This is a genomic window from Rhizobium sp. CECT 9324, from assembly GCF_918741265.1.
GTDB lineage: Bacteria > Pseudomonadota > Alphaproteobacteria > Rhizobiales > Rhizobiaceae > Allorhizobium.
In genome coordinates this window covers 487,501-545,171 of sequence record NZ_CAKKMZ010000001.1, presented here as the reverse complement: position 1 = coordinate 545,171, position 57,671 = coordinate 487,501, and the positions used below count along the sequence as shown (strand labels likewise).

General features: G+C 56.1%; 47 protein-coding genes, 1 tRNA gene, 2 rRNA genes and 1 pseudogene (1 of these 51 running past the window's edge). 18 read left to right on the top strand and 33 right to left on the bottom strand.

Annotation, left to right across the window (positions count from 1 at the left end; all coding sequences use genetic code 11):
- From LQ231_RS02510 to LQ231_RS02480, 7 genes are all read right to left on the bottom strand, one after another.
- On the bottom strand, window positions 1-1,491 hold the 5' portion of the coding sequence (locus tag LQ231_RS02510; RefSeq protein ID WP_230170159.1) for a UvrD-helicase domain-containing protein. 1,947 nt of this gene lie to the left of the window's left edge; only the first 1,491 of its 3,438 coding nucleotides appear in the window; the start codon lies at window positions 1,489-1,491; its stop codon lies off the left edge, out of view.
- Window positions 1,492-1,494: 3 nt separating this feature from the next.
- The gene (locus tag LQ231_RS02505) at window positions 1,495-2,085 is read right to left on the bottom strand and encodes a hypothetical protein (protein ID WP_230170158.1); all 591 of its coding nucleotides are present in this window, start codon (window positions 2,083-2,085) and stop codon (window positions 1,495-1,497) included.
- A complete protein-coding gene (locus LQ231_RS02500; RefSeq protein WP_230170157.1) occupies window positions 2,082-2,855 on the bottom strand; it encodes a hypothetical protein in 774 nt (257 codons plus the stop codon). Before LQ231_RS02500 ends, LQ231_RS02505 begins: the two co-directional genes overlap by 4 nt.
- 898 nt (window positions 2,856-3,753) lie before the next feature.
- On the bottom strand, window positions 3,754-5,952 hold the full coding sequence (locus tag LQ231_RS02495; RefSeq protein ID WP_230170156.1) for a mechanosensitive ion channel family protein: 2,199 nt from the start codon (window positions 5,950-5,952) through the stop codon (window positions 3,754-3,756).
- Window positions 5,953-6,130: 178 nt separating this feature from the next.
- Window positions 6,131-7,633 carry a catalase gene (locus LQ231_RS02490; protein ID WP_230170155.1) on the bottom strand — a complete coding sequence of 501 codons (1,503 nt, stop codon included), beginning with the start codon at window positions 7,631-7,633 and terminating at the stop codon, window positions 6,131-6,133.
- Between the two features lie 105 nt (window positions 7,634-7,738).
- On the bottom strand, window positions 7,739-8,575 hold the full coding sequence (locus LQ231_RS02485; RefSeq protein WP_230170154.1) for an alpha/beta hydrolase: 837 nt from the start codon (window positions 8,573-8,575) through the stop codon (window positions 7,739-7,741).
- 241 nt (window positions 8,576-8,816) lie between these two features.
- Window positions 8,817-10,061 (bottom strand): NADH:flavin oxidoreductase/NADH oxidase family protein, encoded by a 1,245-nt coding sequence (locus tag LQ231_RS02480; protein WP_230170153.1) that lies wholly within the window; start codon window positions 10,059-10,061, stop codon window positions 8,817-8,819.
- Window positions 10,062-10,146: 85 nt separating this feature from the next.
- Between LQ231_RS02480 and LQ231_RS02475 the strand changes: the two genes are divergently transcribed.
- On the top strand, window positions 10,147-10,632 hold the full coding sequence (locus tag LQ231_RS02475; RefSeq protein WP_230170152.1) for a MerR family transcriptional regulator: 486 nt from the start codon (window positions 10,147-10,149) through the stop codon (window positions 10,630-10,632).
- Window positions 10,633-11,178: 546 nt separating this feature from the next.
- On the opposite strand, the gene LQ231_RS02470 is transcribed toward LQ231_RS02475, so the two are convergent.
- The gene (locus LQ231_RS02470) at window positions 11,179-11,868 is read right to left on the bottom strand and encodes a type 1 glutamine amidotransferase domain-containing protein (RefSeq protein WP_230170151.1); all 690 of its coding nucleotides are present in this window, start codon (window positions 11,866-11,868) and stop codon (window positions 11,179-11,181) included.
- A 356-nt stretch (window positions 11,869-12,224) separates the two neighbouring features.
- Between LQ231_RS02470 and LQ231_RS02465 the strand changes: the two genes are divergently transcribed.
- The 3 genes from LQ231_RS02465 (at window position 12,225) to LQ231_RS02455 (ending at window position 15,776) form a co-directional block, all read left to right on the top strand.
- On the top strand, window positions 12,225-14,060 hold the full coding sequence (locus LQ231_RS02465) for a methyl-accepting chemotaxis protein (RefSeq protein ID WP_230170150.1): 1,836 nt from the start codon (window positions 12,225-12,227) through the stop codon (window positions 14,058-14,060).
- 37 nt (window positions 14,061-14,097) lie between these two features.
- Complete coding sequence (locus tag LQ231_RS02460) at window positions 14,098-14,856, top strand: SDR family NAD(P)-dependent oxidoreductase (protein ID WP_230170149.1); 759 nt, start codon at window positions 14,098-14,100, stop codon at window positions 14,854-14,856.
- Between the two features lie 149 nt (window positions 14,857-15,005).
- On the top strand, window positions 15,006-15,776 hold the full coding sequence (locus LQ231_RS02455) for an FCD domain-containing protein (RefSeq protein ID WP_111813286.1): 771 nt from the start codon (window positions 15,006-15,008) through the stop codon (window positions 15,774-15,776).
- A gap of 10 nt (window positions 15,777-15,786) precedes the next feature.
- Here LQ231_RS02455 and LQ231_RS02450 read toward each other — a convergent pair whose 3' ends face one another.
- From LQ231_RS02450 to LQ231_RS02395, 12 genes are all read right to left on the bottom strand, one after another.
- Window positions 15,787-16,494 (bottom strand): carbonic anhydrase, encoded by a 708-nt coding sequence (locus LQ231_RS02450; protein WP_111813288.1) that lies wholly within the window; start codon window positions 16,492-16,494, stop codon window positions 15,787-15,789.
- A gap of 98 nt (window positions 16,495-16,592) precedes the next feature.
- Window positions 16,593-17,903, bottom strand: a complete 1,311-nt coding sequence (locus LQ231_RS02445) for an MFS transporter (RefSeq protein WP_230170148.1) — start codon at window positions 17,901-17,903, stop codon at window positions 16,593-16,595.
- A gap of 56 nt (window positions 17,904-17,959) precedes the next feature.
- Complete coding sequence (gene pcaF, locus LQ231_RS02440; RefSeq protein ID WP_230170147.1) at window positions 17,960-19,165, bottom strand: 3-oxoadipyl-CoA thiolase; 1,206 nt, start codon at window positions 19,163-19,165, stop codon at window positions 17,960-17,962.
- A gap of 10 nt (window positions 19,166-19,175) precedes the next feature.
- On the bottom strand, window positions 19,176-19,871 hold the full coding sequence (locus LQ231_RS02435; RefSeq protein ID WP_082184838.1) for a CoA transferase subunit B: 696 nt from the start codon (window positions 19,869-19,871) through the stop codon (window positions 19,176-19,178).
- A complete protein-coding gene (locus LQ231_RS02430; RefSeq protein ID WP_230170146.1) occupies window positions 19,868-20,575 on the bottom strand; it encodes a 3-oxoacid CoA-transferase subunit A in 708 nt (235 codons plus the stop codon). The genes LQ231_RS02435 and LQ231_RS02430 overlap by 4 nt, the downstream gene beginning before the upstream one ends.
- A gap of 232 nt (window positions 20,576-20,807) precedes the next feature.
- Window positions 20,808-21,569: an IclR family transcriptional regulator C-terminal domain-containing protein gene (locus LQ231_RS02425; RefSeq protein ID WP_230170145.1), complete on the bottom strand. Its 762-nt coding sequence runs from the start codon at window positions 21,567-21,569 to the stop codon at window positions 20,808-20,810.
- Window positions 21,566-22,594, bottom strand: coding sequence for an NAD(P)H-quinone oxidoreductase (locus LQ231_RS02420; RefSeq protein WP_230170144.1), 1,029 nt, complete (start codon window positions 22,592-22,594; stop codon window positions 21,566-21,568). The genes LQ231_RS02425 and LQ231_RS02420 overlap by 4 nt, the downstream gene beginning before the upstream one ends.
- 42 nt (window positions 22,595-22,636) lie before the next feature.
- Window positions 22,637-23,290: an ATP-binding cassette domain-containing protein gene (locus LQ231_RS02415; protein ID WP_230170143.1), complete on the bottom strand. Its 654-nt coding sequence runs from the start codon at window positions 23,288-23,290 to the stop codon at window positions 22,637-22,639.
- 4 nt (window positions 23,291-23,294) lie between these two features.
- Window positions 23,295-24,098, bottom strand: a complete 804-nt coding sequence (locus tag LQ231_RS02410; RefSeq protein WP_230170142.1) for an ABC transporter ATP-binding protein — start codon at window positions 24,096-24,098, stop codon at window positions 23,295-23,297.
- Entirely contained in the window at window positions 24,041-25,006 is a 966-nt protein-coding gene (locus LQ231_RS02405; protein ID WP_230170141.1) for a branched-chain amino acid ABC transporter permease, read from the bottom strand. Before LQ231_RS02405 ends, LQ231_RS02410 begins: the two co-directional genes overlap by 58 nt.
- On the bottom strand, window positions 25,003-25,899 hold the full coding sequence (locus LQ231_RS02400) for a branched-chain amino acid ABC transporter permease (protein ID WP_230170140.1): 897 nt from the start codon (window positions 25,897-25,899) through the stop codon (window positions 25,003-25,005). Before LQ231_RS02400 ends, LQ231_RS02405 begins: the two co-directional genes overlap by 4 nt.
- 59 nt (window positions 25,900-25,958) lie before the next feature.
- The gene (locus LQ231_RS02395) at window positions 25,959-27,245 is read right to left on the bottom strand and encodes an ABC transporter substrate-binding protein (protein WP_230170139.1); all 1,287 of its coding nucleotides are present in this window, start codon (window positions 27,243-27,245) and stop codon (window positions 25,959-25,961) included.
- Window positions 27,246-27,676: 431 nt separating this feature from the next.
- Here LQ231_RS02395 and LQ231_RS02390 point away from each other — a divergent pair, with 431 nt between their 5' ends.
- The 7 genes from LQ231_RS02390 (at window position 27,677) to LQ231_RS02360 (ending at window position 34,771) form a co-directional block, all read left to right on the top strand.
- Window positions 27,677-29,218, top strand: coding sequence for a pyruvate carboxylase subunit B (locus LQ231_RS02390; RefSeq protein ID WP_356634738.1), 1,542 nt, complete (start codon window positions 27,677-27,679; stop codon window positions 29,216-29,218).
- The gene (gene accB, locus LQ231_RS02385; RefSeq protein WP_230170138.1) at window positions 29,211-29,726 is read left to right on the top strand and encodes an acetyl-CoA carboxylase biotin carboxyl carrier protein; all 516 of its coding nucleotides are present in this window, start codon (window positions 29,211-29,213) and stop codon (window positions 29,724-29,726) included. Before LQ231_RS02390 ends, accB begins: the two co-directional genes overlap by 8 nt.
- Before the next feature lie 26 nt (window positions 29,727-29,752).
- Window positions 29,753-31,105, top strand: a complete 1,353-nt coding sequence (gene accC, locus LQ231_RS02380) for an acetyl-CoA carboxylase biotin carboxylase subunit (RefSeq protein WP_230170137.1) — start codon at window positions 29,753-29,755, stop codon at window positions 31,103-31,105.
- A 38-nt stretch (window positions 31,106-31,143) separates the two neighbouring features.
- Window positions 31,144-31,713, top strand: a complete 570-nt coding sequence (locus tag LQ231_RS02375) for a biotin transporter BioY (RefSeq protein WP_230170136.1) — start codon at window positions 31,144-31,146, stop codon at window positions 31,711-31,713.
- A 14-nt stretch (window positions 31,714-31,727) separates the two neighbouring features.
- Complete coding sequence (locus LQ231_RS02370; RefSeq protein WP_230170135.1) at window positions 31,728-32,393, top strand: energy-coupling factor ABC transporter ATP-binding protein; 666 nt, start codon at window positions 31,728-31,730, stop codon at window positions 32,391-32,393.
- Window positions 32,390-33,007 (top strand): energy-coupling factor transporter transmembrane protein EcfT, encoded by a 618-nt coding sequence (locus LQ231_RS02365; RefSeq protein WP_230170134.1) that lies wholly within the window; start codon window positions 32,390-32,392, stop codon window positions 33,005-33,007. The genes LQ231_RS02370 and LQ231_RS02365 overlap by 4 nt, the downstream gene beginning before the upstream one ends.
- A gap of 783 nt (window positions 33,008-33,790) precedes the next feature.
- Window positions 33,791-34,771: an NAD(P)H-quinone oxidoreductase gene (locus tag LQ231_RS02360; protein WP_230173227.1), complete on the top strand. Its 981-nt coding sequence runs from the start codon at window positions 33,791-33,793 to the stop codon at window positions 34,769-34,771.
- 396 nt (window positions 34,772-35,167) lie between these two features.
- On the opposite strand, the gene LQ231_RS02355 is transcribed toward LQ231_RS02360, so the two are convergent.
- The gene (locus LQ231_RS02355; protein WP_230170133.1) at window positions 35,168-36,619 is read right to left on the bottom strand and encodes a coniferyl aldehyde dehydrogenase; all 1,452 of its coding nucleotides are present in this window, start codon (window positions 36,617-36,619) and stop codon (window positions 35,168-35,170) included.
- Between the two features lie 377 nt (window positions 36,620-36,996).
- Between LQ231_RS02355 and LQ231_RS02350 the strand changes: the two genes are divergently transcribed.
- The gene (locus LQ231_RS02350; RefSeq protein WP_230170132.1) at window positions 36,997-37,431 is read left to right on the top strand and encodes a MerR family transcriptional regulator; all 435 of its coding nucleotides are present in this window, start codon (window positions 36,997-36,999) and stop codon (window positions 37,429-37,431) included.
- A gap of 130 nt (window positions 37,432-37,561) precedes the next feature.
- Here LQ231_RS02350 and LQ231_RS02345 read toward each other — a convergent pair whose 3' ends face one another.
- Entirely contained in the window at window positions 37,562-38,629 is a 1,068-nt protein-coding gene (locus LQ231_RS02345; RefSeq protein WP_230170131.1) for an acetoacetate decarboxylase (ADC), read from the bottom strand.
- 298 nt (window positions 38,630-38,927) lie between these two features.
- Here LQ231_RS02345 and LQ231_RS02340 point away from each other — a divergent pair, with 298 nt between their 5' ends.
- Window positions 38,928-39,836 (top strand): hypothetical protein, encoded by a 909-nt coding sequence (locus tag LQ231_RS02340; protein WP_230170130.1) that lies wholly within the window; start codon window positions 38,928-38,930, stop codon window positions 39,834-39,836.
- A 41-nt stretch (window positions 39,837-39,877) separates the two neighbouring features.
- On the opposite strand, the gene LQ231_RS02335 is transcribed toward LQ231_RS02340, so the two are convergent.
- Entirely contained in the window at window positions 39,878-40,882 is a 1,005-nt protein-coding gene (locus LQ231_RS02335) for a helix-turn-helix domain-containing protein (RefSeq protein WP_230170129.1), read from the bottom strand.
- A 189-nt stretch (window positions 40,883-41,071) separates the two neighbouring features.
- Between LQ231_RS02335 and LQ231_RS02330 the strand changes: the two genes are divergently transcribed.
- Window positions 41,072-41,908, top strand: coding sequence for an alpha/beta hydrolase (locus LQ231_RS02330; protein WP_230170128.1), 837 nt, complete (start codon window positions 41,072-41,074; stop codon window positions 41,906-41,908).
- Between the two features lie 332 nt (window positions 41,909-42,240).
- Here the strand turns inward: LQ231_RS02330 and LQ231_RS02325 are convergent, their stop codons facing one another.
- The 5 genes from LQ231_RS02325 to LQ231_RS02305 form a co-directional block, all read right to left on the bottom strand.
- On the bottom strand, window positions 42,241-43,017 hold the full coding sequence (locus tag LQ231_RS02325) for an ATP-dependent Zn protease (RefSeq protein WP_230170127.1): 777 nt from the start codon (window positions 43,015-43,017) through the stop codon (window positions 42,241-42,243).
- Window positions 43,014-44,987, bottom strand: a complete 1,974-nt coding sequence (locus LQ231_RS02320) for an ATP-binding protein (RefSeq protein WP_230170126.1) — start codon at window positions 44,985-44,987, stop codon at window positions 43,014-43,016. Before LQ231_RS02320 ends, LQ231_RS02325 begins: the two co-directional genes overlap by 4 nt.
- Entirely contained in the window at window positions 44,980-45,522 is a 543-nt protein-coding gene (locus LQ231_RS02315; RefSeq protein WP_230170125.1) for a hypothetical protein, read from the bottom strand. Before LQ231_RS02315 ends, LQ231_RS02320 begins: the two co-directional genes overlap by 8 nt.
- 112 nt (window positions 45,523-45,634) lie before the next feature.
- Window positions 45,635-46,699: a hypothetical protein gene (locus LQ231_RS02310; protein ID WP_230170124.1), complete on the bottom strand. Its 1,065-nt coding sequence runs from the start codon at window positions 46,697-46,699 to the stop codon at window positions 45,635-45,637.
- Between the two features lie 334 nt (window positions 46,700-47,033).
- Complete coding sequence (locus LQ231_RS02305) at window positions 47,034-48,212, bottom strand: hypothetical protein (protein ID WP_230170123.1); 1,179 nt, start codon at window positions 48,210-48,212, stop codon at window positions 47,034-47,036.
- 850 nt (window positions 48,213-49,062) lie between these two features.
- On the opposite strand from LQ231_RS02305, the gene LQ231_RS02300 reads away from it, so the two are divergent.
- The 4 genes and pseudogenes from LQ231_RS02300 to LQ231_RS02285 all read left to right on the top strand — a co-directional run.
- On the top strand, window positions 49,063-49,398 hold the full coding sequence (locus LQ231_RS02300) for a hypothetical protein (RefSeq protein WP_174055197.1): 336 nt from the start codon (window positions 49,063-49,065) through the stop codon (window positions 49,396-49,398).
- Between the two features lie 650 nt (window positions 49,399-50,048).
- A complete protein-coding gene (locus LQ231_RS02295) occupies window positions 50,049-50,846 on the top strand; it encodes a hypothetical protein (protein ID WP_230170122.1) in 798 nt (265 codons plus the stop codon).
- A 157-nt stretch (window positions 50,847-51,003) separates the two neighbouring features.
- Window positions 51,004-51,867, top strand: coding sequence for a recombinase family protein (locus LQ231_RS02290; protein ID WP_230170121.1), 864 nt, complete (start codon window positions 51,004-51,006; stop codon window positions 51,865-51,867).
- 26 nt (window positions 51,868-51,893) lie between these two features.
- A pseudogene (locus LQ231_RS02285) lies at window positions 51,894-52,754 on the top strand (recombinase family protein); the annotation flags it as partial.
- A 375-nt stretch (window positions 52,755-53,129) separates the two neighbouring features.
- On the opposite strand, the gene LQ231_RS02280 reads toward LQ231_RS02285, so the two are convergent.
- From LQ231_RS02280 to LQ231_RS02260, 5 genes are all read right to left on the bottom strand, one after another.
- The gene (locus LQ231_RS02280) at window positions 53,130-53,414 is read right to left on the bottom strand and encodes a hypothetical protein (protein ID WP_230170120.1); all 285 of its coding nucleotides are present in this window, start codon (window positions 53,412-53,414) and stop codon (window positions 53,130-53,132) included.
- 66 nt (window positions 53,415-53,480) lie between these two features.
- On the bottom strand, window positions 53,481-53,675 hold the full coding sequence (locus LQ231_RS02275) for a hypothetical protein (RefSeq protein WP_230170119.1): 195 nt from the start codon (window positions 53,673-53,675) through the stop codon (window positions 53,481-53,483).
- 73 nt (window positions 53,676-53,748) lie between these two features.
- Window positions 53,749-53,825, bottom strand: a tRNA-Met gene (locus LQ231_RS02270).
- 226 nt (window positions 53,826-54,051) lie between these two features.
- Window positions 54,052-54,166 (bottom strand): 5S ribosomal RNA (rrf, locus tag LQ231_RS02265).
- A gap of 115 nt (window positions 54,167-54,281) precedes the next feature.
- Window positions 54,282-57,079, bottom strand: a 23S ribosomal RNA gene (locus LQ231_RS02260).
- Window positions 57,080-57,671: the final 592 nt, after the last annotated feature.

Here is a 57,671-nt window from a genome sequence, read left to right as displayed (position 1 = left end):
ACGATAGTTCACGGTCAGCCGTCCCACTTTTGCGGTAGGGAAGTCCGCCTTGTCGAACAGATCCACGTTAACCGACGAGGCGCCACGGAAACGGTAGATCGACTGTTTGATGTCACCGACGACCCAGAGATTTTGACCCGTTCCGACGATGGCCTTTAGCAGGCGGACGCTGCTGCGGTTCACGTCCTGGTATTCATCGACGAGCACATGCTTGTACTTGGATGCCAGAGCGTCCCTGATCGCGGGATAGCGCTCGAGCACGGTGACTGGAAGCGATACCAAGTCGCCGAAGTCGAGTAGTTTCCTCGGCGCCTTGAGCTCCTCGTAACGCTGGTAGACCCTGGCGACCTCGAGTACCTTTTCTGCAGTCACGATCGCCGTGCGATCATGGGAGCCCGTTGCTTTGGCCGCCGCCTTCATGGCCTCACCCAGCCGACGGTAGTCGTCCGGCGAGGCTACCTCGTCTTTCGCGCGCGAAATCGCCTGGAGGATGTCGTTGATGTCCCGGGTCGGATCCCACAAATTTCGATAGTGCACCAGCCTAAGGCCGGGCAATTCTCTTTCGATCATCGCGATGCCGTCCGCCCGGTCGATCATTGTCGGCACCGGTGGCATGCCTATCTCGTCGGCAAACCGCTTGATGATGTCAAGACCAAAGGCATGGAAAGTGCCGCACCACATCGCGGTTGCGGCATCCGGATTTGTTGCGCTGATGCGCTCCACCAATTCTCCGGCAGCCTTGTTGGAGAAGGTGAGGACCAATATCTCGCGCGGATCGGCTCCCTGCTCCAGCAACCAATTGATCCGACCGACCAAGGTCTGCGTCTTGCCGGTTCCCGGACCCGCCTCGAGAAGATACGGGCTTCCGGAGTGGTGGGCTGCGGCGCGCTGTTCTTCATTGAGGGCGCGGATGGCGCCCTCCGCTCTTGGCCGCTCTTCGAATTCGGGTAACAGCAGAGCGTCGAATATCTGCTGGGCGACAACACCAAAAGCAGCCCCCAGCTTGTCAGCGATCTGTGTCGCTGTCAGGTTCTCGTCGATATGGAGGGATCTCGCGCGAGACCTGGGCAGTAGCAGCTCGCGGGCAAACAGATCCATCTGAATTTCGCGGCGCTGATTTCGACCATAATCCTGAACGCGGTCTACGCCCACCGGAGCCACATCGGTGGAGCGCTCCTCGTCAACGGTCAGCGCGCTGTCGGCCACCTTGTCGTCACCAAGGAGCACGTGGCCCAGTTCGTGCCCGATCAGAAATGCGTCGGAAAACGGCGAACCAGTGTCTTCGTGCAGGATGAATCGGAAATCCGGATCATAGGTCGCTCGAGCGCCGGCCAACGATGGATGCCCCTTCGCCACCTTCTCAACCGTGACACCCTCGGCTTTCGCAGCGAAGATGGCCACTAGGTAAGGCTGCCACGGGTCAACACCGGCGCTCTCCGCTTTCTGGAATAGCGCCGCTGCCCGGCGCCGTCCGATCTCGACGCCATCCATCCGTCAGTCCTCTCGCAATATCTCGGCCTTCTCGGCCTCAGTGAGCGTGGAATTCTCGATCAGCGACTGGAAAGTCACCTTTCCGCCTACCTGCGGCTTGACCTCGCTCTTGAAACTCCTCGCCGACGAAAGGGCTGGAGGCCTAGTGAGATAGGAACGCAGAATTTCCGCAGCGTAGCCACCGGTAACCGCGATCTTGGTTATCCACCGCCCGGGGAAGCCTTCGAGTTCCACAAGGCCTGACTTGATAGCACTCAGCACCGATAAGGGTAGCCCAATCTCCCGCATCTCTGCCGAGACAAGAGAAGCCTCGACCTGCTTGATCTGCTCTGTAGAGGGCTCCAGTCGTTCGGCGGAAATCATCCTGTTGAACTGGTCCCAAGCCTGCTGGATCTCCAACGAATCAAGATCTTGCAACGTCACGGGCTCTTCCTCTGACGACATTAGCAAATCCAAGGCCAAGTCGAGCAATTCGCTTGCGAGATGTGGATAGTTCTCGATGTAGCGCCGAATCGTAACGGGGCCATGGTCGGGTTCGACCGAAAAGGCCAGCATGACCTCCTCATCATTCGGTGTTGCGTTGGAATTATTCATTGGTCATCTCCCTCCAGCGCGATCCTCACAGCCTTATGTGCTCTGTCGCGCCTCTGCCGGGCGGTCTGCTCCCCGCAACCTACAATGCTGCCTATCGTGCTGACGGCTGGATCGCTCGACGTAAAAGGCACACCCGCCCAATCAAGGATCAGCACCTGACGCTGGTCGTCCGGCAGAGCATTAATCGCAGTCCGCATGCGAATTCGGTACATTGGGTCCAAATATTTTTCGGAGTTGAGCGGATTGAAGCCAGGCTCAGACGTCTGGATCTTGTCGATAGCGTCGGGATCGTCGGGGAGAGCCGTTTCGCGCCCGCTCTCCTTGGATTCTTTGGACAACGCCGTTCGGCGGAGAGCCGCCAACGCGGCCGCGAACTTCACCTCGAAGAAGTCGAGGCGTTCGTCGTAGCCGTTGTAGTCTTGCGCCAGTATCTCTACGAACCTGCCAAGCGCTGCGGACGCCGCCCGTTCTTCCATCGCCACGAGGGGTCCAGTCTCGCGTCGCCAACCGCCGGGCAATGCCTGCTTGACACGCAGGATCAGAATCTTCCAAATTCTCTCGTAGTTCCGAGGCGAATTGCCCCTAAGCTTGCGAAGAAAATGCAACAGGCACTCCGAGCGAACATAGTCCGGATCTTTATTATCCAGGATCGAGATACGCCGGATACGCTCTTCTTCGGTGACGGCCGACAGCTCGTCGATCTGGTTTTCGACTTCGGGGGGACGCGTATAACCGGCATCTCCCGTCTTCTTCCGCAATGATTCCGCCATCTATCCCTGCCATGGGTCCAACTTCCGAGCTTAGAACAGTTTGCTTCGATTCTTCGAACAATATCAACTACAGTCCACCATACCCCAGCCCCAGTCAGCGATGGCAGCTTTCGTGCAGTTCTTATTGATACATCTGCTGCCAGCCTCGACAGCCTGGAAGACCTTGCTGCTGAAAGGCAGGTATCACTATTCGTTGAGGCAGCACTTGAAGTCGAGTGGGGTTACGATTTGCTCTACCGCATCGGCAATCAGGACCACCCGAAGGTCCGCACGTTTCGGAACTGGATGATGAAAGAGGTGCGAGAATTAATGCGTAGCAGGCGGACCTGAGTGACCGAAAACCTCAACACGTGGTCTGGCAACATCGCTTAGGGTTTGCTCCTGTCGTCGCTGGTAATCATTTGATCGTCAGATTCGCATGCCGCTCACCACCACCGGACGCTTACAATTTAACTCGAGGATGTTTACGAAACTCGGGGCTATTCACAGAGCTGCAATTTGACATGCGTCGAGTGCCCAATATAAACCTCGAGGCTTCATGATTCCTTGTTTGCTTGAGGCCACAGAGTCTAACAATTTTTCCGTGTTTCGTGGTACATTCCTTGAAATTTACTCCGCAAAAGGCTAGTTTCGCCGAGACTACATATATTTCTAAACAAAATACGCAATATAAATAAAATATCTCCGTAACTTATTCAATAAATAACGCAGATTAGTTGAATTTATACAACATGCTTCAACCGAAACCTCTTATTTCGCAAGATCTCTATATCATAATAAGGCCAAACCGATGTGTGAATACACAAAAACTTTCTTCACGTAGCTAGCTACATTTCTAACTTTCTTCGTGCGTTTTACGCTTGGATATTTTGCTTTCGTGCCTTGACCATGTATTCATTTATTCCGTAGTGATTTTTCCGCGGCGGCGTCGGATTTCGCCAGCCGCAGCAGTTGCATTTGTATAACCATTCGCGCCTCCGACCTGCACGGTCGGTGATGCAAATTGGATATCATTTGCCTTAAAGTCACTTACAATGCGATTCATGATTTCGCGTCGGATCAAAAACTGCTCCCCGGGCTTGGTTGTAAAGCCGACGCGTACCACCACGGCATATTCACCGAACTCCGCTACGCCCTTCATCTTCAACGGATCGATTAGTATCTCTTTGTATTCGGGCTTCTCAGCAATGTCCGTCCCGATGCGTTTGATAACTTTGCGAAGCTTTTCCAGATCGGTATCGTAAGGTACGGAGATATTGAACTTCGTGACCGACCAATCGCGGCTCATGTTCTGCACGGCGCCCAGGTCGCCAAACGGCACGGTAGTAAGAGGGCCGCGATGATGTCGCAGTTTCACGGATCGTAGAGAGAAACTCTCAACCTCTCCTTTATATTTTCCGGTCTCGATATATTCACCAATACGGAATGCGTCATCCCAGAGATAAAATATCCCTGAAATGAGGTCCTTCACTATGGTTTGAGCACCGAAGCCTATGGCTACACCTGCTACCCCCGCACCCGCGATCAACGGACCTATGTCGACACCAATACTGGTCAATACCATCATGACGGCAACCGCGCCAAGGATGATTGCGAGTATATTGTGCAGAATTGGCAGCAGCGTGCGAATGCGGGCATTGCGACCAATCTGCGCGTCGCTAAGGTGGCGACCATGCGGCTCTTCCGCCATGCGTACAGAGATTTCGGCTTTGAGAAATTGCCAGAAAATGTCTGCGACGAGAAGGACTGCGATTGCTTGGGTGACGGCGCGCGCGACACGGCTAATCAGTGTATCCCCTGTCCCCATCATCATTCCAGCAGCATCCACCCCGGCCACACTTGCGATCCACCAGGCGGCAAGGATGATAAGAAGCGCCCGCACGCCCCGTTCGCTGATGACAAACCCAATACCGGAAGGCCGCATTACCTCAGTGCCTCCATGAAGCCGCGCGACGACGGCGGTCGTCAATCGCAAGACAGGAGGGAGCAAAAGAGAGAGCAGGCCGGTCCAAAACAAAATATGAAGCCCGATGATCCAAAGGATTAGAAGCAGGCCGACCGCCAACGTCATCAGCCAGGACCAAACTTTACGAGCGGTTTCTCCATGGTCTCTGCGGCGCGGGCGGCGCCAGACTGCTTCGACGGCAAGAATGAAGAGGGCAAGGTTGGAGGCAAGGATTCCGAGCAACACTGCCCCCTCGGCGAAGCCGAAAAGCTTCATCAGTTCCACAACCGTCCAGCCAGTGACAAAAATGCGTAAACCGCACTGAAAGCGCGAGAACCAGTAACGGACACCACTTGGGGTAACAAGTGACGAGGGGTCGACCTGCCAAGCTTGCGAATCGGAAGCGGGCGCATTGGCCGGCGCGGCTTCGTCGCCTGGCGCGACAGCAGCCTCCTCTATCTGAGAAGATTTTCGCGCACCTGGCCGTGCAATCAACCAGACGATGTAGCCACCGAAGAGAGTTGTGGAACGGAGAACGATGGCCGCAATCGCAAATATGACCGCCGTTCGCTGCATAAGCGGCGGCCAGTTGACAATGGCCAGCGGCAGCAGAGCACCAACCGCAAAGCTGATTGCCTGTCCGCACGCATGAAGGCCAACTGGCACAGCGGGCACCGATTCCGCCAGATGGCGGCGCCAATGCCGCTCTGACAGGAAATCAAATGTCCGCTCGAAACCAACCGCCAAAAGAGGAATGAGAAGCATCAACAGGAAGAGATGCAGAACCGCACCCCGCGTCACCTCTGCTGCGATCTTCTCAACCGCAGTCTTCACACCGGGAGCAACTTCCATGCTCCCCCTCATAACGGTGGCAAGACGCGCGTTGATCGCGTCAAGCCTCTCGGCAACATAACCGGACTGCATTCCCGCCACCGGAGCCGGCGACTGAGGCACGCGGTTCACCGTCTGGGCATAATCAAGCCACGCAGCGACCTGAGGATCAGCAAGGAGCCGGGAGATTTCGCGAAGCTTTTCTATAGGTGGCGTGACCGCGTCTTGGGCTTTTGCGGGATTGAAGATGCAAACGAGCAATGCGATCGTGAAGAGGTACCTCCAGCCGGGCAGGTAGCCGCGGAACGCGATTGTCGTCATGCTTTTCAAAGCCTCCACCATTCCCGATTGCCAAAAAAATTCCGCAGCGCGCGCTCAGCGGAAATAGTCGTGTGCCAGCCAGAGGAGCGTGCGGGGGCGCTACTGATAATTACGCCCTGGCCTGCGCTCCTTGGTGTATTGAAGCATACCACCAGCCCGACAGTTCGTCGAAACTACTTCACAACGCTGCTAACGGCTGGCCAGAGGAAGAGGTCAAATATTCCAATGCAGTGGCAACGCCTGCACCGTAGGCAGGATCACAGCGACTACAATTTTCAATGTGACGTTGTTTGATGAAAGCCGGTGCGTCCCCCAACGCCGCGGCGGTATTGGCAAAAAGTAGCTGCTGCTGTCGAGGCGTCATGGAGTTGAACAACTTGCGAGGTTGAGTGAAGTAGTCGTCATCATCCTCCCGAAAATTCCAGAAGTCGCCATCACCCCTTATCTTCAGCGGTGGCTCACGGAAATCGGGTTGCTCGACCCATTGATTAAAGGAATTCGGCTCATAATGCGGCAACGAGCCGTAGTTGCCGTCTACTCGGCCATAGCCATCACGATGATTGCTAAAAACAGGGCAGCGCGCCGCATTGACAGGGATTTGATGATAATTCACGCCTAGGCGATAGCGTTGGGCATCGGCATAGTTGAACAGGCGAGCCTGCAGCATCTTATCTGGCGAAACGCCAATTCCGGGCACCAAGTTCGAAGGAGCGAAGGCGCTCTGCTCGACGTCCATGAAGAAATTATCGGGATTACGATTTAACTCGAATTCACCGACCTCAATCAGCGGATAGTCTTCTTTGTACCACACCTTGGTGAGATCAAATGGGTGGAAACGATAGGTTTCGGCCTCCGCTTCCGGCATGATTTGGACATACATCTTCCATTTAGGAAAAATGCCTCTTTCGATCGCTTCATAGAGGTCGCGCTGATGGCTCTCGCGATCGCTTCCAGCGATTGCTGCTGCTTCCGCATTGCTCAGATTCTCGATCCCCTGCTGGGTTCGAAAGTGAAATTTCACCCAGAAACGTTCTCCGGCTTCATTGTAAAAACTGTATGTATGACTGCCAAATCCATGCATATGCCGATAGCTTCTTGGGATTCCTCGATCAGACATGACGATCGTCACCTGATGGAACGCCTCCGGCAACAGCGTCCAGAAATCCCAGTTATTGGTCGCGCTGCGCATGTTGGTTCTGGGGTCCCGTTTGACGGCCTTGTTAAGATCTGGAAATTTCCTAGGATCACGCAGAAAAAAAACCGGCGTGTTGTTGCCGACCAGATCCCAATTCCCCTGCTCGGTATAAAATTTCAAAGCAAAGCCGCGAATGTCACGTTCCGCGTCCGCGGCTCCCCTCTCTCCAGCGACAGTCGTGAAACGTGCGAACATCTCGGTTTTTTTGCCCACCTCCGAGAATATTTTTGCCCTTGTATAACGCGTGATGTCATTTGTGACCGTAAACACACCAAATGCGCCGGAACCCTTCGCATGCATCCGGCGCTCGGGAATCACTTCCCGGACAAAATTAGCCAATTTTTCATTCAGCCAGATGTCCTGCGCCAAAAGCGGCCCCCGAGGTCCGGCGGTAAGAGAATTCTGGTTTTCCGAGACCGGTGCTCCAAAATCCGTCGTGAGATGAGTTACGGGACATTGTCCCTTCTTACCCTGGTCATCTGGCATCCCGCTACCCGTCCTTCCTTATACCACGTTTGGCGCTGTTTTCACGGTTTGGGAACGCATCGCAGGAGCACCCTGCGATGCGTAGATTGAAAGGTATAAAGCTTGTCAGGCGCGAACAAAACTCAACAAATCAGCATTGACTACATCAGCATTGACCGTGAGCATGCCGTGCGAGAAGCCGGGATAGATGATCAATTTGCTGTTCTTTAGCAGCTTGTCCTGCATGATCGCAGCCGCCTTATAGGGAACCACCTGGTCATCATCACCCTGCATCACGAGGGTCGGGACGGTGATCGCCTTTAGGTCTTCCGTCTGGTCAGTTTCCGAGAAGGCCTTGATGCCTTCATAGTGCGCCTTCGCGCTCCCCATCATGCCCTGACGCCACCAGTTTTCGATAACCCCTTGCGAAGGCTCGGCACCGGGTCGATTATACCCGTAGAAGGGACCGGACGGCACATCGATAAAGAACTGTGCCCGGTTCGCGGCCAACGCAGCGCGGAAACCGTTGAACACGTCGATCGGCGTTCCCTCCGGATTGCTTTCGGTCTTGACCATCAGCGGCGGTACAGAACTGACCAGAACCGCTTTGGCGACACGCCCTTGGGGTTGACCATACTGCGCAACATAGCGCGCAACCTGCCCGCCGCCGGTCGAATGACCGATATGGATCGCATTGCGAAGATCGAGATGTTCGGCCACCGCCGACGCATCGGCAGCATAATGGTCCATATCATGGCCATCACTGACCTGGCTCGAACGACCATGTCCGCGGCGGTCATGAGCGACGACCCGGTACCCTTCCTTCAGGAAGAACAGCATCTGATTGTCCCAGTCGTCGGCACTGAGTGGCCAGCCATGGTGGAAATGTATTGGCTGAGCATCCTTCGGACCCCAGTCCTTGTAGAAAATCTCAGTTCCGTCCTTAGTCTTAACAAATGCCATGACGATTACTCCTCTCTCGATTGATGCAAACAAATGGCAGGCAGGTTCTGCAGCGATGTCGGCACTTAGACGGTCGTCTGCGCATCTTTACCCACGTTAAGCCGCACGATGGTACCCAGGCATATCACCCGGTAGCTTTCTGACCGACCGCCGGCGCGAGGATCAGAGCCTTATGATAACGTTAAAGTCGGTTTAGGGTCAAGCACAGCGTGCCGCTCACTGACGTGTGCGGTTCGCTAGCCTACGATAAGGCCGCCGCCTTCCGCGCAGCTATCCAGCGCCGATACTGACGTGCACTACGCTTTGCGGATATTTGCGAAGTAAGCAACGCCCAGACCGGTGAAACATTCGGAGCCGTGCGACGGCGACGGCTGAGGCGAACCAATTGGTAGCGGACAGCGGCCATATGCGCCGAAGATGCGATCGGCTTGTTCTTCCAGGTGATCGGCTTCAGCGTTGGGGAGTCATTTTTCCCGAGCTTCCAGTTGCGCGGCAAATTCGGCTCGATGGCAAGCGCGGTGCCGATCCCTGCCATGGCCACGCCGCTTTCGATCACCGTTTCCGCCACCTCGCGACGCCTGATGCCGCCTGTGACCATTAGCGGCATCGTCGCTACTTCTGCGATCTTGCGCGCAAATTCGAGGAAGTAGGCTTCGCGCGCCAAGGTGCGGTCATCGCGCGCCGCACCCATCATCGCCGGCGCTTCATAGCTGCCACCGGACAACTCAACGAGGTCTACACCGAGGTTGCCGAGCATGGCGACCACGGCTTGCGCATCGTCAGGCGAGAAACCGCCACGCTGGAAATCGGCCGAGTTAAGTTTGACCGCCACGGCAAAGCCCGGCGAGACGGCCGCGCGTACACTGCGAACGATATCCAGCAAAAGACGCGCACGGTTTTCGAGGTTTCCGCCCCAACGATCCTTGCGGTGGTTGGCGAGCGGCGAGAGGAACTGGCTCAAGAGATAGCCGTGGGCCGCGTGTATCTCGACGCCGGTAAAGCCCGCGCGTTCCGCCAGGACCGCAGTGTTGACAAAACGGCGCTCGACTTCGGCGATGTCGGCGGGAGTCATTTCCCGCGGCACCGGGAAAACCTTGGACTGTGCGCCAAGATCAAGGGCGATCGCGGATGGAGCCACTGTCGGCTGGCCGAGCCCAGCGGGCATCTGGCGCCCGGGATGATTGATCTGCATCCACACTTGGCCATCATCCGAGCGCGCGGCATCCGCCCATGTCTCGAAGCGATCGAGATAACGGTCGTCTTCCAGGACAACGCCGGCCGGTCCAGTCATGGCACGGGCGTCTATCATCACATTGCCGGTGATGATGAGCCCGGATCCGCCCGCGGCCCACGCACGATAGAGGCTGATGAGCTCGGCGGACGGCGCGTGGTCGCTATCCGCCATATTCTCTTCCATCGCAGCCTTGGCGATGCGGTTCGGGATAGTGGCGCCATTTGGTAGCATCAGCGGGGAAAATAAGGGCATGGGAAGGTCTCCAAATTAAATTTGGACAGACCTTAACGTTTAAGCTAACTTTATGGTCAAGTGACTTTATGAGGGAATTTCGCACATGAACATCGGTGAATTGGCAAAGCGAACGGGGCTAACGAACTCGCGTATCCGCTTCTATGAAAGCGCGGGCCTCCTGAAGACGGTCGAACGACGCCCAAACGGCTATCGCACCTATCCGCCGGAAGCGGTAATGGTACTCGAACTGATCACCACTGCGCAGGCTGCCGGCTTCAGCCTCGATGAAATCCGCACGCTCCTGCCGCCCGACCTGGATCGGTGGGACCATGGCGGCCTGGTCGAGGCGCTCCGCCGCAAGGTAGCGGATATAGAGGCGTTGAAAATGCGGCTAACCCAGAGCAAGGCGCAGCTCGTCGCGCTTCTTGAGGATATCGAGGCAAAGCCTGGCGACATGGACTGCGCCACCAATGCGCGACGGGTTCTGCTCCGCATGCTCGGCAAGGACGTGGAAGGACCTACCCTCGAGGCTGACGACACTAGGCTTCTTGGCAAGGCGGGCCGACGCCGCTCTGTCAGAGCCGGTTAGACACACGTCTTTTCAGAGAAGCGCGACCATTTTTTCCGCTGTGACCGTCGTCGAGAAGGCATTCTCCGTCAACAACCGGCCATCTACAACGGGCAAGAAGACTTTTTCGTACAAAGCGCCAAGCTTATTCTTCTACGCCTCCCCGTTGCAGGCACCCTTACATGGCAGTCACCAAGGATGGGAATTGTTCGCGCCGTAGGCCTTGTCGATCTGGTTCAAGAAGGGCGCGACCAGCCAACCGTGAAGGAACGCGCACGCTCGAAGAAGTTGATCCTTCCGAGCACAGGAAACCCCTCAACCACCACCGGCAACTAGGGGCGACGATCCTTGGCATATGGGCCGGTCTTACTGCCAATCAGAACAGAGCCGGAGCACACGCATATCAGCAAGGTTGTCGCCGACATCTGGAGCCGCACTGGTCGTGGATCGACGCGACGTGATCTATGGCAAAACCGTTTGATTGATCGAAGGCGTCGAAGCTGCATATGAGCGAGTGTCGATGATCATAATCGTGGACATAGAATTCTGGATGAGTTGGGACAAATCTTAGGGTCGAAGAAGGTTCACCACTCGTTCAGCAGTCGCCTTAGCAGAGAATGGATTTTGGCCTGTGACCAACCTCCCGTCGGTGACTACATATGATGCGAAAGGCAGGAGAGCTTTTTCGTACAATGCCCCCCGCCGCTTCATCTCTTTCTCAGCGTTATAGGGCATCACCTTGGCGACCCCCGCCAATATCTCCTCGGTCCAGGAAAATCCTGTGACACGACGTCCCGAGACCAGAAGCTTGCCGTCGGACAGCCGAGTGTTCAACAGTCCGCAATAACCGTGACAGACCGAAGAGACGATCTTCCCACTCTCCCACATTGTGCGTGCAATTTGCTGAAGTGCAACGCTGTTGGGGAAATCCCACATGACCGCATGACCGCCAGTGAAGTAGATCGCATCATATTGTTCGGGATCAATATTTTCAGGGTTATCTGTCGTCTCTAAGAGGTTCATCTTGGCCGGGTCATTGAGCCAAGCATTGGCAGAAGCATCCAACAGCGGCCACTTCAGCGCGCGCGGCTCAAGAGGTGACATACCCCCAAGGGGGCTGATCAAGCGCTGCTCAAACCCATTCTCAGCGAAGACATCATAGGCATGAGTGAGCTCGGATAACCAAAGCCCTGTTGGATGGGAGGGATCATCGAAATGCGACACATTGCTGACCACATGAAGGATTCGTCTGCTCATTATTTGTTCTCTTTGGGCTCGTCCGGACGAAGTCTGAGCATCGACAATGACATTAAAGTCAAGTTGAAGGTCAAGATTGCAACTCACACATGACCAACGTCATAGAAAGCGGACGCCATGCCATTAGTTTACTTCGGCGGCTGACCTTGATACGGACGCCTTCATTTGTGCGCATATCGAATTTCGACAATGCTTTCGCTTCAAGAATAGCAAAGCAGCAGCAAATTAAAATTTTATTCAACCCTTCCCGAACACTGTTATCGGGCAGCACGTCAACAATACTGCGTTGCTCCAACACATACTAGCGACCCACCCGGCTCTTTCAGAGTTTCCGGCAGCCCAATCGTGAGCCAGTCATGAAGAATATGAAAATATCCCACCAATTGTTCAGCATGGTTGCGGTCCTGATGGCAGCATTTGCTGGCGTGACCTACTACCAGGTTCGGACCTCGATAACTGCGATATACAATGAACGTTACGGCATGCTACGGACGCAAGTAGAGTCCGGCATATCGATCCTTCAATTCTACTATGCGAAGGAAAAGGCTGGCGAGCTTGATCATGTGGAAGCCCAGCATCAGGCTTATTCGACGATTTCGGCGGTCAAGTTTGAGCCAGCAGGTTATCTCTGGGCATTCGATCCTGAAATCACAGTCCAGTTCCACTATAGCTCGAAATTGGTCGGCACGAATTTCAAGGGGCAGCCGGATAAAAAAGGCAATCTTTTCCGGGAGGATATGCTCGCCAAGGCGAAAGCAGGCGGGGGAATCTCGCTATACTACTGGGACAAGCCAGGCGAGCCGGCCGATGAACTTTTCGAAAAAGCCACCTATTCACAATTCTTTGAACCCTGGCAGATTGTCGTGGCAACCGGCGTCTACACCGACGACCTGCAGGCAGAGGTGAACCAAACCATCTTCCAGGTGGCCTCCGCATGGTTTGCCGCCTTTCTGGTTGCCCTGGGTGCAACCGTATCGGTTATCCGCAACATCACGAAACCACTCAGCGCCGTTCACACCGCACTTCGCGCTGTTGCGGACGAGGATGTCGAAAGTGCTGTCCCGCATATCGCCATGTCAAATGAGATCGGAACGATGGCGAAAGCGACACGGGAATTGCAGGAGAAGATCCGAGAGCGCCACATGCTGGCTGAACGCGAAGAACAACAGAGACAGGATCTTGATCGCGAGCGTCAGGAGAACTTCGACGCCCAGCAAAAAGAAGCCGCAAGTCAGGCGCATGTCGTTGCCACGATCGGCGAGGCACTAGAAAAGCTCGCCACCAGTGATCTTACCACACGTTGTGGCGATCTTGGCCCCGCATACGAAAAGCTCCGAACCAATTTTAACAAGGCACTCGCCCATCTTGAAGCCGCGATGTCGGAGGTCAATGCAAAGGGCATCGATATTGGCGGTGCCAAGGAAGAAATTCGTCGTGCGTCGAACGACCTCTCCCAGCGAACCGAACGCCAGGCTGCCAACCTTGAAGAGACGTCCGCTGCTCTTGACGAATTGACCGTTACCGTCCGGCAAACGGCGGAGGGTGCGAAAGACGCTTCGCAGCGTGTCACCTCCGTCAGCTTAGAAGCAGATCGCTCAGACATCATTGTCTCCGAAGCCATAACAGCCATGAGTAGTATCGAACGTTCATCCGATGAAATTTCCAAGATTATCGGGGTCATCGACGAAATCGCCTTCCAGACAAACCTGCTCGCCTTGAATGCGGGCGTGGAGGCCGCGCGCGGGGGAGAATCAGGCAAGGGCTTCGCGGTCGTTGCCCAGGAGGTTCGGGAACTCGCTCAACGTTCGGCAACTGCTGCAAAGGAGATTAAAGACCAAATTTCTCGCTCATCGGGTGAGGTGCAAAACGGTGTCAGGCTTGTCTGTGAAACCGGCGAAGCATTGAAGCGAATTTCCGGCCAGATCGGCGTTGCCAGCCAGATCGTAGAAAAGATTGCCAACTCGGCCGCTGAACAGGATCTTACGCTTCGATCGATAGCAAGTTCCCTCAATCAACTTGACGTGGCAACGCAGCACAACGCCGCTATGGCGGAGGAAACGACCGCGTCAGCGGAAGCTCTGGCAAAAGACACAGAAGAACTCCTCAGACTGATATCAACGTTTCGCGTCGCTGCCCCCGTGCAGGCCTCTGATCTTCACAAGGTGAGCAAGGCAATGCGGACGGCAGGATAGGCTTGACTTGCCGCCCCTATAGTCGGATGGTCCGACAATGCAACAGAACAGCCACGGCAGGACGAAACGAAACTTTGTCGTCACGGGGGCGTCGCGCGGAATGGGTGAACATTTCGCGCGGCGCATCGCCGCTGACGGTGATAATGTTATTCTCGTCGCGCGCAGCGCAGAAAAGCTCGAGGCGATAACCAACGAAATCCTTAACGAAGGTGGCCAAGCGAGTTTCGTGATCGCTGATGTGTCAGATGCGGCTTCAATCAGCAATGCGATCGCTTCTATCCCGTACGATATCGATGTTCTCGTGAACAATGCCGGTATCAGTCAGCCGAGCCCCGCTCTCCAAACCTCAGCGGACGATTTTAAACGCGTGGTTGAGACAAACCTGAACGGCGTTTTCTTTACCGCTCAGGCAGTCGGCCAACGTATGCAACACACCGGCGGAGGGGCGATCGTCAACGTCGCCTCTATCCTGGGCCTCCGTGTCTCCAGTGGTCTGTCCAGTTACATCGCCTCGAAATCGGCAGTCGTCCAGATTACGAAGGCTCTGGCATTAGAGTGGGCGCGCTATAACATTCGCGTAAACGCGCTGTGTCCCGGTTACATTGAAACGCCGATGAATCGTGACTTTCTTGCGAGCGAGGCCGGCGCGCAGCTAATCCGTCGCATTCCTCAACGCAGACTGGGTCAGATGTCTGATTTGGACGAACCACTCCGGCTCCTGTGCTCGCCAGGTGCTTCCTATGTAACCGGTGCGGTGCTCGCGGTTGATGGTGGCCATCTGGTTTCCGGTCTGTAAGGACTTTTGAGAATGAGTCCCTTGCACAACACACGAGCCCTCGGGCTGCGACCGAAAGCGAGCTTTCAGTGACACATACGGCTCCCGAATGACCAAAAGGTGTGCTAGTTGACCGGCCGAATAAGAACTCAAGCTGGAGTATCGCCATAATGGCAAACTCGCTTTCTGATCGTAAACTGATCCAGATCGACACGGATCCAACATACAAACGCGTTGCCAAAGCGATCGAAGAGGCCATCATGAGCGGGCGCCTGAAGACAGGCGACAAACTGCCGACGGAGGCCGAACTCGCTACACAACTTGGCGTCAATCGGTCGACGGTAAGAGAAGGGATTCGAGCGCTTGAAAATTCAGACTTGGTCACCCGCGTCGGTGGCAAACGTCTCATCGTTCAGGTGCCTCAAGCCAGTGAGATCGCGCGGGTCAACACACGAGCACTGGGTCTCATGAACGTGAGCTTTCTTGATCTGTGGGAACTTCAGCTTCAAATCGAACCATTCGCCGCCTCATCGGCCGCCCAAAAGATAGATAAGGATCTCATCGAGTCATTGAGCGAAAATATCGCCCACCTGCAAGAAAATCTTGATGATGATGATATGGTTATCGAGAGCGATATTGAATTTCACCGGTTGATCGCACAAGCGGCGGACAATGCGGCGCTCGTCCTAATCAGTGAACCAATCCGCCAGCTATTGTTTTCTGCGACCACACGGCTATATGACGCTGTTCCTCAAGCGCGCCACCGATTATTGGAAGCCCACAAGGCGATTTTCGAAGAGATCAAACGTCGGGACTCCCGGGCGGCCAAACACTGGATGGCAAAGCACATTGAGGATTTTCGCCGAGGTTACGAGGTTGCGGGTTTCGATCTGACGGCTCCAATTCCCGTCAATCTTCGAATGCAGGAGCGTTTTGGCTGATTTTGGCAAATCAGGCGGTCTCAACGACTTTGGCCGGCTTTTCAGCCGCTTGCGGACGACCAGAAGCCGAGAATCTTTCGACGCCTGGGCGCCCGAAATCGCCGGATGTCTGATCCATCAGCCAAAGTTCTCCCGTCGATATGTCAAACCATGCACCACGCAGATGCAGTTTGCCCTCGCCTTCAAGGGCGCGGACATACGGAAATGTGCGCAGGTTATCGATAGAGTTGCGAATGGACACCCGCTCAAGGGCAGTTTGGCGCTCGCCAAGTGTCATGAGTTCACTGCTTTGGATCTGCTCAGCCGCCGGCTTTATGAGCGACATCCACTTGCCAATGAAGTCGCCGGCTGAAACGGGCTCCATGCCCGGCACGAGTGCCGCCTTGATACCTCCGCAGCGGCCGTGCCCAAGAACAACAATGTTTTGAATACGCAAAGCCTGCACTGCAAATTCAATGGCAGCTGACGTAGCATGAAAATAGCCGTCCGGTTCAAACGGAGGAACCATATTCGCGACGTTTCGAATGACAAAGAGCTCGCCAGGTCCGCAGTCGAAAATCACTTCAGGAGCGCATCGAGAATCGCAGCATGCAATCAGAAGCGTATGGGGCCGTTGCCCATTCTCGGCCATCATTTGATAGCTGTCTCGTTCTTCATTGAAACGACCGGCGATGAACCTCTGATACCCATCGATAAGAGTATCGGGAAAGTCATTCATTGGGATTACCTTCTCTTAGGTCGGCCTGCCGGACGCTGGAGACCTATGCTCCTTTCGCCGGCAGGCTGCACTCTCAGGCGGTCACGATGTTCCTCGGATCAGTGCAGTTTGGTATGGGCCGTCTCCTTCATCCGCAGAATGACAAGCGCCGAGATGATCGAAATCGGGATGATGTAGAAGCTCGGCGCCTGGCTGGAACCCGTCAGTTTGATCAGCAGCGTGACGATGAACGGGGCAAAACCACCGAAAATCGCGTTGGAGATACTGTATCCGAGAGACATCCAGAGCGTTCTCGATCCGGTGCTGAACATCTCGGCCATCGCGGCCGGGGCGGGACCATTATAGAAAGCCGCGAGAAGAGAAAAAATGATCTGGCAGGTCACCACGACTTGAAACGTCGGGTAAGCGATCATCAGCGAAAAGAGCGGGTATGTCAGCAGGGCGAAGAATACGCATGCCAGAAGAAGAACCCGTTTTCTGCCAAAGATGTCCGATGCGAGCCCGAGGGCCGGAATTGCAATGACAATTGTGAGCAACCCCACCGTGTTGGACCAGAGCGCCTCAGCCTTGGTAAGATGCAGAATGGTTTGACTGAACGTCGGCATGTAGCTCAGAAGGACATAGAATGAACCTGTCCAGGCGATCGACAATCCGAATGCTCTCAGTGCGGCCGCCGCAGGGTGGCCCGAACTGGCTGCCTCATGGTGTGACTCTTTCTTACTCGCTTCGAAAGCCGGCGGCTCACCTACCTGCTTGCGCATATAAACGCCGATCACGAGGATCAGTACGCCCAGCAGGAAGGGGATTCGCCATGCCCATGCCGAAAGAATCTCCTCGGACGCAAACGTCGTGACCAAAGCGGCGGCTCCGGAGCCGAGCAACATGCCGGCACAGAGCGAGGCCATCACAAATGACCCAAACAGACCACGGCGATTTTCCGGTGCCCATTCCACAATGAATGCTGTGGCACCTCCGAATTCGCCGCCAGCAGCCAGTCCCTGCACCAATCTGAAGAACACCAGCAATATGGGAGCGAGGATTCCGATCGTTTCATACGAGGGGAGCAATCCGATGCCGACTGTCGACAAAGCCATGAGATAGATTGTTATGATGAGTGCGATCTTGCGACCCTTGGTGTCGGCAATCCTGCCGATGATCACACTTCCAAGCGGACGGGCCAGGAACCCACTGCCGAATGCAGCAAAGGCTGCAAGAATTGAGACGGTGGGATCCGTGGCGGGGAAAAACTTCTCAGCAATGATTGTTGCAAAGAATGCGTAAACAGCAAAATCGAACCACTCCATGACGTTGCCGAGTGCGGCCGACGTTACAGCCTTGAATCTCTCGGACTGGGAAACGCTGATCTGCGTTTTCCCAAATTGCATATCATAGTCTTCCTGCGACAGCATGAGACTGCTCCTCCACAGCTAAATTGGATTTGAACGGAATTTGTAGGGGGGGTGAGCTAGAACCGCTCGAGTGCGATGGCGATCCCCTGACCGACACCGATGCACATAGTGGCCAGCGCCTTTACCTTGCCGGTCAGCGACAGTTCGAGTGCTGCCGTCCCGGCGATACGAGCGCCGCTCATGCCCAGGGGGTGGCCCAGCGCAATCGCCCCGCCATTCGGGTTCGCACGCGGATCGTTATCGGCAATCCCGAGCTGGCGGAGCGTCGCCAAGCCTTGGGAGGCAAACGCTTCATTGAGTTCGATGACGTCGAGTTCGTCCGCCGTCCAGCCGATGCGGGAGAGCAGCTTCTGCGAGGCCGGGGCCGGGCCGATGCCCATGACGCGCGGCGGCACGCCGACAGCGGCGCCACCGAGGATACGGGCGATGGGAGTGAGGCCATACTTCTTTGCAGCCTCGGCTGACGCGATGATGAGGGCTGCCGCGCCGTCATTGACGCCTGATGCATTGCCCGCCGTCACCGTCGCGCCCTCGCGCCTGTTGACCGGCTTCAGCTTGGCCAGCGATTCGAGGCTTGTGGCGCGCGGATGCTCATCCTTCGAAACCACCAGCGGATCGCCCTTGCGCTGCGGGATCGTCACGGCCACGATTTCCCTGTCAAGGCGGCCATTGGCCTGTGCGTCGGCCGCCTTCTGCTGGCTGCGAACGGCGAAGGCGTCCTGATCCTCGCGGGAGACCTGATAATCAATGGCGACGTTATCCCCGGTTTCCGGCATGGAATCGACGCCATATTGCGCCTTCATCAGCGGATTGACAAAGCGCCAGCCGATGGTGGTGTCATAGATTTCGGCATTTCGCGAAAAGGCGCTCTCCGCCTTCGGCAAAACGAAGGGCGCGCGGCTCATGCTTTCGACGCCGCCGGCGATCATCAGCTCCGCCTCGCCTGATTTCACGGCGCGGGCGGCCGCGATGAGGGCGTCCATGCCCGAACCGCAAAGGCGATTGATGGTGGTTCCGGTCACCGAAACCGGCAGGCCAGCCAAGAGCAACGACATGCGTGCGACGTTGCGGTTATCCTCACCCGCCTGGTTGGCGCAGCCGAAGATCACGTCTTCGACGGCTTCCCAGTCAACGGACCGGTTGCGCTCGACAAGCGCCTTCAGGGGAATTGCACCGAGATCGTCGGCCCGCACCGGGGAAAGCGCGCCGCCGAAGCGGCCGATCGGCGTGCGGATATAGTCGCAGATGAATGCATCGGTCATCGGTTTTTCCTCACAGTTCCGGGGCGACAAGATCGGCGACTTCGCCATCGATATGGAGAGGCGCGCCGGTCATGGCCTGCAATTCATCGAAGCTCATCGCCGCCAGTTTTTCGCGCAAAACGAAACGGCCATCCACCACGTCGATCACCGCATGGCTGGTATAGATGCGGGTGATGCAGCCGACGCCGGTCAGCGGAAAGGCGCATTTTTCAACGAGCTTCGGTTCGCCGTTCTTGGTCACATGTTCGGTGATGACGAAAACCTGCTTTGCGCCATGCACCAGATCCATCGCGCCGCCGACGGCCGGCACGCCCTTGGAGCCGACGCGCCAATTGGCGAGATCGCCGTTCTGCGCCACCTGATAGGCACCGAGGATAGCCACATCCAGATGCCCGCCGCGCACCATGGCGAAGCTGTCGGCATGGTGGAAGAAGGAGGCACCCGGCTTCAGCGTCACGGCCTTCTTGCCGGCATTGATGAGGTTCCAGTCTTCCTCGCCTTCCGGCGGCGCCTCACCGAAATTCAGGATGCCGTTTTCGGTGTGGAAAATGGCCTGACGGCCGGGCGGCTGGTACCGCGCCACCATTTCGGGAAAGCCGATGCCGAGATTGACGTAAGCGCCGTCCTCAATGTCCTGCGCCGCGCGCCAGGCGATCTGGGCGTTGGAAAGCTTGATGTCTTCGCGGGTGTCGATGGTCTGGGTCATGCGTAGGCTACTCCCGCGCGAATGAGAACTTCTTCCTGCTGCGGATCGGGGATTTCCACGACGCCGTTGACGAAGATGCCGGGGGTGACGACATGCTCGGGGTCGATCTCACCGGCAGCGACGATCTTCGAAACCTGGGCGATGGTGGTTTTCGCGGCCATGCACATCAGCGGGTTAAAATTGCGGCCCGCCTTGTTGTAGGTGAGGTTACCATAGGTATCGCCAAGCTCAGCTTTCACGATGGCGAAATCCGCCTTCAGCCAGCGTTCCTGCACGTAAGAGCGGCCATCAAATTCGGCAATCGGCTTGCCATTAGCAAGCTCGGTGCCGAAGGCGGTCGGGGTGTAGAACGCCGGAATGCCGGCACCGCCGGCACGGATACGCTCGGCGAGCGTGCCCTGCGGCACAAGTTCCAGCTCAATCTCGCCAGCCAGATATCTGTCGGTGAAGGCGCGCGGATCGGATGAACGCGGGAACGAGCAGATCATCTTCCTGACCATGCCCGCATCGATCATGGCAGCAATGCCGATGCGGCCGTTACCCGCATTGTTGTTGATGACCGTCAGGTTCTTCGGTCCCTTGTCGATCAGCGCGTGGATCAACTCGATGGGCGCACCGGAGCCGCCAAAACCGCCGATCATGACAACGGCGCCGTCTGAGATGTCCTTCATTGCGGCCCAGCGGTCAGGAACTATTTTTTCCATGGTTTCTCTCAGCAACTTCTACTGTATACGAACTTCTGGAGAGTGATCTAAATATATATTTTAGTTTTTACAATTACATTAATGCGATAGGAGATATTAGTTTACATATCGCACATTATAAAGATTATAAAAAGCAACACATCGTGAGTTATTACACGCTCACGTACAAATATATATTTATATATATTACATCCGCTATTTAGGAATAAACTCTATTTTCCCCGCAATGAATCTAAAGACTGAGAGTTGCGAATTCTGACTGCACTTTCACTAATGCGCACAAATATTGATCAATCGCTTCATCCATGGAAAAAGCCGCGGCCGGAAGGCCAATGTTCAGCGCCGCCACCGTCTTGCCTCGCGTATTTTTCAGCGGAACTGCAATCGAACGCAAACCGATCTCAACTTCCTGATCGATAGACGCGTAACCGAGTTCGCGAACGCGGCCCACCTCCTCCATGAGAGCATCGACACTGGTTTTCGTGAACGACGTTCGTTGATCTCGCGTTGAAGCGTCAAGAATTTGCCGCGCTTCGGCCTCCGACAATGCCGCCAGCAAGACTCTTCCCATGGACGTACAATATGCGGGTAAGCGCGACCCCGGCATTAGAGCGATCGACATCACTCTGCTTTGAGCAGCGCGCGCTATATAGACGATGTCGGTATGGTCGAGGATTGATACCGACGTGCTCTGTTTGATTTGCTCGGAAAGATCATCCAGCAGAGGCTGAATGATCTTGTGCAGCGGCATTGAAGCAAGACAACCCGTGCCGAGCCGCAAGACGCGCGGGGTGATGGTAAAAAACTTACCGTCATATGCGCAATATCCGAGATCTGCCAAGGTCAGGAGACAGCGGCGAGTCGTCGCACGGTCCAGTCCAATCCGCTGTGCAGCCTGGGTTATGCTAAGCTTTGGCGCTTGGACCGTAAACGCCTCGATGACCCGCAGTCCCTTCGCAAGACCACCCATCAAATCTCGTTTGTTTGCAGTCACGGCGCACCACCACCGAGCTCGTGCTGAGCCTCATCGGTCATCGCTAGAACGATCTTTCCAACATGGTTGCCGCCATCCATGCGCGCGTGGGCGTCAGCCACGTTAGCGAAGTTGAACACACTATCGATAACAGGCAGGACTTGGCCCGCCGCCAATAGCGGCATCACGCGCTCCTCCAGAGCCCGGGCAAGCCGCGCCTTCATTGCGACGGGACGGGCACGCAATGTCGAACCCGTCATAGTCAAGCGTTTGAACAGGAGAGGCGCGAGGTCGACGTGGGCGTGGCTTCCGTTCTGAAACGCAATCTGGGCGATCCGACCATCGAGCGCAAGGAGATCCAGGTTTTTCTGAAAATACGGCGCACCGATCATATCGAGGATCACATCGGGTCCACGACCATCCGTAAGGTCTCTTGTCTCATTTACGAAGTCGGAGGTCCGGTAATTGATGGCGTGGTCAGCACCCAATTGCAAGCAGGCCGCGCATTTTTCGTCCGAACCTGCTGTCGCAATGACGCGCCCCGCGCCAAGGGCTTTTGCAAGCTGGATTGCTGTCGTTCCAATCCCGGAGGTACCACCATGAACGAGCAGCGTCTCGCCCGGAGCAAGCGCCGCCCGCTCGAAAACATTGCTCCACACAGTGAAATAGGTTTCGGGAACGGCGCCTGCTTCGATAAAGCCTATTCTATCCGGGATGGCGAGCGCGACATCTTCGTGAACCACGGCATGTTCAGCATAAGCACCAGATGCAACGAGGGCCATCACCCGATCGCCAGGCGCAAATCGGCTCACATTCGATCCGACCAACTCAACAGTTCCCGATAGCTCTAGTCCGAGCACTTCGCTTGCACCCAGCGGTGGCGCATAGTTCCCCTGTCTCTGCATGACATCAGGACGATTGATGCCGGCCGCATGTACACGCACGATCATTTCATTCGGCCCTAGCGCCTGCAATGAGTAGTCAACGATGGCGAGCACTTCAGGGCCACCTGCCCCGTTTGCGATGACGGCTTTGGTTGTTTGCATGGGTTCGTTCCTTTTCATTAGAAATCAACGCAGACAGGTGCTTCAGGCATGAATGTCTGAAACATTCGCACCGCGTTCGATGCGCCAAATCTGATCGAGCAAAGTTTCCGAGTGCGTGATTTCAGACATGCTCATGATGGTGGAGAGGCTTTCGCTTCGAAGCGCTGAGATCACTTCGGAAAGCCGTTGAGCGAGCGCTGGCGCAACGCCTTCGAACGGCTCATCAAGTAAGAGAAGCCGAGTGCCGACGGTGAGCGCACGCCCAAGCGCCACGAGCTTCTGTTGGCCTCCCGATAGAAGAAGCGCCTTCCGGCCGGCCATCGGAACCAACTCTGGCATGATGTCGTAGACAAGCTTCAACTTCGCCTTCGAATCCACGCCTGGCCGCACCCATGTCGGCAGAAGTATATTTTCCTCTACAGTCAGATCCGGAATAAGGCCTCGTGTTTCCGGCATGTAGCCAAGACCAAGAGAGGGCCTGCGGTAAACTTCTATCTTTTCGAGATTTTGTCCATCGAACGAGATCGAGCCATTGCCAAGTCTGGCAAGTCCCATGATCGCTCGCATCACGGTCGTCTTGCCCGCGCCGTTGCGACCGACCAAGCCAATCATGGAGCCCGGAGCGACGTCCATCGAAAAGTTGCGAATAGCTTCAACCTGTCCGATCTTTACGCTGATATCACGAATAGTCAGCATTGTCTCACCTCGCTGTTCCGGTGACGTATTTCTGCACGGCAGGATCGTTGAGCACTTGGTCCGGCGCGTCGTCTGCGATGATCTCCCCAGCGTAAAAGGCAAGAACGCGATCGGCGTAGCGCGTCACGATTTCCATGTCGTGCTCGACGAAAATGACGGCTGATCGTTCACCATCAAGTGCGGTCATGACCTTGTCCATCAGCGGAAACTTTTCCTCCGTACTGACGCCTGACGTCGGTTCATCGAGCAGAAAGACGCGTGGCCGGCTGGCAAGGGACATAGCAATGTCGATAAGTTTACGAACACCCCCCGGCAATTCGTTGACGGCACGATCGGCATAGCGCTCCAGGCTGAAGCGCTCGAGCATTTCAAACGCTCGGTCTACCGCCTGCCGTGTGCGGGCCGGCCGAAAAATCGAGGTGTCCCCATCGGCCACCTGAAGCGCGACAAGAATATTATCGATCGGGGTCATAGCCTCGCAGAGTTGCGGGATCTGGAAGGAGCGGCTAAGTCCGGCGCGAGTGATGACCCGCGGGGGCAGACGCGTTATATCTTTTCCGTCAAGCCGCACCTGACCTGCATCAGGCTTGAGATAGCCGGTCACCATATTGACGAATGTTGTCTTCCCCGCACCATTGGACCCAATCAGGGACAGCCGTGTTGCAGGCATCACCTCAACGTTCAGATTGTTGGCCGCCACCAGTGCGCCGAAGGACTTCATAAGGCCCTTCACTTCTAGGACTGCTGCGTTCACGTCGTGGACTCCTTCTCTACCCGAACTGTCGAAGCCTTGGTTGGTCTGGCCCACAGCGATCCGACTCCACGAGGAAGAAAAGCGATCACAAGCAGGAGGAAGATTCCCAGCAGCATTTGCCAGCTTTCCGGGAAGTATTGGCCGGAGAACGAGCGTACGAGTTCGGTAATCAGTGCAGTCCCGAAGACCGCTGTAACGGACGCGTAGCCACCGAGAATAGCGATGAACACCATCTCGCCGGAGGTCGTCCAGTAGCTGAAGAAAGGGTCGACATGGCCGAGAGCAATGCCATTCAACGTGCCGCCCAGCCCCGCCAATGCTCCGGCAAGGATGAAGTTTCGCACACTCACCGAATAAACCGACGAGCCGAGGTATTCGAGACGGAGTTCATTTTCACGCGAAGCGCTGACAAGCAATCCGAGGCGGCTGTCGAAGAAGGTACGGCAGAGGGCCGCCGCAATGGCTGCTGTGACAACGGCAACGGAATAAAGACCGAAACCGCTATCGCCCAACTCGAAGGCGAAAAGCGTGGGCTTCGGAACATTGAAACCGTCGGTTCCTCCAATCACAGCGATCTTGGCAAGCACGCCATAGGCCACCATTGAAATGGCCATCGTAAGCATCGCGAAGAAAATCCCGCGGTAGCGTGCGACAAACGGGGAGACGACGGCGGCAATCAGGCCACCAGCCACAAATCCCACGACGAGAAGCACAACAATATTTGTGACACCTGCCCAGTGAGCCAGAAGGCCGGACACATATGCCCCGCCGCAATAATAGAGACCCTGGCCAAAGCTCAGTAGTCCTCCCCTCATGAGGCCGACCAGTCCGAGCGCCACAAGCCCGAAGCCCACAGCCTTCGTCATGGTGAAGAGAAGCCAGGAGGGGGCGACTATGCCGATGGCAATGAATATCAGTGCGCCTAGAGCGGCAATAACGATTGTACGAGAGATCGAATTCATATCTTGCGCGCCTTGATTGGGGTGAAAAGTCCCTCCGGCCTGAAGATCAGCACCACGACCATCACGAGGTAGATGATGAAGATTTCGGCTTCGGGAAGCTCGTAGACGGCAAAAGCTCTCGCTAATCCAACGATAAACGCACCGATCGCTGCACCTGGGATTGAGCCCAGTCCACCAATAATCACCACCGCAAAGCTGACGACGATGACCGAAACACTATTTCCCGGTTGAACGGAAATGAGCGGGCTGGTGAATGCGCCGCCCAGCGCGGCCAGGAACACACCCACGCCAAAGGCGAGTAGATAGATACGCGCAATGTTGACACCCATGGAAGCGCTGACTTCGGGCTCTTTAATAACGGCAAGCGTAATCTTGCCGATGCGGGTTCTGTTCAGCCCGAACCAGACCCCAAGACCGCATATGACGGCAAGGCCGATCAACGCCAGGTCGTATCCAACATAGAAAAGCGATCCCATCTCAACGTTTCCGAACAGATCACGCGGTTCAAAGACGTAATATGGGTTCACGCCAAAAACGATTTTGGTTGCATCCTCAAGGATGAGGAAGACCGCATAGGTGATGAGAAGGATCAACACTTCATCTTTGCCGTAGAAGAACTGCAACAGTCCTCGCTCGATCACCGGAGCGATCAGGACGGCCACGGCCACGGCGGCGATAAACATCGCGACGAGACTGAACCATTCGGGCATGCCCAGACCGGCAAAGAATGGAACTGCGATCGCGGCCGCGTAGGCACCCAGCGCGTATAGCCCGCCATGGGCAAAATTGAGAATTTTCAGAACGCCGAACACAAGCGTTAGCCCGAGAGCGACGATGAACAGCCATGAGGCATAGATGAGACCATCCAGAAGGATGGTGAGGGTCATGTCCATTACAGATACCAATCGTCAGGAGTGCGAAATGCCGGGACCTGAGGCCCCGGCGGGCTCGGTCACTGGCATTCTGCGCCAGGGAAGCCGGCGTTGATCCAATCCACACTCTTCAGATGGGTAGGCGGGTTTACACAGCGCGCGCCGAACTGCACGATGTCCCCCAGGATGATATCGCCATCCTTGTCTTTCTTGGTGCGGCCGAAACCGATCGACTGAATGGCCTGATGACCATCTCCGTTGGTCATTTCGATCAGTCCGGCGGGGCTCTCCCAGGACAGCCCCTTCATGGCTGATGCAAGTTGCTCCGACGTCGGCTTCTTTCCGCCGTTTTCCTTCATCGCTTTCTCGGCCGCCTTCTTGAGGCCGAGCAAAGCCTGGGCCATTCGATAAGGACCCTGCACAGGTATGACATTGTAGGTGTCGCGATAAGCTTTGCTCCACCACCGATTAAGCTCGCTGTCGGGAGCCATGTAGCCATAAGATCCTCGCGCGCCAATAATTACGCCTTCCGGCATGTTCTTACCCAAAGGCGGCAAGACATGATCTGCAGTCGACAAAGCCACAACCGACCGCTGGAAAAGGCTGCGCGGCAAGCCCTGAAGGATGAGCGCTTGTAGATCGCCACCCCACAGCGAGGAGTGCACAACATCCGCCCGCTTCTTCAAGAGAGCGGAAATCTCCGTGCCATACTGACCGGCACCAAAGGCCGGGAAGAGTTCGGCGGCAATGGTGGCCTTCGGATAGATTTGCCCCATGGCCGCCTTGAAGTCGACCCAGCTGTCATGGCCCCAGGCGTAGTCCTGATGAATGCCGGAATAGGTGTTGATCTCGACGTCCAGCTTTTTTAGGTAGCGGACGAGACCGACATTGTCCTGCGTCGCAGTGGCCGCGGATCTGAATACAAACTGATATTTCGCATCCTCAAAAATGCGTGGCGTGCCGCAGTCGTATAGTATCGTGAACTTTTTCAGCTCTTCTGCGACAGGCGCTACGGCCAGGCAGTCACCGGATCCGACATAGCCGATAACGACATCGACATTTTCGCGCTGAACGAGGTTTCTGTACTCCTGAACCTGAACAGTCGCCCCTCCAGCTTCGTCGATGATAACAGGCTCGATCTGCAGACCACCGATACCAACCGTGGCATAGGGGGCGGGAACATCTCCCGCGTTCAGTTTCTTGATCAGGAGCCTTGCCCCGTCGGCAGCCGGCATTCCAAAGCTTTGGGCGGCCTGTCCGGACAAAAAGGTGACGATGCCAACCTTGAATGTCTCCGCGGCCGACGCAGTTCCCGCGGCCAAAATAAGGGCGCTTAACGTCGTTGCCAGTCTCGTCAGATGTCGCATGCGGTTCTCCTCCCGGTGCGGCTGCATCTTTATGCAGCACAGTTCCCCTGCGTGTCCGCCACGCCGCCGTCATGTTGGCGGTCGGCGTCACATTTCCTCTTGGCATGGGATCGGCGCTCCTCCGAACGCGGATCGAACGAGTTTATTCCCGCTCTATAATCCCATTGTCCGACAATGAGACTATTCGTTTTCCGGTTAAACCGTCAATCCGTCAGTCGTGCGATATGTGAACAAATGTCATATAGCGATTTTATCCTTGACGCTTCCCGCGCTCAAAATTAGCTTCCGGCCAATTAACTCGGACAGCTGGTGGAGGAGTTGGCCCGAAAATATCGAGCTATAATGCTGATATTACTTAGTTATATTCTCTTCACACATCAATGAGTGCAAAAGCTACGCTTGTTCAGCGCAGCCAATAGGAGGAGTGCCGCATGCCAAGTCGGCCCAAGCAACATATCTCGGAGATCATGTCGATGGGCGGGCGACCGCCGAATTCGATGCGCAAAATCGAGGTTATCGATACAACCTTTAGAGATGGTCAACAGAGCCTATGGGCAACTAGAATGCGCACCTCGCATATGTTGTCGATGCTTGATGACATCAGCCAGGCCGGCTTCAGCCAGGTCGATCTTGTTGCGCCGATCCAGTTCGACGTTTCCGTTCGCTATCTCAAGGAAAATCCATGGGAACGCGTCCGCGTACTCCATGAGAAGGCGCCTTCAACCAAATTTCGCGCGTTGATACGGTCCAGAAACATCGCGTCGTTCGACTTCCTGCCCGACGATATTATCAATGCCTGGGTTGAGCAGCTCTATGCGAACGGATTTCGCGTTATCGGCTCATTCGATGGCCTAAACGATATCGACAATATCGCTCCTGGTCTTCGACGGGCGAAGGAACTTGGCGCGCAAACTTTTGGGGCACTCTCTTATTGTGAAAGCCCGGTTCACACCGATGAACTCTACATCGCAAAAACCAAGGAATATCTTGAAAAGACCGACATCGACGCCTTCATGCTCAAGGACGCAGGCGGCCTCCTTACCCCTGAGCGCATCCGCACGCTGGTCCCGGCGATCAAGGATTTGATCGGCGACCGGCCTCTGGAAATCCACAGCCACTGCCTCACGGCACTAGCCCCGCTGGTCTATCTTGAGGCCGTCGAACACGGTGTCGACGTACTGCACCTGTCCATCGCACCGCTGGCGAATGCCAACGGCCAGCCTGCCGTGCAAAGTGTGGTGCGCGATTTGAAGGCGCTTGGCTACGAGGTGGACCTCGACATGGCGCGCATCGCCAAGGTGAGCGAGCGGCTTCACCAGATCGCCGAAGTCGAAGGTAAACCTCTCGGTGCCCCGGTCGAATATAACGGCCTACACTACATGCACCAGATTCCGGGCGGCATGTTGTCGAACTTCCAGTCACAGCTGAAGACGGCCGGGCTCGAAGAGCGCTTCGACGAGCTTCTGGTGGAAGTCGCCAAGGTTCGTTCGGAACTTGCCTATCCCATCATGATCACGCCATTCGCACAGTTCGTCGGCACCCAGGCCGTGCTAAACGTCATCACTGGCGAGCGCTACAAGATCGTGCCGAACGAGATCAAGAAATACGTGCTCGGCTATTATGGCAAGCTGTTGGCGCCGATTGATCCGGAACTGCGCGAGCGGATTATCCGCAATGGCGCCAGCGAAATTGCCGGCGAACCTGGTCCGATTCCGCCGATGTTGCCCGATCTCGCCGCTCGCTATCCAGACGACGATATCGATACGTTGCTCCTGCGCGCAATGTTTGCAGGAACGCAGGTGGACGAAATGGTGAAGGCAAAGAAGGACGTCAGCCCAGATGACGGTGACAGTTCCCTGCTCGGCCTTATCAAACAGGCCCATGCGCAAAATTCGGGCAAACGCGCGCTCGCAATCAAAACCGCAAACTTTGAACTGAAACTTGGAGTCGAGAAGGTCAATGCCAATGGATAACGAGGCAATCAAGGAAGTAAACGCGATCCTGAAGTGGATCAATGTCGCTGAGGATGTGAAGGACTTTTACCTGAAGGTCGGCGAGGTCGAAATCTCTCTATCGCGGAACGAGAATTCCGCGCTGTTTGCAGACAGCAAGGTCGCAAAAACGTCAGTAGCGGCACCGCTACCCGCCGCGCCGGCTCACCATGCCGTCGCTCCAGCCGTTCAGCCGGTCGTGCAGGTGCCCACTGCTGCGGCTGCTGCCTACGACCAGCCCGCAGAAAACGAGGTGGTCATCACAGCACCCATGGTCGGCACGTTCTACGCGGCGTCGAAGCCTGGCGCCCCTGCCTTTGTCAAGGTGGGCGATCGCGTGAAGGAAGATACGGTGGTCTGCATTGTTGAGGTCATGAAGCTCATGAACAACATCGAGGCCAAAGTTGAGGGTGTCGTCACGAAGATCCTGGTCGATAACGAACAGGCTGTCGAATATGGCCAACCTCTGTTGATCATCAAAACCAACTGAACGTCACCGTAACGGGAAGAATTTGCATGTCTGCGTTGATCAAAACAGTGTTGATCGCCAATCGTGGCGAGATCGCTCTTCGTATTATCCGCGCTTGTCGCGAACTTGGTATTTCGACCATCCTGGTTCATTCAGAGGCGGATGCAAATTCTTTGCCGGTACGACTCGCCGACAAGGCCGTCTGCATCGGACCTGCGCGCGCCAACATGAGCTATCGCAACCAGCAGGCGGTGCTTGGCGCAGCCCTCTCCTTCGGTGCGGACGCCATCCACCCCGGATACGGTTTCCTTGCTGAAAATGCGGAGTTCGCGGCCGCCTGCGAGAAGGAAGGCATCATCTTCATCGGCCCGTCCAGCAAGGTCATCCACCAGATGGGCGACAAAATCGAGGCGAAGAAGATCGCGAAGAAAGCCGGCGTACCCACCGTTCCTGGCTCTGATGGCGCGATCACCGAATTCGCTGAGGCGCTGCAGGTTGCCAAAGAAGTCGGTTTCCCTCTCCTGATCAAGGCGGCGGCCGGCGGCGGCGGGCGCGGCATGCGCGTTGTGCGCCAGATGGAAAGTCTCGAAAACGATCTCTCCGAAATCATGTCCGAGGCCGAAACCGCCTTCGGCGACTCTTCCGTCTACATCGAGCGCTATCTCACCAACATCCGACATATCGAAATCCAGGTAATGTGCGACGGCGAGACCTTCCTCCATATGGGAGAGCGCGACTGCACGACCCAGCGGCGGAATCAAAAGCTCATCGAGGAAGGCCCTTCTCCTGTTCTCGACGACACCCTTCGCCAAGAGCTTGCCGTCGCTGCGGTCAATCTTTGCCGCGAGGTCAAGTACACCAATGCCGGCACCATTGAATTCGTATTCGATCTTGATGAACGCAAATTCTACTTCATCGAGATGAACACCCGCATCCAGGTTGAGCATCCCGTGTCGGAAATGATTACGGGTCTCGACCTCATCAAGATGCAGCTCGAAGTCGCCAGCGGCATTCCGCTCGCTATCCGGCAGCACGATATCCGTATCTCCGGTCACGCCATTGAATGCCGCATCAATGCCGAAAACCCGGAACAGAACTTCATGCCCTGCCCTGGAACCGTGAAACGCTTCCATATGCCGGGCGGCCTCGGGATCCGGATGGATACGCATATCGAAGCCGGATACGTCATTCCGCCCTTCTACGATTCCATGGTCGGCAAACTGATCTGCTGGGGCCAGACGCGCGAGGAGGCGAGAGCCCGCATGATCGCAGCGCTTGATGAGCTCGACGTCGGGGAAATTACAACCACAGCAGCCTTCCACAAGGAAATCCTTCAGAATGAGCAGTTCGTCTCAGGCGTCTTCAATACTTCCTTCGTGGCAAACCTGCTCGGCAAGTAGGATCGAGCGTTAAACTAAACTCACGCGAAGGAGCAGACATGGATACGCGCGATACCGTCTTCATTGCAATCTTTGCTGCTTTCACAGCAGCCTTAGCAGTATTTCCGCCAATAACACTTCCTGTCATTGGCGTTCCAATTACGGCGCAATCCCTAGGTGCTATAGTGGCTGGCGGCGTGCTCGGCGCCAAGCGCGGGAGTTTATCGCTCGTGCTCTTCCTCGTCCTCGTTGCAGCGGGACTTCCTCTCCTTTCAGGGGGGCGCGGTGGCTTCGCCGTGTTCATGGGGCCGACAGGCGGTTTCTTGATTGGGTGGATCCTAACCGCATTTTTTGTTGGCCTTTTGGTCGAACAACTTTGGTCGTACCTCAACTTTTTCACGGCGTTGGTAGCCTCCGCCGTCGGGGGGATTGTCGTGCTATACGCGATAGGCATACCATGGAGCGCTACGGTAGCGGGGATTCCGCTGTCAACGGCACTGGCGGGTTCCCTCCCTTTCATCCCGGGCGACATCCTCAAAAGCGTGATCGCGGCCTCGGTGATCGTGATTACCAAGAACTCCTATCCTATCATCAGCCCGAAAGAGCGTACCTTGCCCGGTTTCCGTTAAACATGGGGACACAAATGATTTCCTTTTCGCAAGTCACGGTGAGGAAAAACGGACGTGAGATTCTTAGTGACATCAGCCTCAGCCTGGACGAAAGGCGCATCGGGATCATCGGCAGAAACGGATCTGGTAAAACCACATTCGCAAGGCTCTTTAACGGGCTTGAGAAGCCGAGCTTGGGATCGATCCAATTCGCGGGGGCGCGAAATGGAGCGGATCTCCGAAGCGAAGTTGGATTCGTGTTTCAGAATCCAGACAATCAAATCGTTTACCCAATCGTTGGTGAAGACTTAGCGTTTGGACTTAGGAAACGAGGGCTGTCGAAAGCTGTTGTCGAAGAACGCATCGTATCGGCGTTGGCATACTTCAAAATCGAACATCTCAGAAACTGCTTGACCCATCAGATCAGCGGAGGCGAGCGTCAATTGGTGGCGCTCGCCGGCGTTTTCATTATGCAGCCGCGTTTGATCGTTTTCGATGAACCGACGACACTTCTTGATCTCGCGAACAAGCGACAGCTCATGCGAACAATTGCTAATCTTCAGCAACACGTCGTGATCGTTTCACACGACCTAGAATTGCTGCGCGATTTCGATCGGGTAATATATTTTGAGGGAGGGCGCATTGTTGGAGACGGAAGACCTGAGGGCGTGATCGATGAATACATTGCGCGGTCGCAATGATCGGCGACACCTATATCTTTCGCGACAGCTGCGTCCATCGCGCTTCGCCGGGCAGGAAAATTCTGTCCTTGATAGCGCTATGCACGTTCGTTGCGCTTGCTACGAGCTGGCCGACGCTTGCGGGCACATCAGTCTGTGTCGCGCTGCTATATCGGATCGCGGGAATAACGATTTCGGAAGCGCTAAATCCCATTCGTTCGATGTTGTGGATATTCTTAGCTGTTTTCGCCACGCATGCGATCTTAAATGGAGTGGATGTCGCCAGTTTAACGGTTGCCAGACTGATACTATTGATAACGGCAGCATCTCTCGTCACGATGACTACCAAGACCAGCGAGTTTGTTGATGGACTGCTCGTCGGCCTTCGCTGGACACCCCCTTGGGTTCCCGCCGACCAAATTGCTCTCGCATTGTCGCTCGCGCTACGACTGATACCGTTGACAAGACTAACACTGGATGAGGTGAGAGTTGCGCAGCGCGCACGGCAGATGGACGGCAATATCAAGGCCCTCATTGTACCTCTGATCGTGCGAAGTTTGAAACGCGGCGACGAATTGGCAGAAGCAATCCGAGCCCGATCCCATGACCCATGCGGCGAACGGCGAAAACAGTAGGAACGATATTCAGTGCTTCTTCCCTCAAATGGGAAGAACGACTGGCTGCTCTCATTAAAAGCGTCTTGAGAGCAGCCAGTTCGTATCTGAGAAACCAAGTGATAAGCTTGCAACGGGAATTGCTCAATCAGGAGCATCCCGCCGCTCGCGTAACGGTTCCGGAAATGGTCCAGTCGAACTCACTTAAGCGGCCGTGAAGTTTCCTCGCAGCAGATAAGGAAAGACCTATCTGCAAGCTTCGTTTCAACGCATGCCTGCTGTATGCCGAGCAAATCTTCCGAATCAGATGCGTCGATGGATAGCGGCTTTTGTAGAGATACAGGATCTCGCGCAGTTCCCACATTGCCGCTGCCGCGATCTGGCGGCAACGTGGGTATTCATGTCTGGTGCGAGCTAAACGCCAGTAGGCTCGGCAGCCTGTTGAAAAACCTCACTCGCCCACTGAAGTGATGATTTCCTTCATCGATGCACGGCGCTCAGTGGTCGACCCTATATGCAGACTGCTGTCGATTGCCCGTTCATCTAAAATGAGGTCGTCGCCAAGCGCGCGAACATGGACAGTCTGCCGGGGTGGTTTAGTAAGGGGGTGATGGGAACGTCAAGGATAGATCAATGCGGTGACAATTTGCGCTGAAATGCGGACTTGGCCTTTTAGAGTCAATCGCGCTTGACCTTAAACAATAGTTTAACCTTATGATTTTGATCAAGCCAACCTCACATTCAAGGAAAGCCGACGTGCCTTCTGTCATCCCCCAAGATAGCCAGTTCAGTATTCCACAGACAATGACGGCCATAGAAATCTCAAAGCCGGGTGGGCCGGACGTACTCCAGATTACGACGCGCGGGGTGCCGAAACCGGCAAACAACGAACTGCTCATTCATGTTCTAGCGGCTGGAATAAATGGGCCAGACGTCCTACAGCGCAAAGGACTATACGATCCTCCTCCTGGTGCTTCCGACATTCCGGGCCTGGAAATTGCAGGTCAGGTGGTGGCGTTAGGCGCCTCGGTTAGCCGATTTGCGGTAGGCGACATGGTAGCTGCTCTGGTGACCGGTGGCGGTTATGCCGAATACGCCGTCGCGAACGAGAACGTTACCTTCGCAGTGCCGAAGGGATTGACCGTCACCGAAGCGGCAGCCCTGCCCGAGACGTTTATGACGGTCTGGCTCAACCTCTTCCAGCGCGGCAAATTCGGTCAAGGCGATTCGGTCCTGATCCATGGAGGCGCTTCCGGAATAGGCACGACTGCCACGATGTTAGCACGACAGCTCGGAGCAGACAAAATCATCACCACCGTCAATTCTGCCGCGCAGCAGGAAGCCAGTGTGCGCCTCGGTGCCGACGTAGCGGTGAACTATCTGACAGATGACTTCGTCTCCGCAGCCAAAGATGCGACCGGTGGAGCAGGCGTCGACGTTATCCTGGACATCATCGCCGGCGATTATGTTGCACGCAATTATGAGGCGGCAGCGATGAACGGCCGCATCATGCAGGTAAGCATCCTCAAAGGACCGGCCAAGGAACTGAATCTGTGGCCGATGCTAGTAAAGAGACTAACCCATGCGGGGTCGACGCTGCGATCGCAAAGCTATGAAGACAAGAAGAGCATTCTGGGCGAGCTAGAAAAATTTGTCTGGCCTTTAATTGCCGAGGGCCGGGTCAAGCCGGAGGTATATCGCACGTTTCCGCTCATCGATGCAGCGGACGCACACATGCTGATCGACAGTGGCACGCATATCGGCAAGATTGTCTTAGTCAACTAAGCTGGCTAAAGCCCTGATCGCGGGGCGCATATTAGCTCCCTGCGATCTTAAACTGTTTGACCGCCGGTCACCCTCGCCCTGGCCGCATTTGCGCCATAGGCCGAGTCATCGCGTGCGCAATTCTTGACATAACGGTGCTTCGAAATCCGGTACATCACCCTATAGCTCCCCGCGATGTGGTCGAATTGCACGGGGTTCATCTGCTGGTAACCTTGCGCAGCTCGGTGAAGTAATCTTCGTCTTCCTCTCGATAATTCGAGTTGACCATTTTACCATCGATCCGCGGGGGAGCTTCACGAAATTACGCATCAATAATGTTGAAGGCTGGCACGAAGGCTTATCTGAATATATCACGTCCATGCTTGATGCTTTCATGGTATATCTGCAGTGGAGAGCTTAGAATTGCGGGCCGCGTCCGAGAACCGACCTTACAACTAGGTCGGTCAACTTCCCAAACGGAGCGCGGAGCAAATTGGCAAAGTTCCATCGACCTTGGACGAATATTCCCTTGGCATGGCTCATCGAGCGGAAACCCTCGACGCCATGATATGCTCCCATGCCACTCGGCCCGACCCCCCCAAATGGCAAGTCATCTTGCGCTATGTGTAGCAAGGTGTTGTTGATGCCGACGTTCCCGGAAGTCGTACGCGCTAGTAGCGCATCTCGATCTTCGCCCTCAGGGCCAAAATAGTAGAGCGCGAGTGGACGTGGCCGCGCATTCACGAAATCGATCACCTCTTCGATCGAGGAATAAGTTCGCACAGGCAGAAGGGGACCGAAGATCTCTTCTTCCATTATCGCGCTGTCGTCAGGAGCGCCGATAACAAGAGTTGGCGCGATCGTCCTTACCCGATTAGCCGCTGTATCGGGCCTTTGGCCGACCTCCATGATCTGCGCACCATTCTTTCGTGCATCCTCAAGGAGTCCCCGCAACCGCGTGTAGTGGCCGTCGTTTACGATCGAACTGTAGTCCTTGCTCGTCGGCCCATCGGGATAGGCATGACTCACAGTGGACGAATAGAGCGCTACGAAGGCTTGGAGGTCATCCTTGTGGAGCAACAGATAGTCGGGTGCGATACAGGTTTGGCCAGCGTTTGACAGCTTTCCAAACACAATGCTCTTCACCGTTCGAGGCGAGACGTTACCGCGTCCGATAATCGCGGGACTCTTCCCGCCCAGTTCCAGCGTCACGGGCACCAAATTGTCGCTCGCCGCTTTCATCACGAGACGCCCGACTTTTGTGCTGCCTGTGAAAAGCAGATGGTCAAACGCTAGCCCGCTGAATGCGGCGCCGACTTCAGGCCCACCAAGCACGACCGCCACCTCTTCGGATGAGAAGACCGTCGAAAGCATCTCCCCAATGACCTCGCTCGTGCGCGGTGTCAGTTCCGATGGCTTGAGCATGACCCGGTTTCCCGCGGCCAGGGCAGTTGCCAAGGGGATCATCGTCAGCGAGAAGGGATAGTTCCATGGAGCCATGATCCCAACGACGCCCTTCGGCTGATATTCGACATGGGCGCGGCCGGATTTGTATGAGATCGCGACGTGCCGCCTATCCGGCTTCATGAAACGTTTCGTATTACTCAGCAGATAGTCGATCGCCTGAACGGTGACGACGACCTCCATGATCTCGGTTTCATAGTGCGAGCGGTGCCCAAAATCGGCGCTCACCGCCTCGCTTAGCGCTTTACGATTGGCGAGAACAACAGCACGTAGCCGCTGCAATGCGGCTCGTCGCGCTCGCGCATCGGGAATTCCCGCGCGCAGGAAACTTTCGCGCTGCTTTGAGAGCAGCGCCAACATCTCAGTGGTGCTGTCTGCACCGGCTTGGAAGAGGTTCGTTGTCATAGTTCAAGTAGCTATAAGTTTAAACATTGGTTTAAGGTCAAGCAGTGAATGCTTTTCATGACACTTTGTGTTGTTCTCCATCGAGCCGCGATAGCGCTTCGCCCAACGCTTGACCTCCTACTACGAGTGATAATCAGCCCGGCACCGCCCTAACCACACGTGATACAGCTGAATAAGCTCTGCCGCGAGCGCATGGTCGACATCTGACATGTCCGCCTCCATCGCAGCCTCGGTGATGCGGTTCGGGATCACTACGCCATTGGGCGATGTGAGAGCACAATAAAAGGCATCATCGGCTCCTGAAATTTCATCTTGGCAATAATATAACCTTTGAGTTAAATTTAAGGTATAATGGCTACTTATGAAGGCGTTTAAGTATGAAAATTGGGGAACTGGCGGACCAGACCGGCCTCTCACAGTCGCGTATTCGCTTTTATGAAAAGGTTGGCCTCTTGAAAGCGGTCGGGCGCCGGTCCAATGGCTATCGGGTTTATACTCCCTACGCCGCCGTCGTTCTCCGTGTAATTACCGAGGCTCAATCTGCGGGGTTCAGTCTGGAGGAGATTCGCATATTGCTACCCAGTGAGTTAGAGCACTGGGACCATGTAGCGCTGCTGGGAACGCTTCGGCGCAAAGTCGCAGACATCACATCGCTCGAAGTACGGCTAGGGCAAAGCAAGGCACGATTTTTATCCATAATCAGCGCGATCGAAAACCGGCCGGACGATATCGACTGCGCGACAAATGCACAGCGCGTCCTAGCTCATCTGTTTGACCGCAATGATGGACCGTCCAAGGAACAACCACGGTGAATGAAGCGGTCAGTTGCTGTGCAGCAGCGACTGACGATGACAGCTACATTCTGTCATCGCCGTCACCGCTTCTGGAAGTCATGAGCAAGCCGCCAACAACAATATTGCGGAATGGCTGCACTGGCATTGACTATTTTTTGTCCACCAATTCTGGCGTATACAAAGCAGCCTGGAAATCAGGTTGATAATCGTATCGAATGAGGTCCTTCAGCCCCAGTGATTTTATGAATATCGACAATGGTCCGTCAGACAGGCCCAGTTGAACATCTCCACCCTCTCGGCTGGAGGCGCTTTTGAGCGCTCTTATATCTGAAAATCCATGAGTCAAGCGGCCTTGCGCATCCAGATTGGTGAAATTGACCCGCGTGATCTTGGGCTGTGTATCCGCGAGCTCGAGCTTCTTTCCCGACATCGAGAAATCCAGTTTCCCCTGTTCGTCGTAATAGGTGAAGTTCAGTTCGCCACCATCGCTATTGTATTCAATCGGAATAAGCCACTTTGGCAAATTGTAACCGGCTACACCCCTTACTCGAGCCAACTCGGTATCAACCGGTAGCTTGAGCACATACCCCCACAGACTATTGTCGCTGATCTGACCCATCAGCGAAATCAATCCGAAATTCTGCTTGTTCGGCTTAGTTGTGACAATCGAAATCGATAGTTCATTGTATGAATCGTTATCGCAATAATTGTAATTATAAGAGGTGATTGCAATCAATCCCTTACCTGGCATGAAGGAAATCGGTTGAACGAAACGCCTTACCTGCTCGGGCATCAACTCTTTGATCCTGCCCATATCCGCGGTGTAGATCGCTGTAATGCTGCTATTACTATAGTAGAAGTTAGGTGAGTATGTTGTAAAACCGACTTCTTTTTTCTGCTTTTTAAGGGTTTTGAACCAAGTTAAATCCAAATCCGGCCTTTCTTCTTCGATGACCGAAAGCAGAGGGTTTGAGCGAAATCTGTCGTATAGGCCGTCCTTCACGACTGGCACCTGATGACCAGCCAAGTCGATCAACTTTTGATCTGCTGTGGCCTCGCCGGGGACTGGCACATTCATAATTTTTTTACCTGATGCTGCGGTGAAAACCGCCTTGCTCACAAACAGACTTGGCGCAAACAGCACCGCAACGCCAAGCGCGGTTCCTCCGACCAGACCCGCTAAAATTTTGCTTGAACGAGATTTCAGAATTTGCATCTCAACGTCCTTTTTTCGAAATGACACGATCGAATTGTCGCATGCCTTTGTTTGGACGGCTTCTAACCTTTAAGTTAACTTTAGGGTCAAGCATTTTCTTCCACCACTAGAAGTGCGCATCAGCGAACTCGCAAGGCGCAGCGATCGGTAGTCCTTCGGTATCGAAGTTTGCCGGGCCGAAAGGCGATTCCCGCTTGACCCTAAATATAACTTCAAGGTTACGATAGAAGGATATCGGGAACTCGCCACACCCGGGAGCAATCGGACGGGGTTTGCCTATCGAGGATGGTTATCGGTAATGACCCAGGAATTTACAGAAGTCGAGTTTGCCGGCCACAAGGTGATGGTCCCCAAAGGTGGCTATTATGATCGTTTTCATTCCAATCCAAATCTAGCTGAAGTGGAGAAAGATCCGGCCGCAGGAAATATCGATTTCTTTCGGCGCATACCCAAGGTCATGGTTCCGTCGCGGATCGGCCCGACTTGGGCGCCCAACTTCTACTACCGCGCAAGCAATGTTCAGGTCTTACTGCTCTCGCCGCTCAAGAAGTTGCGGTCTATATTGCCAGATCAACTTCAACCGCTACACGCGTTTCCAGGATACGGCCTCGTCGCACTCACCTTCTTCTCGTATGCTGTCTGCGACAACGATCCATACAACGAGGTTTCGGTCGCCGTCGTCATCCGCCGACCGCGTGCGCGAGGACCTCATATGTTGGAGTTGCTCGACTCGATGCGAAGGCTGAGCTTTTTCGCGCATGTGCTCGCGCTACCCGTGAACACTGAGATCGCGCGTGTGCGTGGCGTTTATGGCTATCAATTGCCTAAATGGTTGACCGACATAAGGCTCGATATCTCGTCGACTGGCGTCGCGGCCAACATCTCCGCAATCGACGGCACGCCAGACGTGACGCTAACCGCGTCGCTGCCGACACTCCATCGGATACCCTCTCAGTCGCGGCTTTCTACCAACACGTCCATCGGATTGGTGGACGGCGAATGGTGCCAGACACAGTTTATAACCAACCCGACTGAACTCGCTCAGAGGCTATTTCCGCGCGACATAACACTGTCACGCGCTGATGGCCCGATCAGTCAGTTGCTGAACGGGTTGGGCGCTCGGGTTATCTTGCGGTTCGATGTCGTCAAAGATGCACAGATGGTCTTGTACCTTCCGCGCCCCTTGCAGAGACTGCCTAAGATATGAAGATGGCTGCCTCAGTCAGTTACCAATACGAAAAGCCTTGATCATGTGCTCTCCGCTTTCAATCGAAAGCGTTCGCGAAATGCAGTCGGCGATAATCCGATCATACTTTGAAACGCTTTTCGGAAGGCACCGGGATCGTCATATCCTACCGACGCCGCAACAACGCTTACGGATTGACCTCCCAACTGCAATGCATCTCGGGCCTTCATCATCCGCACATACTTTATGTATTCAGTCGGCTTGGTTCCCGTCGCTTTTTGGAACCGCCGCAGAAATGTCCTTCCGGTCAACCCAGAGCGGTCCGACAAACCAGCGACGGTGTGATGGTCTCCAGGATGAGCATGGATGTGATGTTGAGCGGCGAGCACTGCGAGATCATCATGGTTGAGCGTTGGCAGAAACTCCTGAAATGGCCTTTGGTCGCGTCGCACCCCTTCGCTGAGCATAAAGCGCGAAGTGGCCAACAGGACATCTAGGCTCATCAGTCTTTCTACGATCAGCAGTCCGAGGTCGTTCCATGCCAGTATGGCGCCGGACGTGATGATGTCGCCATCATCAATGATTACGTTATCTGTCAATACCTGCACATCCGGATACTTTTTAACCAGCAAGTCAGCAAATGCCCAATGCGTGGTAATCCGTCGCCCAGAGAGCAAGCCAGTCTGAGCAAGGACAAAGGCGCCTGCGCAGACCGAACATATGATCGTGCCCTGGTCGTGCAATTTGGTCAGCCATTGAGCGGCAAGTGGCATATTGGACATTTTTTCCGGCATCGTAATACTGGGGGGAGTGATCGCGAAGGCGGGCCTGTGAGCGTCGCCAGGCGCACTATCCCATACGCACTCCACCGCTCCCGAGACCTCATCTGCCCGCCAATGCGTTACGCGGATCAATGGGCTACTGCCGTCGCATTGGGGATATTCCGACCGTTCATTGGCGATACGGAACAAATCCGTCAGACCATGGACCGCCGCCAACTGGCACTCGGGATAGATCAGCAGAGCCACCTCGATCATTTTGTCATTTTCAGACCGCAAGAATGTCACTCCTGACAATTTCCACTGTTGAGGAATACTCTAAATTGACCGGCATCGAAAACATAGCTGTCCGTCATCGCTCTCTCGGCCGCCAAGGGCACACGGATGATTTTGCACCTTCCGCGCCCCGTTGCGGGCATTGCCTTCTCTATAAAACTCGCTTCACCGAAGCGCACCTGCCAGCAAAGGAGTAATCGCATGGCATTTGTTAAGACTAAGGACGGAACTGAGATTTTCTACAAGGACTGGGGTCCGAAGGATGCTCAGCCAATACATTTCCACCATGGCTGGCCACTCAGTGCCGACGACTGGGACAATCAGATGCTGTTCTTCCTGAAGGAAGGGTACCGGGTCGTCGCTCATGACCGCCGCGGACATGGTCGTTCGAGCCAGGTCAGTGATGGCCATGATATGGACCATTATGCTGCCGATGCGTCGGCGGTGGCCGAACATCTCGATCTTCGCAATGCGATCCATATCGGTCATTCGACCGGCGGCGGGCAGGTTGCGCGCTATGTTGCGCAGTATGGTCAACCCCAAGGGCGTGTCGCCAAAGCGGTTCTGGTCAGTTCTGTACCGCCGCTGATGGTCAAGACCGAAAGCAATCCGGAGGGAACGCCGATCGACGTGTTCAACGGTTTCCGCGCTGCGTTGGCCGCGAACCGGGCACAGTTCTTTATCGATGTGCCGTCCGGTCCCTTCTACGGGTATAATCGACCCGGTGCCGAGCCTTCGCAAGGGGTTATCGAAAACTGGTGGCGTCAGGGCATGATGGGGAGCGCGAAGGCGCACTATGAAGGCATCAAGGCCTTCTCGGAAACTGACCAGACGGAAGACCTAAAGGCGATCACCGTCCCGACCCTCGTGATGCAGGGTGATGATGACCAGGTGGTTCCCTATAAGGCGGCTGCGATCATGCAGGACAAGCTGCTAAAGAACAGCAAATTGATCATCTATCCCGGCTTCTCGCACGGCATGCTCACGGTCAATGCTGATGTAGTCAATGCTGATTTGTTGAGTTTTGTTCGCGGATAATCAATGCGCGCGCCGGGGCCTGTCCGGCGCGCGTCTCAAACATTACCCAATGAACGCTCGAGTCCCTAGACGCTGGGCTTCTTTAGCCAGGGTAGGGGTCCAAGCCACCTCAGCACTAATTAGCAGGCCGCCAGGGCAGACGGTTTGTAGCAGATTTGGACGGCCTGTCCTTGCCTTGGGCGGGAACGTGATAGGGGATATTCTCCTTCATCAGCTTCACTCATCGCATCTGACGTCAAGGGCGCAATTGATGCCGACTGCAGGCACTTCATCCCAGACCAGCACCCGACGCTCTTGCTTGAGCATTCTGCACTTCGATTTTTCTCATCGCTTCAGCGCCGTAGCTCACCGTCCGTCAGGATTTGCAGCACGTCCTCTTCATCCATCGCCTGGGCCTCGAACAGCGCCTTGGCAAGGGCATTGAATGTCGACCTACGCCTTCTGAGGATCGTCCCTGCCCGATCGACTGCGACTTCCAGCCGAGCGTGAACCCGAGTCGCCAGTTCGGGATAACGGTCGAACACCGCACCCGGATCGCGATGGGGTCGATAGAGCAGCGGATGCTCGCTCCCGAATCCAAGGGTGCGCTCCATGTCAAAGGCAAGGCGCGTGGCCCGCGCGAGATCGCTGTCGTCGGTACCTCCGGAACCGCTCGAGACACGTTTCAGCACCAGTTGCTCGGCGGCCCGCCCGGCCATCAGCATGGTCAGCATGTTTTCGTACCAGTCGCGGGTATCGGTCGCCCAGACGTGGAAGCCGACGAGATTGTAGCCGCCCTCGCCGGAATCGATATTGAGGCCGCGAACGGGTCCGAGATCGAGCGCATGATGGACGACCGCATGCCCCGCCTCGTGGAAGGCGAAGCGCCAACGGAGATTATGGGGCACGGGCGGGCGATGCCCGCGGATGCCCTCTTCGATATCCTCATAGCGAACCGCCCGCTTGCCGCGCCGCGCTTTCAACCGCGCTTCCCGGACAATGCGTTCGATATCCGCACCCGTCAGCCCCATCGCCCGTGTTGCCAAACGCCTCAGGATCACGTCGACGGAACTGCCTTCTTGCACGGCTGCCAGCGTTTCCGCCGTGTTGCTGCTCTTTGGCTCGGTCATCGGCTGGCTCCCTTCCGTTCACTTTCTGCGTCGTCCTCCAGATGGTCAGCAATGATGCTCTTCAGCGAGAATCCGTCGCCGGCTTCTTTATCTGTTTCCGGTACTGGCGCCCGGATCAGCGACGTCACATCGTCGCCGAGATGATGAGCCAAGATTTCGGCCAGGGCCGGCACATCGGGCCTGGGGATTTCGATATGGGTCTCCAATCGTCCGGATCGCTTGATGGCCTCATCGATATGATCGGGCCGGTTGGTAGCGCCGACGACGATCAGCCCTTCGTTTTTGATCGCGCCGTCGAGCAGTTCCAGCGCCTTGTTGACGACGGTATTCCAATAGTCGGCATATTCCCGCTCGGCCGGCTGCCTTTTGCCGATGCCGTCGATCTCATCGATGAACAGGACCGCCGGCGCCATGGCCCGCGCCTCGACAAACGTCTTGCTCATCCTGTCGATGACGTCGTTGAGATGACCGCCCTGCAGCCAGGTCGAGACGGATGTGACGATCAACGGGATTTGCAGGCTGTTGCACAGCGCCCGGGCAAAGGTGGTTTTGCCGGTTCCAGGCGGACCAGACAGCAAAAGCTTGGTGCTCATCTCCGACCATGCCAGAATACTCGCCCGATAATCGTCGAGGTCGACCTTGAGATCGAGCGCCCAGTCTTTCGCTCGGCCATATCCGGATAGCGTTTCGACGGTCATTGGTGGCTTGTGGCCGATCTCGCCCACCGTCGGCATTGGCTCCGGCTGGATCACCTCGGCCCCGGATGGCTTCTCCTTCTTCCAGCGGCCGTTGCTATCGGTGTCGGTCGATTTCGGCTTCTCGTCCGAGCCCTGGGGTTTCTCGGTGGATGTGCTGGACGATGCCGATCCGGATGCCTTGTTGTCGCCACCATCGTCCTCCTCTTCCTCGAAGTCACTGCGATTGCGCTCAATGAGCGTGGCAAGAACATGCAGCACGTCGCGAACATGCCGCCCGGGACGAAAGGCAAGGACCAGATCCTCCAGCGACAGCCAGCGCGCATCGGAATCCGACGGCAGGCCCGGCGTCTCGATTGCCGTGTCCGGATAAAACACCTCGACCAGATCGGCGACGAACCTGCGATCGAGCTTTCCCGTTTCCAGCGACAGGTCGGCGGAGATCTGCAGCAGCGAGGGAATGTCCGATCGCTTCTCCGCGATGGCGAGGATGGACAAGTCGCGCGACAGCGCACTGAGCATCCGTCGGCGCAGGGCATTGCCCGTGACACGATGCACGCCGGCACCCGAGAAGGTCATAAGGCGCCTGCGTGTCTCAGCTTCGAGGACATCGAAGTGATCGTCATTGAACATGTGATCCGACTCGATGACTGCAAACGGGCCGCCGGGCACCAGCCGGGATTTTTCAAGGAGCCGCAGCACTTCCCGCTCGAAGCCCGCAAGTGGCGCATGGAGAGTGACGACCGGTGTTACACGGGTCAGCGTATAAACGATCTCCCGAAGCGACCGTCCGCTCCTTTGCACCGCACGCGCCAGAACCAGGGCGGACACGATATGACTGACCAGTGGCGCAACTGCCCCCCGATCCACCAGGCCGACGGCGTAGGTACGCCGATCGACTCCGTTGCCCAGCACTCCGTCATACGCGATTGTGCCGCGAAGCGCCCGAGGGAGTGCCACGAGTTGCGAGGCGAACGGCGGATGAACGATCCCGGCGGTCACGACACCATCGCCAGCAGAGCCGGCCGTCGGACTGCCGGTCTCCTTCGGTGCGACAAGCCAGTCACCAAAATTCCGCCGGAACCAGGTATCGTCACGGATCGGATCGCCGGTCAGTCGTGTCGTGTCGAACGTCGGACTGTAGCGGCAGGTGAGATGACCATCGACATCGACGATCTTGCTTTCCAGCAGACCGTTGCGCAGCGCGGTCCGGCGTGCCTCGCGACGGCTAAGATGACGAAGGCGGCGGATAAACAGTCGGGCGAGCTTATCCATCGATCCGACCTCCCGTCTCCGCGGCAATAATTGCCGTTTGGGCGTTCTGCACCGGATCGCGCGGACGCGTCCGACCACGCCGCCGCCCGTCAATGCCACCGGGCTTCGGGATCCGCGCCAATACACGGTCGCGCGGCGAACGACGCGGCGGATGCGCGTCAGCCGACGAACCGGTCGAGACAGACAGGCCCAGATGTTCGTTCCGGGACCGATCGAGATTCCGGTTGCGGTTTCGCAGCCAGTCGAGCAACAGGCGGCATGCCGCATTGCCGCCCTCGGCAACTGCACGCAACCGCAGCATCAAAGGCTCCGGCACAAGGCCGTCCAACGAACGACCTTGCCGGACAAAGGCGAGCGCCAGCCCGATCAGAACGGCGGGGTCGTCGCGATAGCTCGAACCGTGATCCACGTCATCGGATTGGAAAGGAGGGATATTCACGAGCCTGCTTTGAAGGCAAGGCAACGCGACGGTATCGGCCGTGACCGCTTCGCAACGGAAGCCGGCCACAGACGGGCTGTGGGTATCAATGGACATGACTGTCTCCTCGCCGGAGCGCATCGCATCCGGCGTTTATGGAATGGAGGATGAGGGGAGCCGGCCACGCACCCGGCGCGGCCGCAATCGGTGACGCTAGGCCAACGGCCCGTCAGTGCCCGCGCGGACGGCGGGCAAAGCCGACCTGGATACGGACCGGTTCCGGTTCGTCGTCCTGATCATCGTCGAAGCAGGCGAGATCGCAGTGAGCATCATCCTCGTCCTGTACGACTACCGCCTGCTCTTCCTCGTAGCTTCGCGCGGGACCGTTCAAGGCAATCAGCGGCTTGCCGGAAACGGCCGAGGTAGCGGCCGCGGTCGACGCGACCATCGTCACGCCGAGCGCCTTGCTGGCTTCAGCTTCGAGAAGCTGCTGCACGCGGCGGCCAAAGCGCAGACGCAGTTCGGCCATGCAAGCGGCGACACCATCGATTTCCAGCAAGTCGTCGATCTCGGAGAGAGCCCAGATGCCGGTGGCATGATCGCTCGGGCGGCTGGCACCATCGACGATGGCGACCTCGACCGTATCGATCATGAGCCGCTTGTGGTTCTTGTAGAGCCAGTCCGGCAACACCATCGCCGAGGCCATCATCTTCATCTTCAGCTCTTCGAGACGGCTGGTGTCGCCGTAGGAGGCGAGCGACCTCTTCAGATCGAGAATGTAGGCGGTGTGTCTGGCGCGGTTCACGAGGATCAGGTCCGGCGTGTACGATCCCTTGGCCGGTGCCTCGCAGTCGAGCTTGATGCCATCAAGACTCTGCCAGTCGTTTCCGGACACGGCTTCGAGCGCCGCCTTGACCAACGGCAGTTTCAGCGACTGGGTCAGCACGGTGATGTTTGGATTGGCTTTTGCCAGACGCTCAACCGCCTGTTCCAGCAGTTTGCCTTCGCGGAAAGACACGGCACGCACGAGCGAGGCGATGTGAACGTAATGGCCGAGGATTTCATCCTCGACGGGTTCGCCGTCGGCGATTGCCGCAATGGCTCGATCGATCAGCAGATCGAGATCGGCCTCGACTTCGGCGAAGCGAACGATATGCGGATGGCGGCGCAGCGCCGACGGCTCGCCGATGCTGTAAGCGCCGATACCGAATGAGCGGTGGGAGAACATCGATGCCGCAGCGACAGTCGAACGAAGAACTTCCCCGGCAGGGGTAGAGAGAGTATGCGTGGTCATAGCCCGATTCCTTTTTGCGAAGGCTTGAGGGTCAGGCCCTTGTCGATGTTGGTAGCATCGGCTTGGGCCGCTTTATGTCCGGTCTTCCGAACGCCCCCAACCTGGCAGGACCGGGAGCCGGGCTCAAGGACCCGGAACAACAAAAAAGAACAAAGCCGGTACATAGTTAACGGTGGGCTCACGAAGTCCGGACCAACGAAGGCGCCCGGTGATCGCAACGGTCGACCTGCGTGTTTTCCGCTCGCCATCATCAGGCAAAAGGAAAAGGGCCGATATGCGGCCCTTCCGAGTTTGGCGGGAAGGCCGGTCGCCCGGCCCTCGTGCAACTTGCAACTTACCGCGTGACGGCTGGCGCGAGTTCAACATCGGCGATGCTGTCATCGCCAAGCGCCGGCACCTTGGCAAACTGCTTGCGGTTTCGCGGTGCCTCCCGGCTGACCGTCATGAAGCCGCCGGACGCCTCCTCCAGCGCCGCGCCAAACCGGTCGATCGCCTCATCCGGGCCATCGGCATCATCAGAGACCTCGTCCGGCATAGCCGGCTCGGCATCGTGATGATCGCCGACGCTGTCCGCTTCTGCCGGAACCGCCGGTTCGGAAACCGGAGCAGTTGGCACCGCGAGCGGCCATTCCGGCTTCCGCTCTTTGGAGACCGCCCAGCCGAGCACCGGAAGCACATGCAGCGCAAGCCAGTCCCGCATGTCTTTCGACTTCGGCCAGCCATCGACACCCCCCAATGTATAGAGCGTGTCGTTGACCTCGGCCCAGCCGGTCTTCTTCGGGAACTTCGTCGGACGGGTGTTGCGGCCATAATCGAGTTCCGGCTCGATGAACAAGGCCAGGCTTTCCAGTTCCTGACGCGCGACGCGGGCGATATCCTGGATTTCCTTCGCCAGCGCCTCCTTGATCACGCGGCTTCTGCTGAGCGCAGCCTCGACCGCCTTGCAGATCGTGACCACGTGCTCGTTGAACGCCTTCACTCCATCGCGGATCTTGGCCGCAATCAACACTTTCAGTCCAGCCACACCGCCGACCCAGAACTGATCGTCCTTCTCGGCGTTGTCGCCACCCTCCTCACCACCGGAAAGAATGGTCTTTACGTCGACGACCTGCAGACGCCCGTTCTCCTCGGCAAAGGCAATGGCCGCCGTAATCTGGTCGGTCGTTGCCGAACTCAGATGGAACAGCGCTGTTGCCCCGACCGAGAGATCGACCAGTTCGTCGCGAACATGGCCGAGGTTGCGGAACACCGCCATATAATTGCGACCGCTGCGCGCGGAGAGGCCGCAGCGCATCTTTACCCATTTGTCGAACCGGCCGTCGGCCAGCAGGTCGGCAGCACGGCTCAAGTGGTCGCCGAGCTCGAAAGTCTGCTCGGTGGTGCGGCGCCCGAGGTCGAAGATATGGGCCGCGCTGCTTTCGAGCAGATCGCGCGTTGTGTGCCCGATCCCCTCTTCTTCATAGTTATAGGAGAGGGCGGCGGTCGCAGAGTTCTTGGTATTTCTGGTGCGCATGGAAGTCTCCGTGTGACGCGTTTACAATGTATCCGACAAACAACGCATCGGATGACTATATGATTGCGCCGATTCATATGTAATGCAAATCAAAGTAAAATATCTTCATAGTATACATTCGATTGTAATCTTTATATCTCTGCAGTTTTCGGCGGCGGCATTTGAGATTTAACGCTATATTAATCAATATATATCGAGTTATACGATAAATCTAAAAACTTTAAACTTCAAATTTGATCGATATTATTTCACCACAAAATCCAGAATCCGGAGCCAGATAGCCGACCTCCCACATTTAAGGCCTTCACGAAGTAGTTTTGCGGTCACGGGAACACGCCACGAAGTAATCACGAAGCCAGCGTCTCGCCGCCTGAGAGCGATGCTCGATTTCCACCCGAAGATGGCACGTTCCGCGCGAACGGCTGGGACATATGACATGCGACTTCGCGGATGAACCAAACCGGAAGATTTCGGTTCGCCGCCTCATACTCCGGAATGGAGATGGTCCTGCAGGCGCAAGCGCGACGCGAAGCAGTCGGCGATTTCTGTCAGCTTGCCGACAGGTCGTTTCAACGTGCCCGCACGTCGAGACAAATTGCGCTCATTTGATTCAAGGTCCGATATTTTTGATTCCAAACGCTGGTCATTTGATTCACGGCCGCCGTTTGTCCCTCGCCAGCTTATCTCGACCTGTCTCAACGTGCACGCAATTGATCTCAAATTGCGATCATTTGATTCAGAACCCCAAAAAAACGATTCATAAACCGGGATTTCCGATTCCATGCGAACGGCGTTGCCGCAGCGATAACGGTCTGGCATCGATAGCAGAAGACCTGACAGGGAAGAGCGAATGCCAGCAAAGTCCGAGGAGATCCGCAACACGAAACAGCGCGAGCGACAGCAGAAGCTGCGTGATGCCGACAGAAAGGCCAAGCGCCCCGGACGCGACGATGTGGCCCGCACGGCGCTGTTCATGACAATCTCTGGCATGACGACGCGCGAGAAGACCGAAGAGCTGGAACACTTCCAGCATGTCGTCGTCTCTATGCTGGTTCGGCAGGGCTTCGACGAACATGCATCCCACGCCGTCTTCGATGAGCTTGTCGAGAAGTACCGGGATGGCGACTGGCCCTTCCGCCGTAAGCCCCATCTGCTATATCCTGACGGTGCCAACGAGGGTGACTGACCGGTTTCGTTCGACCTGCCAACTACGGTTCCAGCCCTTTGTCATCCCAACCCCGCCATGGGAACGCCCAACGGCGTTTGCAATCTCTACGACACCTCCCCCCATTACTCGGTTAATCGCCGTTTGATTCTGAATCGGATTTCCAGAGTGCTGGGGGGGGGGGCAGATCATCTAGGATCAACTCATCAGCATCCGTCCAATTCGCTAAAATTCTATCGATCTGATTAAGCCCTGGTCAGCTAGGTTTCCAAATAATCCTGAATCCCGCAAGGTCACTGCATTGATTTCGCAAAGGGTATGGATAGTGTCGCCGGCGGCTGAGGTGAACGCCTCGGCCGGAATGCGCACCAGCGGAAGCCCTTGCATGGCGGAAACTGGTTTTCTGATTGGCTTTTTGCTAACCGGGACAATCTTGCAAGGGAGGACTCCTGGCGTGCTCGTGACACCGATGATCGAGTGACGTACCGATTTTTTACAGAGGCTCTGGCCGGTGCGGACCGTCCTGCAGAGCATTGCCCAGCCTGTGTCACCTTATCCGTGTGGTGGCTTTCAGGCACAAAGAGATGGGATCGAGGGCGAACGGACGCCTGAGGGATCCAGAGTGGTGAGCGCATTCCTTCAACTCCACCCTGGATACGAAGGATCCGAACGTGCCCAACATCATCGACCTCCCGTCCGCACTCGGTGCGATCAAGACCCACCATCTCCACGATGTCGACAACGACACCAAATGCCGGCTGCATTCCGGCACAGTAGCCATGGCCTCCATCACGGGTGAGCCGATGTCCCGCGTCCGGGATGCCGTGCGTCTCAACCGTCATGGCGCTGGCTGGGTAGACCGTCGTCGCGCTCCCGCGATCACGAAGACGCACGACGACGAGATCGAGAGCACCTTGCGATTGCTGGGCTATGCAGGCGAATGGCACGACATCAAAGGTCGTCCGACCCTTGCGGCATACCTCAAAGCCCGCACTGGCATTCAGCAAAGCCACCCTTGCGTCGTGTTTATGAACAACCACCGCGTCGCGATCAGTGGCGGACTGTTTTGCGATGTGACCAATAACGGCCTGATGGTCGATATCGACCGCGCACCCTGGCGGCGCAAGCAGGTGCACCGTGTGTTCGTCCTCACCCACCGAATCCCCGCGACGCAGATCCCGTCGAAGACTCTTCAGCGCGTCCAGCCGGCACACCTGACGACGGAGCAGAAACGCCAGATCAAGGAATTGGATCGCCTGTTTCGCGCAGCCATCAAGGCGGAGACCGGCGCAACGCGAGTCAAGGTGTCCTCCACCGAAGTCTTCATTATCCGCCCCGCCGATTCCGGCTGGACGTGGTGCGGCGCGCGCGATGGCGTCGTCGACAGCCTCCTCAAGCTTCAGCAGCATAGCTGGATTAGCGGCAACACCAATGAGGCTGCGGCCTACCGCGCCACGATGGGTTACTGACCAGCGCCCAGGAGCGGCTCCTTATTGCGGCAATTATTGCCGCCAGTACCTGCCAACCGCCAGACCATGATGATCTGGCATCGCAGCGGGGCTCTCAAGTTCCCCGCCGCCGGTTACCATGTCCCCCGACCTCGCTCATTCGAACGGAGATCACTCCATGACCAAGAACGTCCTGTTCTACGCACGCCATTCTGACGGATACCATGACCATGCCTGCCTGGAAACGCAGCTCTACTACGGGCACCGCTTCATCAAGGAGAATGGCTGGACCTTCGCAAAGTCCTATAATGACGAGGATATCGGCGAAGTCGTCTTCATGGCGCAGCCCGGCGTGCGCAAGCTGTTCGCCCATATCGAGCGCGAATCGGTCGATATCGTCCTCTGCCACACGCTGGACCGGTTGTGCTCGCGATTTGATATCGCCAGCCGGCTGTTGAGCGAACTCGCGCGCAAGGGCATCGAACTCTGGGTCGTCGATCCCGGCGAGCGGATCACCGCCCGGAACCTGTCCGATTACTATATCGATGACCGCAGCAAAATGTTTGCCATGGGCAGCCACATTGCCCAGGTGCCCGACGACCTGCGCGAGGAGAAACACTTCGCGCCCCTTCCATTCGGCTATCGTTATGCCGGCGCCTGCAATGCCGACGGCCAGCGCATCTTCGGTTTCAAGATCGTCGATCCGGTCGCCGCCGATGTCATCAGGCGTATTTTCGGTATGTATGCCGAGGGGATGGCACCGACAAAGATCGCTGCCCTTCTTAATGTGGAAGGCGTGGCCGGTCCCCGCGGCAGTATCTGGCGCGACGCTGCGATCCGCGGCAACCGCGCCAGCGGAACCGGGATCCTCAACAACCCGGCTTACATCGGCGCCTGTAAACAGGCGGGCGACGATGACTACCATTACGTATCGGCACTGCGCATCGTCAGCGATGACCTCTGGGACCGCGTGAAGGATCGCCAGGATGCCGCAGCCGAGCGTGCTGCAGGATTGGCAGGGCGCCGCAGGCAGCAGAGCTGAGCACGCTGCAAACGAACTGGCCGGCAATGCCGGCCAGTGTTCACGAAGACATTGATGAATATGGAATTCCGCAAATGACCAAGAATGTTCTGTTTTATGCCCGCTACTCCACCGACCGCCAGCATGAGGTCTCGATCGAAACGCAGATCGAACTCGGCAAGGCCTTTGTCGCACGTCAGGGCTGGAAGCTGGTCGAGATCTACTCCGACGCCGCCATCAGCGGCACCAGCTACCAGCTCCGCGCCGGCATCCAGAGCCTCATGGCGCATGTGAAGCGCGAGCGCATCGATGTCGTCCTCTGCGTCACCGTCGATCGCTTGTCGCGCGACATCGAGCATAGCGCGAAGATCCTCAAGCAGCTTCGCTATTGCGACGCGGACATCTGGACGGTCCACGCCGGCACCCCGGTGACCGACCTCGAGATGGCATTGCGCGCCGCGCTCAGCCATGAACTGGTCGAACAGATCCGGTATCGCACGCGCGAAGGCATGAAGATGGCCGTCCGGAAAGGCAAGGCATCCACCTGCCTCGCCTACGGCTACATGCTCTCCCAGCAGCGCGATGCGAACGGCGATCGCATCAAGGGTTTGCGCGAGATCGATCCTGCAAAGGCTGAGGTGGTTCGCCGCATTTTCACCCTCTATGCCGACGGCATGTCACCACGCGACATCGCCCAGCTTTTGAACAAAGAGGGCATCCCGGGCTCGCGCGGCCGCAAGTGGCGCGACACAGCCATCCGCGGTCACGTCAGCCGTGGCACGGGCATTCTCAACAACGAGAGCTACATCGGTCGCATGGTCTGGAACAAGCGCAACTATCGCAAGAACCCGGAGACCGAGCGCCGTACCTCGCGCGTCAACGACGCAAGCGAATGGGTGCTGGCTGATGTGCCGGAGATGCGCATCGTCAGCGACAAGCTCTGGGCGCTGGTGAAGGAGCGACAGAAGGAGATCGGCGAGCTTTACGATTTCGGGCAGAGCAACCGGCTGAATGCAACGCACCGACCGGGATACCTGCTCAGTCACCTGCTCGAATGCGCGGAATGTGGCGGCCCCTACGCCATTAGCGGCAAGGACCGCTATAGCTGCACCAACCGCAAGAAGCGCCTGCCGATCGACGAGCTCGGCGGAGCTTGCTGTGGCAACAGCAAAACCATTACCCGTCAGGAGCTGGAGAGCCGCGTTCTCGATTGCCTGCCGGCTGCGTTCTTCTCCCTGGGGATGTTCGACACCATGTCAGCAAAGGTGATCGAACAGGAAACATCAAAGCTTCGCCGTCCAAAAGCCGAGCGCGAGCAGATGACGCGCGAACTGAACGAGTTGGAGCGCAAGCAGAAGAGCATCATCCAGCAAATCTCCGACCGCGCCATGCAAGGCCGCCCTCCCCTCACCGCGCTCGACGATACGCTTGATCAGATCGAGCTTCAGCGTATTTCCCTGGCAAGCGAGATCGACGCGTTCACCACGTCGGAGCCGGACATGCGCGCGAAGATCGAAGAATTGAAGCAGCGTCACAATCCCGCCCAGACGGAACTGCGCATGCGCCATTTCTTCCTGCAGGCGCGCCGAGGAAAGAACGAGGATGCCAAGCGTCAGGTGATGCCGATTGTGCGCTCACTGGTGCAGAAGGTGGTGATCGGTAAAACCCCGGGCCACCAGCCAGCTACCCTCGAAGTCCACGGCCTGATCTCCTCCATCCTTGCGCAAATGGACGTGCTGGACCTGATGGAGCGTCGCTTCGTCGCCGAAGTGCATGCTGACTTCATCGAGAAGCTGGAAGCTGGGGAGATCGAGACGAAGGAGAAACAAAAAAAGCTCCTCGACTCATATGAGGAGGAGCTTCGTCGCAAATACCCCGAGTGGGCCAATTCACAAGTCTCAGTGGTTGCGGGGGCAGGATTTGAACCTGCGGCCTTCAGGTTATGAGCCTGACGAGCTACCGGGCTGCTCCACCCCGCGTTATAAGGTTTTGCCGAAGGCAAATACCGACCGGGTAAATCCGTTTGGGATTTACGCGTATTGGCGAGCAAATCCTTTAGGATTTGTCTCGGGTAAGGGACGCACTGTTTCTGCGACAAGCAGAAGGACCGCTTTGAGGGCGGCCCTATGATTTCGGCAGGGCCGACGATGGAATGAGAAGATACGGTATTTTGTGTTTAAACACCTTCTATATTGCCATTAGCAGACCTGGCAGCGACCTACTCTCCCGCGTCTTGAGACGAAGTACCATTGGCGCAGGGGCGTTTCACGGCCGTGTTCGGAATGGGAACGGGTGCAGCCACCCCGCAATAACCACCAGGTCAGCTAAGGGCAATATAGTGAGAAGCTGGTAAAGGTCTTTGGACCTCGTTTTTTTGAACACGTTTTTGCATCATCGACCGCCTTTGGCGGTCTGATGAACATTGATCAATGAGAACGATCAAGCCAATCGAGCTATTAGTACCGGTAAGCTTCACTCATTACTGAGCTTCCACACCCGGCCTATCAACGTGGTAGTCTTCCACGGCTCTGATAGGGAATACTCGTTTTCAGGTTGGTTTCCCGCTTAGATGCCTTCAGCGGTTATCCATTCCATATATAGCTACCCTGCTATGCCGTTGGCACGACAACAGGTCCACCAGAGATATGTCCATCCCGGTCCTCTCGTACTAGGGACAGATCCTGTCAATATTCCTACACCCACGGCAGATAGGGACCGAACTGTCTCACGACGTTCTGAACCCAGCTCACGTACCGCTTTAATTGGCGAACAGCCAAACCCTTGGGACCTGCTCCAGCCCCAGGATGCGATGAGCCGACATCGAGGTGCCAAACAACCCCGTCGATATGGACTCTTGGGGGTCATCAGCCTGTTATCCCCGGCGTACCTTTTATCCGTTGAGCGATGGCCCTTCCACGCGGGACCACCGGATCACTATGACCGACTTTCGTCTCTGCTCGACTTGTCAGTCTCGCAGTCAGGCGGGCTTATGCCATTGCACTCGACGACCGATTTCCGACCGGTCTGAGCCCACCATCGCGCGCCTCCGTTACTCTTTCGGAGGCGACCGCCCCAGTCAAACTACCCACCATACACTGTCCCGGATCCGGATAACGGACCGCGGTTAGACATCCATGACGATAAGGGTGGTATTTCAAGGATGGCTCCACTCAAACTGGCGTCCAAGCTTCAAAGCCTACCACCTATCCTACACATGCCGACACGAATGCCAGTGTAAAGCTATAGTAAAGGTGCACGGGGTCTTTCCGTCTGACCGCAGGAACCCCGCATCTTCACGGGGAATTCAATTTCACTGAGTCTATGCTGGAGACAGCGGGGAAGTCGTTACGCCATTCGTGCAGGTCGGAACTTACCCGACAAGGAATTTCGCTACCTTAGGACCGTTATAGTTACGGCCGCCGTTTACTGGGGCTTCAGTTCAAAGCTTGCACCTCTCCCTTTAACCTTCCAGCACCGGGCAGGCGTCAGACCCTATACGTCGTCTTGCGACTTCGCAGAGCCCTGTGTTTTTGATAAACAGTCGCTACCCCCTGGTCTGTGCCACCCCATCTCACTTGCGTAAAATGGGGTCACGCTTCTTCCGAAGTTACGCGTGCAATTTGCCGAGTTCCTTCAGCATAGTTCTCTCAAGCGCCTTGGTATACTCTACCTGACCACCTGTGTCGGTTTCGGGTACGGTCTATAGGGTGGAGCTATTTCCTGGAACCGCTCCACCGCACATTCAATCCAATAAGAATGTACGATTTGTGCGATCCGTCACTACCACCAGGCCCACGAATATTAACGTGGTTCCCATCGACTACGCATTTCTGCCTCGCCTTAGGGGCCGGCTAACCCTGCTCAGATTAACTTTAAGCAGGAACCCTTGGTCTTTCGGCGAGGGGGTCTCTCACCCCCTTTATCGTTACTCATGTCAACATTCGCACTTCCGATACCTCCAGGGCCCCTCACAGGTACCCCTTCACAGGCTTACGGAACGCTCCGCTACCACACGTCTTGCGACGTATCCTCAGCTTCGGTGCATGGCTTTAGCCCCGTTACATTTTCGGCGCAAAGACCCTTATTTAGACCAGTGAGCTGTTACGCTTTCTTTAAATGATGGCTGCTTCTAAGCCAACATCCTGGTTGTTTTGGGATCCTCACATCCTTTCCCACTTAGCCATGACTTGGGGACCTTAGCTGGAGGTCAGGGTTGTTGCCCTCTTCACGACGGACGTTAGCACCCGCCGTGTGTCTGCCGATTAGTACTCCTCGGTATTCGGAGTTTGGTTAGGATCAGTAAGACGGTGAGTCCCCATAGCCCATCCAGTGCTCTACCCCCGAGGGTATTCGATCGACGCACTACCTAAATAGTTTTCGCGGAGAACCAGCTATTTCCGAGTTTGATTGGCCTTTCACCCCTAGCCACAAGTCATCCCAATCTATTGCAACAGATGCGGGTTCGGTCCTCCAGTTGGTGTTACCCAACCTTCAACCTGCTCATGGCTAGATCACTCGGTTTCGGGTCTAATGCATCTAACTAAACGCCCTATTCAGACTCGCTTTCGCTGCGCCTACACCTACCGGCTTAAGCTTGCTAGATACACTAAGTCGTTGACCCATTATACAAAAGGTACGCTGTCAGGCTTGCGCCCTCCAACTGTTTGTAGGCAACCGGTTTCAGGTTCTATTTCACTCCCCTTGTCGGGGTGCTTTTCACCTTTCCCTCACGGTACTTGTTCGCTATCGGTCATGCACGAGTACTTAGGCTTGGAGAGTGGTCTCCCCATGTTCAGACAGGATTTCACGTGTCCCGCCTTACTCAAGGACAATGTGTGTTCTACGCGTACGGGACTGTCACCCACTACGGTCGCACTTTCCAGAGCGTTCCACTTTATTCCACATTGCCACTGGCCTGGTCCGCGTTCGCTCGCCACTACTTACGGAGTCTCGGTTGATGTCCTTTCCTTCGGGTACTTAGATGTTTCAGTTCCCCGAGTTCGCTTCTAACCCCTATGTATTCGAAAGTTAGATACCTTATCACAATGCTTGGAAACCCAAGCCGTCATCGCTGACAGTTTGGATTCTCCAAGCATTTAAGGTGGGTTTCCCCATTCGGATATCCATGGATCAAAGCTTATTCGCAGCTCCCCACGGCTTTTCGCAGCGTATCACGTCCTTCATCGCCTGTGCATGCCAAGGCATCCACCAATTGCCCTTATTCTACTTAATCGTTCTCATTGCCAATGCTCATCCTTATTTGGGTTCAGCAAACCTGTCCTTTTCGCTTGCGCTCAAAGGGGTGCTGAACCTGGCCATACGGGCAAATCTTCATTTGCCGCACCGACCAGTCCCTCGCCGCTCTCGCGGACAAGGTCACCAAAAGCCTGGTTACCTTTTACAACCAGGCCGATCAGATGCCATCAACGTGTTCGATCCGGTCACTTTATTGGAGCTACGCCGAGCAGCTCACTTGTGCCAGATCTTAAGACCAGCTTCTCGAGATCAAATCCGGTACCGCGCGGTCAGGCAACGGTAATCCGACCGTTCATCAGAGGTGACACGAAGTCACCAACAACAAACGATCCAGAGTGACAGGCTTTCCTACCTACATCCGGCTCCTCGTTCGTTTCCAGTCGGCTAGACCATCCACGACGTCATTGGAACCGGCTTCGGACATCTTGAACTCGCGCTCAAAACACCTGGAAGCCTCCAGATCAATCTTCTCTTCACAATTTTGCAGAACAGGCACCATGCATAAGCAAGGTGCAAACTTTTATTTCTTCAAAAGACAACAACGCTTTGGGCACTTTCGTAGGCCAGAG

Bases quoted from the DNA above. Each gene is read 5' to 3' on its own strand.
- LQ231_RS02375 (WP_230170136.1), top strand. From the start codon at position 31,144: ATGGATACGCGCGATACCGTCTTCATTGCAATCTTTGCTGCTTTCACA.
- LQ231_RS02280 (WP_230170120.1), bottom strand. From the start codon at position 53,414: ATGGCGCATGCGCAGTTCCGTCTGGGCGGGATTGTGACGCTGCTTCAA.
- LQ231_RS02500 (WP_230170157.1), bottom strand. From the start codon at position 2,855: ATGGCGGAATCATTGCGGAAGAAGACGGGAGATGCCGGTTATACGCGT.
- pcaF (WP_230170147.1), bottom strand. From the start codon at position 19,165: ATGACCGATGCATTCATCTGCGACTATATCCGCACGCCGATCGGCCGC.
- LQ231_RS02290 (WP_230170121.1), top strand. From the start codon at position 51,004: ATGACCAAGAACGTCCTGTTCTACGCACGCCATTCTGACGGATACCAT.
- LQ231_RS02415 (WP_230170143.1), bottom strand. From the start codon at position 23,290: ATGCTGACTATTCGTGATATCAGCGTAAAGATCGGACAGGTTGAAGCT.
- LQ231_RS02480 (WP_230170153.1), bottom strand. From the start codon at position 10,061: ATGCCCTTATTTTCCCCGCTGATGCTACCAAATGGCGCCACTATCCCG.
- LQ231_RS02370 (WP_230170135.1), top strand. From the start codon at position 31,728: ATGATTTCCTTTTCGCAAGTCACGGTGAGGAAAAACGGACGTGAGATT.
- LQ231_RS02465 (WP_230170150.1), top strand. From the start codon at position 12,225: ATGAAGAATATGAAAATATCCCACCAATTGTTCAGCATGGTTGCGGTC.
- LQ231_RS02365 (WP_230170134.1), top strand. From the start codon at position 32,390: ATGATCGGCGACACCTATATCTTTCGCGACAGCTGCGTCCATCGCGCT.
- LQ231_RS02495 (WP_230170156.1), bottom strand. From the start codon at position 5,952: ATGACGACAATCGCGTTCCGCGGCTACCTGCCCGGCTGGAGGTACCTC.
- LQ231_RS02460 (WP_230170149.1), top strand. From the start codon at position 14,098: ATGCAACAGAACAGCCACGGCAGGACGAAACGAAACTTTGTCGTCACG.
- LQ231_RS02405 (WP_230170141.1), bottom strand. From the start codon at position 25,006: ATGAATTCGATCTCTCGTACAATCGTTATTGCCGCTCTAGGCGCACTG.
- LQ231_RS02395 (WP_230170139.1), bottom strand. From the start codon at position 27,245: ATGCGACATCTGACGAGACTGGCAACGACGTTAAGCGCCCTTATTTTG.
- LQ231_RS02360 (WP_230173227.1), top strand. From the start codon at position 33,791: ATGACGGCCATAGAAATCTCAAAGCCGGGTGGGCCGGACGTACTCCAG.
- LQ231_RS02475 (WP_230170152.1), top strand. From the start codon at position 10,147: ATGAACATCGGTGAATTGGCAAAGCGAACGGGGCTAACGAACTCGCGT.
- LQ231_RS02420 (WP_230170144.1), bottom strand. From the start codon at position 22,594: ATGCAAACAACCAAAGCCGTCATCGCAAACGGGGCAGGTGGCCCTGAA.
- LQ231_RS02355 (WP_230170133.1), bottom strand. From the start codon at position 36,619: ATGACAACGAACCTCTTCCAAGCCGGTGCAGACAGCACCACTGAGATG.
- LQ231_RS02390 (WP_356634738.1), top strand. From the start codon at position 27,677: ATGCCAAGTCGGCCCAAGCAACATATCTCGGAGATCATGTCGATGGGC.
- LQ231_RS02485 (WP_230170154.1), bottom strand. From the start codon at position 8,575: ATGGCATTTGTTAAGACTAAGGACGGAACTGAGATTTTCTACAAGGAC.
- LQ231_RS02345 (WP_230170131.1), bottom strand. From the start codon at position 38,629: ATGCAAATTCTGAAATCTCGTTCAAGCAAAATTTTAGCGGGTCTGGTC.
- LQ231_RS02330 (WP_230170128.1), top strand. From the start codon at position 41,072: ATGGCATTTGTTAAGACTAAGGACGGAACTGAGATTTTCTACAAGGAC.
- LQ231_RS02505 (WP_230170158.1), bottom strand. From the start codon at position 2,085: ATGAATAATTCCAACGCAACACCGAATGATGAGGAGGTCATGCTGGCC.
- LQ231_RS02320 (WP_230170126.1), bottom strand. From the start codon at position 44,987: ATGGATAAGCTCGCCCGACTGTTTATCCGCCGCCTTCGTCATCTTAGC.
- LQ231_RS02400 (WP_230170140.1), bottom strand. From the start codon at position 25,899: ATGGACATGACCCTCACCATCCTTCTGGATGGTCTCATCTATGCCTCA.
- LQ231_RS02310 (WP_230170124.1), bottom strand. From the start codon at position 46,699: ATGACCACGCATACTCTCTCTACCCCTGCCGGGGAAGTTCTTCGTTCG.
- LQ231_RS02470 (WP_230170151.1), bottom strand. From the start codon at position 11,868: ATGAGCAGACGAATCCTTCATGTGGTCAGCAATGTGTCGCATTTCGAT.
- LQ231_RS02315 (WP_230170125.1), bottom strand. From the start codon at position 45,522: ATGTCCATTGATACCCACAGCCCGTCTGTGGCCGGCTTCCGTTGCGAA.
- LQ231_RS02300 (WP_174055197.1), top strand. From the start codon at position 49,063: ATGCCAGCAAAGTCCGAGGAGATCCGCAACACGAAACAGCGCGAGCGA.
- LQ231_RS02455 (WP_111813286.1), top strand. From the start codon at position 15,006: ATGGCAAACTCGCTTTCTGATCGTAAACTGATCCAGATCGACACGGAT.
- LQ231_RS02305 (WP_230170123.1), bottom strand. From the start codon at position 48,212: ATGCGCACCAGAAATACCAAGAACTCTGCGACCGCCGCCCTCTCCTAT.
- LQ231_RS02490 (WP_230170155.1), bottom strand. From the start codon at position 7,633: ATGCCAGATGACCAGGGTAAGAAGGGACAATGTCCCGTAACTCATCTC.
- LQ231_RS02435 (WP_082184838.1), bottom strand. From the start codon at position 19,871: ATGACCCAGACCATCGACACCCGCGAAGACATCAAGCTTTCCAACGCC.
- LQ231_RS02430 (WP_230170146.1), bottom strand. From the start codon at position 20,575: ATGGAAAAAATAGTTCCTGACCGCTGGGCCGCAATGAAGGACATCTCA.
- LQ231_RS02350 (WP_230170132.1), top strand. From the start codon at position 36,997: ATGAAAATTGGGGAACTGGCGGACCAGACCGGCCTCTCACAGTCGCGT.
- LQ231_RS02445 (WP_230170148.1), bottom strand. From the start codon at position 17,903: ATGCTGTCGCAGGAAGACTATGATATGCAATTTGGGAAAACGCAGATC.
- accC (WP_230170137.1), top strand. From the start codon at position 29,753: ATGTCTGCGTTGATCAAAACAGTGTTGATCGCCAATCGTGGCGAGATC.
- accB (WP_230170138.1), top strand. From the start codon at position 29,211: ATGGATAACGAGGCAATCAAGGAAGTAAACGCGATCCTGAAGTGGATC.
- LQ231_RS02340 (WP_230170130.1), top strand. From the start codon at position 38,928: ATGACCCAGGAATTTACAGAAGTCGAGTTTGCCGGCCACAAGGTGATG.
- LQ231_RS02325 (WP_230170127.1), bottom strand. From the start codon at position 43,017: ATGACCGAGCCAAAGAGCAGCAACACGGCGGAAACGCTGGCAGCCGTG.
- LQ231_RS02450 (WP_111813288.1), bottom strand. From the start codon at position 16,494: ATGAATGACTTTCCCGATACTCTTATCGATGGGTATCAGAGGTTCATC.